Below are 57,671 nucleotides of genomic sequence, written 5' to 3'. Positions count from 1 at the left end.
AGTCACCTCTGCAGCCACATTTGGCGCTATAGCTTGACTATTCACAGTCGAAGCGCCTCTCTGCTTGAGCGCCCCGAAATCGACGAAGGCTCTTCTCGAGCGGCTCAGCGGAGCCCTAATGCGCGTATCTTATATGGCGCGCCGAAACCGCTAGACTTCAGCTTTGAAGCTGCTTTTCGGGAAACTTCGGGGCCTGACCGGGATAGCCGCCGCGAGCCGCTAGGCCGCGCGAGACGCCTTGCGCTCGAAGAACAGCGCCTGGCTGATCGTGGCCTTGACCGTATCGACCTTGTAGGGCTTGCTAATGAGAAACGCCGGCTCGGGCCGCTCGCCGGTCAGCAGGCGTTCGGGAAATGCAGTAATGAAAATTACCGGGGCGTCGAAACTTTCGAGCATTTCGTTGACGGCGTTCAGACCAGAACTGCCGTCGGCGAGCTGAATGTCCGCGAGAATTAAACCTGGCCGCTTGCGCGCGGCGAGTTCCACGGCTTCCTGATGGGTGCGGGCGACGCCAATGATGCGATGGCCCAGATCACGCGCGATGAACTCGATGTCCTGCGCAATGAGCGATTCATCCTCGATGATGAGCACGTCCGTCGCGACGCGTTCGGCGATTTCCCGTCCAGCCTCCGTTACGAGCGCGTCGACTTCTTCTTCCGTCGCGCCCAGTATTGCGGCGGCGTCAGCGACCGAAAAGCCTTCGACTGTGCGCAGCAAAAAGGCCTGTCGCGACCGCGGCGTCAGCAAGCTGATATTCCGCTGTGCCGCGGAGATCTCGTCATCGGGCGCTGCTTCGGTGTTCAGTCGGATCGACGACCACGACGTCATGAAGAGGTGGTAAAGCCCGACTTTGGGCGACATATTCGGTGGAAACGCATCCGGATCCGCCACCAGCGCCTCGAGCGTGGCGACGACGTAAGCGTCGCCGCTCTTTTGCGAGCCGCAAAGCGCCCTCGCAAAACGGCGGAGGTAAGGCAGATGCACCGCGATTTCCCTGGAGAGGTTCATGTCTTCATCCTATGGCGCCGAATGCCCAAGTCAATTCACGCGCCGGTTGATATTTCGCAATGTTCCTCGCTTGCAATTGCGGAACAATTAGTGTTCTTACGCGTTCCAACAAGGGAGGTCGTCGCTCGGCCGCCCCGGGTAGAGGCGGCCAGTCTCGGGGCGAACTCGGGGTCGAGAATGAGCCAACGCGAAAATCCTCACGACAACGATGGCCCCTCCCGCGACGCGGAACCGAACTTGAACGATAAGGCTGGAGGTCGGGAGGAGGCGGATGCTGACGGCTGCCAAGCGGACGGCGTTGCGCTAGACCCGAAGGTTCAAGCTCAGCTCGGGCGCGTATTTCGCGCCTATTGCGACGATCTGATCCACCAACCCATTCCAGACAAGTTCACTGTGCTGCTGGCCAAGCTGGAAGCCAAACAGCGCGAAAAGAAATGAGCGACGAGGCCTTCGGAGATCAGATGGTGGCGCAGATGCCCTATCTGCGCGCCTTCGCCATTTCGCTTTGCGGATCACATAGCCTCGCCGACGACCTGGTCCAGGACACTCTGGTCAAGGCCTGGTCGCACGCCGACTCCTTTCAGCCGAACACCAATCTACGCGCCTGGCTCGTGACCATTCTGCGCAATACCTATTTTTCCAGCTATCGGAAACGCTCGCGCGAAGTGCAGGACAGCGATAATCTCCTGGCCCAGCAGATCCCTGTGAAAGGCGGTCAGGAGTCGGCCCTCACGCTTACGGACGTTCAGGCGGCTCTGGATAAGCTCGCCCCCGAACACAAGGAAATTCTGTTGCTGATCGGGATCACCGAGCTTTCCTACGATGAAGCGGCAGAGATTTGCGGCGTCGCTATTGGCACGGTCAAGAGCCGGTTGAACCGCGCGCGCGCCAAGCTTGCCGAGCATCTGGGCCTGCTCACGCCAAGCGACATTGACACCGATCCCACCGTATCGGACCTCGCAGCGCGCCGACCCTCCCGCGCGCTTTGACAGGCCAAGGCTTCACATGGGATGCGCGACCGAAAATTAGCGCTATCTGACGGTTACGCCCTGCAGGGTCCGGAGGATTTGGCAGCGTAATGACGCAAGGCCGTGACGGTCATTCAGCCCGGCGCTCGCCGCCCGTGTCGGCGACCGCCAAAGCGGATGCGCTGGCGCAGGGGGTCGCCGCCCTGCGGGCTGCGCTGGCGCTCTTCCTGGCGATGACGTCTGCGGCCCGCGCCGCGGAGGGCGCGGCAAACATCGCCGAGGTCTGGCGCTTGGCCGTTAGCGCGCTCGCAGTCGCGCTGGCGACGACGCTTGCGGTGATTTTCTGGCTGGTGAGACAGCGCCGGGAGGCGCAACGGGCGCAACATGAACTCGCCGAATTGAGTCTGGCCGTAGAAGCGCGCGGCGCCTCGCATTGGAGCGACACCGGAGTTCCTGAGGTCGATGCGATCGCGCATAGCCTTCAGGACATGGACGAGCGCCTGCGCGAAAAGCGCAAGAGGGTGTCCGAGCTGAACGATTTACTGATGAAAAGCTCGACGATCGTCAGCCGCGCCGGGGCAAATCTGCAACTGCGCGCGCTGCTTGACGCCGTACCGGTCGGAATCATCATCGCCGAAGCCCCAAGCGGACGAATCGTCGAGGGCAATCACGTCATTGAAACGATTCTGCGTCGCCCTATTCGCTACTCGGAAAGCACCCAAGCCTATTCCGAATGGCACGCCATTCATCAGGACGGCCAACCGGTCGCGAATGAGCAATATCCGCTCGCGCGCGCGCTTGCTGGGGAGAACCATCCGCAGCTCGAGTGCAAGATCGAGCGCGGCGACGGCGCCTACATCTGGATTAACATCGTCGGCGCGCCGATCCGCGACGACAAGGGCTCCGTTATCGGCGCGATCGTCGCCATTACCGACATCGACGACATCAAGAACACGGAGATGCACAATCAGATGATGAATCGCGAGCTGCATCACCGGGTGAACAATTCACTGGCGATGATCCAGGGAATCGCCAATATTACGGCGCGCACGGCGCAGGACTTTTCGAGCTTTCAGCAAGGCTTTTCTCACCGCGTGCAATGTCTGAGCCGCATCTCCACTCTGCTCGTGCAGACCTCTTGGGAACGAACGCCGCTCAAAGACCTGCTCATGATCGCGCTGTCTTGTGGCAGCCACGACTACGCTGACCGCATCTCGGTGTCGGGCGAAGACGTGGAATTGCGCTCAGCGGTCGCCTCCGCCTTGGGTCTGACCATAAATGAACTGCTCGCCAACGCCGAGCAGCACGGAGCGCTGTCCGATGACGACGGCCGGATCTCGATCAGCTGGCGTATCGATCGTGAAGAAGATCGTCCGCGTCTCATCTTGAATTGGACGGAGACGGGGGGACCAAAGGTCGAAAGCCCGGAGCAAACGGGAGTCGGGCATTTCCTGATCACCAATGTGCTCGCGCGCCAGATGGGCGGCGACGTCAGGCTCTCGTATCACGCCGAAGGCCTGCAAGCCGAATTGTCCGCCGAAATTTAAAAGACATTCCTTGCTGCGTTTCGTCATACGGCTTGCTGCGGCGTCACCCGCAGGGCGGTGACGCGATTTCTGATCTTGCGCATCACCTCGAAACGGAAGCCGTGATAGGTGAACACCTGTCCGGCTTCCGGAATGGCGCCCGCCTCGTGGATCACCAGTCCCGCGATCGTTGTCGCTTCCTCATCGGGCAGATCCCACGCCATGACGCGATTGAGATCGCGCACCGGCACGGCGCCGTCGACCAGCACCGACCCGTCAGGCTGCGGACGCACGCCCTGCACCGCGAGATCATGTTCATCACGAATGTCGCCGACGATTTCCTCGAGGATATCTTCGAGCGTGACGAGTCCCATCACCTCGCCATATTCGTCGACAACCAAAGCGAAATGCGTCTTGCGCTTGAGGAAGGCTTCGAGCTGATCCTCGAGCGTCGTCGCCTCCGGCACGAACCATGGGGCGAACATCACCTCGCCGACATCGAGCTTGGAGGCGTCGCCGCCTGCGGCGTTCAGCGCCCGCAGCATGTCCTTCGAATGAAGGACGCCGACGAAATTATCCGGTCGCTCGCGCCAGAGCGGCATGCGGGTGAAGGGCGACGACAGCACCTCGCGCACGATCTGGTCTGGCGGCAGATCCGCGTCGATCGTGCGCATTTTGGTGCGGTGGATCATCACGTCCGAAACATGCAGCACCTGCAAATCGAGGACGCCGCCGAACATGTCGCGCGCGGCGCGCTCGACATTGCCCTCGTCATGCAGAATATCGACGGCGCTCTTTAGTTCGTCATAGGGCGAGCGAACCGTTCGGCCATGGCCGACCTCGACGCCCGCCAACGCGAGCACCATGCGCACGATATATTCGACGCCCGCGAGGAGCGGCCCGACGACTCGCACGAAGGGCGCGATAAACTTCGCGACGCGCAGCGACGTTTCGTCGGGATGGTTGATCGCCAGCGTTTTCGGCAGAACCTCGGCGAAGACGAGCAGCAGCACGGTCATGATGACGGTCGCATACACCGCCCCATTGTCGCCCGCGACAACGACCAGCACGCTCGTGGTGAAAGCGGAGCCGCCGATGTTGACCAGAGTGCCGCCAAGCAACAGCGCGGCGATCATGCGGTTGCGCTGGCGCAGCAGCCGATTGACGGCGGCGGCGCGCTTATCGCCCTCTTTTTCCAGCGAGTGCATCCGGGCGTGCGACGCGGCGGTGAGCGCCGTCTCCGACCCAGCAAAGACCGCGGACAGGAACACGCAGACGATGACGATGCCAACCGCAGTCCATATGTCGACCTGCGGCGCGCCGGATTCGAGCCCATGCATGGCGCTATGTCCGCTTTAGCTCGTCTTTGAGAAAGCCAAGCACCTCATTGGCGTCGACGGATTTTGCAATGAACGCCTGGCCGATGCCGCGCAAGAGAATGAACGTCAGCGCGCCGCGCTCGACCTTCTTGTCCTGATACATGGCGTCGAGAATGGCTTGGGCGTCGTCGCGCCAATCCGGAATGTCGTGGATCTTCGTCGGCAGACCGACGCCCTTCAGATGGCGTTCGACGCGCTCCGCCGCCGCCTCGGCGCACAGACCGCGGCGCACGGAGAAGCGCGCGGCGCAAGCCATGCCGATCGCAACCCCCTCGCCGTGAACCAGGCGCGCGCTGTTGTAGTCGGTGAGGCGCTCGAAGGCGTGGCCGAATGTGTGACCGAAGTTGAGCAACGCCCGTTCGCCCTGCTCCGTTTCGTCGCGCGCGACGATCGTCGCCTTGGTCTCGCAGCTCACCGCGACGGCGCAAATCTGTTCCGCCTGACTATGAAACACCGCTTCCGAGTCGGCGTCGAGCCAATCGAAGAACCGGGCGTCGCCGATCAGGCCATATTTCACGACCTCGGCGTAGCCGGCGCGAAACTCGCGCAGCGGCAATGTCCGCAGCGTGTCAACGTCGGCGAGAACCAGCGCAGGCTGGTGAAAGGCGCCGATCAGATTCTTGCCGTGACGCGAATTGATCCCGGTCTTGCCGCCAACCGAAGAATCGACTTGCGACAGCAACGTCGTCGGAATTTGCACGAAGCGCGAGCCGCGCCGCACGCTCGCGGCGACGAATCCGGCGAGGTCGCCGACGACGCCGCCGCCAAGCGCGACGATCAGATCGCGCCGTTCGATCCTCGCGGCCAGCACGTCGTCGCAGACGCGGCCATAAACCGAAAGCGATTTTGACGCCTCGCCAGGCGGAACGATGATGGTCGTCGCACGCAGGCCGGCGTCCTTCAGACTCTGCTCAACTGTCGGAAGATGCAGTCGGGCGACATTCTCGTCCGTGATGATGGCGCACGCCGCTCCGGGCGCGATCTCCGCAATATAATCGCCGGCGCGCTGCAGCAGCCCATCGCCGATGATAATATCATAGGAGCGTCCGCCCAGCGCGACCCGGACAATTTCCTGGCGGCGAGCGTCGCTTTCCGCGCGCGCGGGATACAGATGCGTCATGGCCTTGGCGAAACCTCTGCTTTGCGCCCGCTGTCGCAAGTCTTCCAACATCGGCAAGCCTGCAGCGAGAACGGCGAGCGTATCATCCACCATCGCATCCTGCGGAACTTCGCGCGACTCGACACGAAGATCGGCGAGTTCGTATAGGGGGCGTCGCGCCTCCAGTAACTGGCGCAGCGTCTCCTCCGGATCCTCCGTTTGCAGCAGGGGACGATCATTTTTGCGGCGCACGCGCTTCAGCAGGGTCTTCAGATCGGCGTCAAGCCACACCGATACGCCCCGTTCGGCGATGCGATCCCGCGTGCGAGGGTCGAGAAACGCGCCGCCGCCGGTGGCGAGCACGACCGGGCCGCCGTTCAGCAGGCGCATGATGACGCGCCTCTCGCCGTCGCGAAAATAGCGCTCGCCATATTTGGCGAAAATCTCGGGAATGGACATGCCGGCCGCCGCGGCGACGATCTCAGCGTCCGCGTCGACGAAGGGAAGGCCGAGCCGCACGGCGAGCCTCTGGCCGATGGCGCTCTTGCCGGAGCCCATCATGCCGACAAGCACGATCGCCCTGCCGTTCAGGGCGGCGCACACGGCCAAAGCACGCTCGTCATTCAGCGCTTGCGGAGCTGGAAGGACGACGCCGAAGTGTTGCGGTCGAGTCATTGGCGTAAATCTAACTCGCGCCAAGCGAAATTTCATCCACGCCGCCGAGGGCGCGCGAAAGATATGCGACCATGAAGGCGGGCAGGCGCGGGTCGGCAAGCGCCGTCAAGCTCGAAACCATATGCGCGTCCGCGAGTTCGGGCGCGCTTTCGGCCGCGATAAAGGCCCTCACCCTGGCGAGCAGGGCGTGCGACGGCGCATCGAAATCCAGCCTCTTGACGCAGGCGACATGCTGGCGATCGAATATCGCCGTCCAGCCGGCCGACGCATGCGCGTCCGAGGCGGCGAGGCCCGTCTCTTCGGCGAGCTCGCGCACGAGACTGCCGGCGAGATCGACGCGGCCGCCCGATACGACGTCGGACGGGTCGGGGGTGCCGCAGGGAAAATAGAGCTGGCCGGCGAATGAGTGGCTTGGCCCCATTTCCCCGAGGAGATAGGCGCCGTCGCGGGCGCGCGCCGCCGGCATCGAGAAGCAATTATATACGGCTTCGTCGGGCCAGCCGAATTCTCGCCAGGCAAGAAAGCTCGAGAAAGGCGTCTCGAAGAACGCCATGCGCAAGATGCGCGCGCCATCTTCGCCCTTCGTCCGCTCGACGCGACAGGCGAGCAGCACCGAGCCGTCGTAGAGCGCCGGATTGGCGCATCGACGCACCTCCCAATGGCGCTCGATGTCGGCGGCGCGCTCCTCAACGAAGCCCCAGCGATGATCGACACAGCGACACTCGAGGCGATCAATCTCCGCAATTTCGATGGTCACAGGCGGGCCGCTCCTTGGCCGCAACGGCGCGCCGAGCCGTCACATTTGTATTGGACTCGATTGCGCGCGATGAACGCCGGATGTCGATTGGACTGACTGAATCGCATCGCACACGTCACGTGCTTTGTTACGCCTGCATCTGCAAAAGCGCCGTGCTGTCGCGAAATTCGACGATCTCGACAATGCGGCCGTCCTCGAAGCGCACGAAGTCGGCAAGCTGAACTTGGCCGCAACGGCCTGTGCCGCGATGACGCCATTCGACGATCCGACGCGCAGCGGCGGCGCCGCCGTCGACGATGACCTCGGGCATGGCAAGTCCGAGTTGCTCGAACTCGACCTCGATGCTGCGCACGATGTTGATCAGCGCCTCTATGCCGCGATGTCGCCCGGCGTGCGAAACCGCCGTGCGGTCGCCAACGAATTCGCACACGACGTCAGGCGAACACAGCTCACGGAACAGGGCGATGTCGGGCGCGCACGAGAAACTGCCCATGGCGATCAACCGGCGCGCCATTTCATCGCGCGACAGTCCCGGGCTGCGGGGATTGAGAATGTCGTCGAGGCTTTGCGGCAGGAAATCGGCGCCGCGCGCGACGCAACGATGATCCCGGAACTCGTACATTTCCGAAACGAGTCCGTTCCGCCAGCGCAGAAAATGCGCCATGTCCATGCTGTGGATATGGCCGGTGGCGCGGTGGCGCCACCGGCTGATCCATCGCACCACGGTATTGTCGCCTTCGACAAGAACCGAGAGAACTTCCGCGTCGAGCGGTTCATAATCGACGTCGACGCGGCGCAAATGGGCGCGCAGCGCATCGCGCCCGCGCCATTGTCCCGGCGGAAGCACGCCAAGTCGGGAGCAGCTGTAGTTCAACTCGACGTCTTCGACGAAATGTTCGATCAATGTCGAGACGTCGTACGTCATGCGGCTCCGTACAATCTCATGTACGCGCCGACGCGTTTCGCTCTCGATAACATGACTCGACCGCCCGCCCGGCCCGTGCATTCATCCCCCGCTATGGCGATGCATTTGTCGATGCGTGATGCGTCGACTGCGCCTCGGCAACGCCCCAAACCCGAGTGCGCGCTCGCCTTTTTGGGATCATTATGCGCTAATTGCGGTCCTTGTCGACCAACTTATTCTTGCCGATCCAAGGCATCATGCCACGCAGGCGAAGGCCGACCTCTTCAATCGGATGCGCATTATTTCGCGCGCGAGTGGCCTTAAAGGAGGTCTGGCCGACTTTATTCTCGAGCATCCAGTCGCGCGTGAATTTGCCCGATTGAATATCGTCAAGCACACGCTTCATCTCGGCCTTGGTGTCCTTGGTGATGATGCGCGGACCGGTGACATATTCGCCGTACTCGGCGGTGTTCGACACCGAATAGTTCATATTGGCGATGCCGCCCTCATAGATGAGGTCGACGATCAGCTTCACTTCATGAAGACATTCAAAATACGCCATTTCCGGCGCATAGCCGGCTTCGACGAGCGTCTCGAATCCGGCGCGGATCAATTCCACGAGACCGCCGCAGAGCACGACCTGCTCGCCGAAAAGATCGGTTTCGCATTCTTCGCGAAAGGTCGTTTCGATGATGCCGGCGCGGCCGCCGCCGATCGCCGCAGCATAGGACAGCGCAATCTGCTTGGCGTTGCCGGAAGCGTCCTGATGCACCGCGATCAGGCAGGGCACGCCGCCGCCCTTGAGATATTCGCCACGCACCGTATGGCCCGGGCCTTTCGGCGCGATCATGGCGACGTCGATATCCTTGCGCGGCTCGATCAGGTTGAAATGGATGTTGAGGCCGTGGGCGAAGAGCAGCAGCGCGCCCGGCTTCAAGTTCGGCGCCATCTCATTGGCGTAGATCTCGCCCTGCAGCTCGTCGGGCGTCAACATCATGATGACGTCCGCCCATTTGGAGGCCTCGGCGACGGTCATGACCTTGAGGCCGGCGCCTTCCGCTTTGGCGGCCGAGGCGGAGCCGGGGCGCAGCGCGACCGCCACTTCCTGGACGCCGGACTCCTTGAGATTGAGCGCATGCGCGAAGCCCTGGCTGCCGTAGCCGACGATGGCGACTTTCTTGCCTTTAATCAGATTGATGTCGGCGTCCCGATCGTAATAAACGCGCATGTGCTCTGCTTCCTTGATGTGCGTGCGCTCTTGGGGGAACGGCGCGCCTCGCGCCGTCGAATTCGCTGGCGGGCTCCTTCTACGCGGGCCGCCCGGCCAGGTCAAAATTCTCGCGCCTTAGATCGGATCGGGCCCGCGCGAGATGGCGGCGACGCCCGTGCGGGAGACCTCGACGAGCCCGATCGGACGCATCAGGTCGATGAATTCATCAATCTTGTGCGGTTTGCCGGTCAATTCGAAAATGAAGCTCTCCGTGGTCGCATCGACAATGCGGGCGCGAAAGGCTTCGGCGAGCTGTAGCGCGAAGGTGCGGTGGTCGCCGCGACCTTTGACTTTGACCATGGCGAGTTCGCGTTCGAGCGAGCGCATCGACATGGTGAGGTCGGTGACCTGATGCACGGGGACGAGTCGCTCGAGCTGGTGATGGATCTGGTCGATCGTCTCCGGCGCGCCGGAGGTCAATATGGTGATGCGCGAGAGATGTTCGGCGTGGGCGACTTCGGCGACCGTGAGGCTCTCGATATTGTAGCCGCGGCCGGAAAACAGGCCGACGACGCGCGCCAATACGCCCGGCTCATTGTCGACGAGCACCGAGAGCGTATGCGACTCGACCTTGGAGTTCGTCGTCGCGGCGGCGTAGGGCGATGGCGGAGAAGCGGGAGCGTTCATCTTTTTTCCTGGGCGGTCGGCAAATCGGCGGTCGGCAGTCGATTGCAGCGCCACGACTGCCGATTGCCGAAACCCGACTGCCTAAACAAGCATCTTTCCTTTTTCGTCGATGATCGCGCCGATCTCTATCCCAGCGTCGTCGGAAAGATCGGCGAGCAGCATGTCGTTATGCGCCTTGCCGGAGGGGATCATCGGGAAGCAATTTTCGACCTTGTCGACGACGCAGTCGAAGATCACCGGCCCGTCATAATCGATCATCTCCTGGATCGCGGCGTCGAGCGACGCGGGATCAGAGCAGCGGATGCCCTTGGCGCCGAAGGCTTCAGCGAGCTTGACGAAATCGGGAAGCGCCTCGGAATAGCTATGGGAATAGCGCCCGCCATGCAGCAGCTCCTGCCACTGGCGCACCATGCCCATATATTCGTTATTGAGGATGAAGATCTTCACCGGCAGGCGATATTGGATCGCCGTCGACATTTCCTGAATGCACATCAGGATCGAGGCTTCGCCGGCGATGTCGATCACGAGTGAACCGGGGTGCGCGAGCTGCGCGCCGATCGCCGCCGGCAGGCCATAGCCCATGGTGCCGAGTCCGCCCGAGGTCATCCAGCGGTTCGGCTCTTCGAAATGATAATGCTGGGCGGCCCACATCTGATGCTGCCCGACCTCGGTGGTGACATAGACGTCGCGATCCTTGGTCAGCGCATAGAGCCGCTGCACCGCATGCTGCGGCTTGATCGCCGTTTCCGAATTGCGGAAGGCCAGCGATTTGCGCGCCCGCCACTCGTTGATCTTCGCCCACCAATCGTCGAGCGGCTGCTTGTCGGCGCTCATCGCCTCGGTGCGCCACAGGCGCACCATGGCTTCGAGCACATGGGCGCAATCGCCGACGATGGCGAGATCGACCTTGACGTTCTTGTTGATGGACGAACGATCGATGTCGATGTGGATCTTTTTCGAGCCCGGCGAAAAGGCGTCGAGACGTCCGGTGATGCGGTCGTCGAAACGCGCGCCGACCGCGATCATCAGATCGCAGTCATGCATAGCGTGATTGGCTTCCCAGGTGCCGTGCATGCCGAGCATGCCGAGCCAGTTTTCGCCCGACCCCGGATAGGCGCCGAGCCCCATCAGCGTCGAGGTGATGGGAAAGCCCGTGAGGCCGACGAGTTCGCGCAGCAGGGTCGCCGCCGCGGGTCCGGAATTGATGACGCCGCCGCCCGTGTAAAAGATCGGACGCTTCGCCGCCGCCATCATGCGCACGGCCTGCTGCATCGCCTCCATGTCGGCGTCGAGCTTGGGATGATAGGTCTTGTGCGCGGCGCTGCGCGGCGGGGCGTAGACGCCGCGCGCAAACTGCACGTCCTTGGGAATGTCGATGACCACGGGTCCGGGCCGGCCGGACGAAGCCACATAAAAGGCTTCATGCAGCACGCGCGGGAGATCGGCGATGTTCTTGACGAGATAATTGTGCTTCGTGCAGTGGCGGGTGATGCCGACCGTGTCGCATTCCTGAAAGGCGTCGGAGCCGATGAGATGCGTCGGCACCTGCCCGGTGATGCAAACGATCGGGATCGAATCCATCAGCGCGTCGGTGAGGCCCGTCACCGTATTGGTGGCGCCAGGTCCCGAGGTGACGAGCAGCACGCCGACCTTGCCCGAGGAGCGCGCATAGCCCTCCGCGGCATGGGCGGCCCCCTGCTCATGGCGCACGAGAATGTGCTGCACCTTCTCCTGCTGGAAGAGCACGTCATAGATCGGAAGGACGGCGCCGCCCGGATAGCCGAAAAGAATCTCCACGCCCTGGTCGTTCAGGGCTTCGACCACCATTTCGGCGCCGGACATTTCCTTCGACATCATCATTTTCCGTCTTGCTTCTCGCGGCGGGCGACTAGGATGTTTTTCGTCTTCGGGCAACAAAAAAGGCCCTCTTGGGGCCTTGGGTCAAGCGCCATTGGCTGGAGGCCGGGCCTAGCCCTGCTCCGTCCCCGGCGCTTCAAATACGAGAATTGCGCGCATTCCGCGTTCCGCCCTTTTTGTTCACAGCCGACGTTACGGGAGGCGCGGCGGAGAATCAAGGGCGGAGAGCGAATCTTCAGCGGGCGATCCATCCGCCGTCAATGACGAGGAGGTGGCCAACGATGAACCGCGCCTGTTCGGAGCACAGGAACAGCACGGCCTCGGTCAGCTCCTCGGCCTTGCCCATCCGCCCGATCGGAAAAAGCTTCCCCGCCTGCTCAGGGCTGATGTGCTCCTTCTCCATCCATTGATGGAAGACGTCGCCGGGGGCGTCGATGCCGCAGGCGCAAATGGCGTTGACGCTGATATTGTCCTTGGCGACCTCGAGCGCGACCGTCTTGGTCAAGCCGTCGACGCCGCCCTTGGAGGCGGCATAGGCGCCTTCCGCCGGGTTGCCGGTGAGGCTGCCGGTGATTGACGACTGGTTGACGATGGCGCCGCCGCCGTTTTGGCGCATCTGCCGGATCTCGTGCTTCATGCAGAAGAACACGCCGCGCAGATTCACATCGATGTGGAAATTGAAGCCCTCCTCCGTCTCCTCGGCGATGGGTTTGAAGCGGACGACGCCGGCGTTGTTCACCGCGCAGTCAAGGCGGCCATAGGCCTTGACCGTCGCCGCGACCATGGCTTCGACGTCCCGCTCGATCCGCATATCGGCCAGCGTGAAGAGCCCTTCGCCGCCTTCGGCGCGGATCATGTCGAGAGTCTCGCGCCCGCCGGCGTCGTCGATGTCGGCGAGCGCTACCCTCGCCCCCTCGCGGGCGAAGGCGAGCGCCGTCACCCGGCCAAGACCTCTCGCCGCGCCGGTGACGAGCGCGACTTTACCGTCAAATCGAGCCATAAGCCTCTCCCGAGCCTGAACGGAAGCTTTCACCCGCCGCCGTCGTGGTCAAGCTCGTAAGAGGCGATCATTCGAAGCGGTCACGCGCCTTCGGCGGCGAGCGCGCGCTTGACCCCTTCGTCCGCCGCCATCATATCGTGGTGTTTCTGAACATTGGGGTATTTCGACAGCCCGTCCTCCAGCAGCGACGCGCCCCAGCGCTCCATCGGAAAGATATAGGCGTCGAGATAGCTGCGCTTGTCGCCGACCAAGAAGCGGCGACCGGCAAGATGCGCTTCGACAATATCGAATTTCTTGCGCACGAGCGCCTTGGCGGCTTCGCGCACATTGTCGAACGCCTCCTTTTCCCGAGCGCGGGTATAACGATTGGGCGAGAAAAGCGGGAAAAAAGCCGGGTGGAGATCGCCGGTGATGAAGGAGGACCAGCGGTCGGCCTCGGCCTCGTCGCGCGGCGAACCGTCGGGGGCGATCCCCGCCCGCGGGAAGCGGCCGGCAAGATAGCGCAACACGGCCGCGGCCTGGGTCAGGATCCAGCCTTCGCCGGTGTCGAGCGCCGGCACTGCGCCCGCAGGATTGATCTTCAAATATTCCTTATCGCCGAACTCGACCGCCTTAGTTTCGTAAGGCTCGCCAATCCATTCGAGCGCGATATGCGGCGCAAGCGAACACGCGCCTGTATGATAGTAGAGCGTGACCATGAAGGGGCCTCCGGTTGAGAGCGTCGCTCTTAGAATAGGGCGGCGGCCCGCGGGAGCGTTGCGCCTACCCCTCGCCGCAGTCGAGAATCCAGGTCTTGTCGCAGAAGGCGACATAGAGGCGCTCCTGCCCGAGCGCCGCCCCGAGCGCGCCGGCGAGTTCGTTCAGCATCGCTTCGATCTGCGCGTCGGGAAGCCCGCCGAGATAGGCGTGCAACGCTTCGCCGGTGAAAATCGCGACCGGCTCGCGGTCCGAACCGACCGTGCCGTCGTCCCTGGGCCAGGCGTAGGTCACTTCGCCGCGGGTGAACATGCCTGAGAGCGCGGGCTGGCCCGCTTCGACGCGGCGGCGCATCCAGGCGTGCGCGCAGCGCACCGCTTCGGAAAGATCATAGACGCGGCCTTCCGCCTCCCAGCCCTCACGCAGCCCGACGGTGATGCGGAAATCCCGCCGCGGCCCGCGTGAGCCGTCAACGAGGCGATAGACGCGCTTGCTCATGAGGGGAAGGTAAGGCGCCGGGCGCCCGCGAGAAAGACTGGGAACCGAGATAGCGCCGCGCAGCCTACGGGTCTTCGAGCGCGCCCGTGGCGATGTCGAATGCGCTTTACCCCTCGTCGAGGCCGCGCGGGCGCGATGGCTTGGTCATCGCTTGCCCGTCCATGTGGAAGCGAGCTTTTGCAGAGCCTTGTCCGCTTCCTGCTCAGCCTCACGCTTGGTTGCGTAGGAATGCGGGGACCGCAGATGAATCTGTGACCCCTCGCAGACAGTCCAACGGAACCGCCCCGCGTAGAGGGGGTCAGGCTCAATTCTGGATGTAAAGAGATCTGTTTCGCGCATGGCTACACTATGCGCGCGGCCGCCGGTTTATTCCAGAGCGCTCACGAATGCGCGACGGAAGAGCTTCAGTCTCCGAGACGGCAGCTCATGAGAGCGTGTCGGCGCTCCTTGGGCCCTACTGCGCCGCCACCGGCGTGTGTCGCGTCTCGTCGCCGCGGCCGGCGAGCAGCCCTTCGATGGAGATATCCTCGTCGAGTTCGTCCCAATGCAGCCCTTTGCGGCTGATCTCGTAAGCGAGTCGCTGCGCCCGTGTCGCATGCAGAAGACGCGGGAACCAAACGAGCGGCACGCCGAGCGTGCGTCCATCCGACAGTTCGACCCACATGCTGTCGTCGTCAAAGCGCAGGGACTTAGCCGAAATGCTCATGCCAGGCCCTTTCTATGAAGGTTGCGCGATCCTGGACGATTTTCTCCAATTGGCGCAAGGTCCGCGCGTCAAAACCGTCGCTGGCGGCGAGGCTGACGGGCGAAAGCCAAAACTTCGCGTCGCCCTCGCCTTTTCGCACATGCACATGGATCGGCTCGAGCGGGCTGCCTTCGTTCGAATAGAAAAAGAACGGCATTTCGCCCGCTCCCCATTCTTGTCCGCCGCCCTTACCCCTCCAGCAGCCGCCGCGCGATCACCTGCGCCTGAATCTCCGCCGCGCCCTCGAAGATGTTGAGGATGCGGGCGTCGCAGAGCACGCGCGAGACCGGATATTCGAGCGCGAAGCCGTTGCCGCCGTGAATCTGCAGGGCGTTGTCGGCCGCCGCCCAGGCGACGCGCGCGCCGAGCAGCTTGGCCATGCCGGCCTCGAGATCGCAGCGCTTGCCCTCGTCCTTCTCGCGCGCGGCGAAATAGGTGATCTGGCGGGCGACATGGATCTCAATCGCCATGGAGACGATCTTGTTGAAGACCCGCGGGAAGGAGAACAGCGGCTTGCCGAACTGGATGCGCTCCCTGGCGTATTTCAATCCGAGGTCGAGGGCGCATTGAGCGACGCCGAGCGCGCGCGCCGCCGTCTGGATGCGCGCCGACTCGAAGGTCTCCATGAGCTGCTTGAAGCCCTTGCCCTCCTCGCCGCCGAGAAGGTTTTCGGCCGGCACTTCGAAATTGTCGAAGCCGATCTCGAACTCCTTCATGCCGCGATAGCCGAGGACTTCGATCTCGCCGCCGGTCATGCCCTTGGCAGGGAAAGGATCGCTGTCGGTGCCGCGCGGCTTTTCGGCGAGCAGCATCGAGAGGCCCTTGTAGCCCTTCTCATTCGGGTTGGTGCGCACGAGCAGCGTCATCAGATCGGCGCGCACCGGATGGGTGATCCAGGTCTTGTTGCCGAAGACCTTGTAGACGCCGCCCTCCAGCGTCGCGCGGGTGCGCAGCCCCGCGAGGTCGGAGCCGTTGTTGGGCTCGGTGAAGACAGCGGTTGGAAGGATTTCGCCAGAGGCGATCTTGGGGAGATATTTCTCCTTCTGCGCTTCCGTCCCGCCGACCAGGATCAGTTCGGCCGCAATTTCCGAACGCGTGCCGAGCGAGCCGACGCCGATATAGGCGCGCGACAATTCCTCGGAGACGACGCACATGGCGATCTTGCCCATGCCCGAGCCGCCATATTCCTCCGGAATCGTCAGGCCGAAGACGCCGAGTTCGGCGAGGCCGGAGATGACGTCGAGCGGGATGTAGTCATTTTTCGAGTGCCAGTCATGCGCATAGGGCGTGACATTGGCGGAAGCGAATTTGCGCATCTCGCTACGGATGGCCTCGAGCGTGTCGTCGAGGCCCGACGCGCCGATGGTCTCCGCCGCCGCGTGATGGTCGATGAGTTCGGCGAGGCGCGCGCGGTTCGCGGGCGTGTTGCCGGAAAGGATCAGCCGGTCGACGCAGGCGGGGCGGCGCGCGGCGATCTGCTGGCCCGTGAGCCCGAAATCGCTGAGCCGGACGATCTCGCCCTGGCTCATCGGAATGCCGCCGTAAACTTGCGCGAGGAATTCGGCGAAGCCGATCTGGTTCAAAAGCTCTTCGGTCTCGCCATAAGCGCCCTCAGCGGAGAGGCGCTCGGCGTAGTCGACGAGTTCGCGCAGCCCCTGCACATAGGTCGCGAGCCAGGCGAGCCCGTGGGCGGCGTGCTGGTCGGCCTCGATCAGTTCGCTGGAAAGCTTGCCGTCCCTGGTGACGCGGGCGCGCACGCTCGCGAGCGCATCCTTGTAAAGCGCCTCGACGGCGGCGAGCGCCTCTTTCGCGTCACTCGTCCAATCGGCGGCTTCAAGTTTCGTCGCGACGGCTGCGGTCATTCTTTACTTTCCGGAAGTCAAAGCGCGCGTAGGCGCTGGGCGAATTTGCGCCTTACATGCCGCCATTTGGCCGGAGACGCAACCGGTCTGCCCGCGCCCGCAGGGCTTCGAACTCGGGTTAATTTCAGCTCACTTTCCACCGTCATGCCCGCGCTTGTCGCGGGCATCCACGCCAGACGATCGCGAAACGCATCGCGCGGAGACGATATGTTCGTCTAATGTTCTCAGATTTGCATCGTGGCGTAGCGTGGATGGCCGCGACAAGCGCGGCCATGACGCGGTGGATGACGCGTCGTTAGCCTGGATTAGGAGCCCTACTTGCGCCCGATAGGCGCGGGCAATCAGATTTTTTCGACGATCAGCGGCAGGCCGCCTTTGGGCCGAGTCGTGAAATCGGGCGCGAGTTCGAGATGGTGGCCAGGGACTGGCGTGAAGCGAAATTCCCGAACGAGCGTCGCAAGGATCGCGATCATCTCCAGCATCGCGAACCCCATGCCGATGCAGATGCGCGGGCCGGCGCCGAACGGCATGTAAGCGCAGCGATGGCGCGCCTTGGCTTTTTCCGGCGCGAAGCGGTCGGGGTCGAAAGCGTTCGGCGCGTCCCAGAGTTTCTCGTGACGATGCAGCGCCCAGAGCGCCGCATAGACCGGTTCGTTCTTCGAGATTTTATGCGGCCCGAGCGTCATGTCTTCGCGCGGCTGTCGTCCGATCGCGGCGGCCGGCGGAAAGAGACGCATCGATTCCTGTATCACTTGCTTTGTAAATTGCAGTTTTTCGATCGTGTCGGCGCTGATGTCGGCGTCGCCGGCGATCGCGCGCGCTTCGTCGCGCAGGCGTTCCTGCGACGCCTGATCCTTGGCCAGCAGCCACAGGCTCCACCCGAGCGCGACGGCCGATGTTTCATGCCCCGCGACCAGAAAGCCGTAGAGATTGGCGATGAGTTCGGCGTCAGTCATCGACCGGCCGCTTTCGGGGAGCAGCCGATCGATAATCGCCTGCGTTTGCCCGCCCGACGCGCGCCGCGACGCCAGGAGGCGCGCGGTCTCGTCATAGAGGTAGCGCATGTCGCGATTGATTTTCGATGCCCCCGGAAACGGCAGCCATGTCGGCAGCCGAAACAGGGTGAAGATCCGCGACCAGGAGATGGCGGCGAAACTCTCTTGCAAGGCGGCGACAAACTTTCCGCGATCGAAGGCGCCGGTGACGCCCAGGACGGCGTTCTCGATGACCGCAAAAGTGACGTTCGACATGGCGTTCGTCACGTCGATTGGCGCGGCCTGAGGCGAGGCGCGCCAGGCGTCCGCCTGGGCTTTGGCGCAATCGACGAATGTCGGCGTAAGCGCCAGAAGATTTTCATGACGGAAGGCGGGCGCCAAGGCGCGCCGCTGCCATTTCCAGTCCGCGCCTTCAACAAAGAACAGCGCATCGCGGTTGATGACGGACGACAGCGCGCCGACCGTGATGAAGTCGCGCGTAAAACTGTCCGCGCGCGTGATCAGCATGTCTTCGATCAGTTCGGGATCGGCGAGATAATGCGTGCGCCCGACAAACGGCCAGACGCCCTCGAGCGTGAAATAGTGTTCGCGATAGGCGGCAGGCGGCCAGTTTTCGAGAAAATTGCGCTTGGCGGAGCGCCAAGACGGCCGCTCATTGGGCGCAAAGGGCGTGAAATCCGGATCGTGAAACATAGAGGCTCCTGACCGGGCGACAGGATTTCATCTCAACGACGAGGTCGAACCAGCGTCAACGAAATCGCCGCAGAAAAAGAACTCGGCAGCGCCGGTCAAATCCCGCAACGGCGGAAGCCGCGCCAAGCAAAAATAGCGAGAATCAGCATCGGTAGCGCGACGCCGATGAGCGGGCCGGCGAGTCCCGCCGGGGGGCGCGCCATCAGCTCTTCGTCGGCCTGCGTGAATTTCGGCATGGCCGCGTAATCCTGCGCCGTCAGCGACGCGCCCGCCCTGGCGCGGGAGAGAAAGAACTCCCGCCAGTCGACATGGAATTCGCGAACGCGGTCGAGAAAGGCGCGGTAGCGCGTTTCCCCCGAGCCGGCGATGTCGGCCATCGCCTGATAGGTCAGATAGGCGGGAGAAATGTAGCCGAGCCTCTCCGCCATGTCGCGCTGGCGCGCAAGCTGCGCGTCATGCTCGGCGACGATCGCTTCGACGCGTTGGAAGGCCGCCTCCTGCGTCGCCAGACGCCGCAGCGTCATCTCCTGCGGACCGCCGGCTGGCTTTTCCGCGTCGCCATGTTCCTGGGCGTAGCGCGCGAGCGAGGCGTCGCGGGCGCGATCGGCGTCGATCGAGGCCGCCCGCGCCGCGAGCACCATGTCGATGCGAGAGGGCGCGGGATAGGCGAAGGCGGCAAGGCTGTTGATCGCGGCGGGCAAGATCATGGTGATCGCCACCCAGGCGCCAATCAGCGTCAGCGCGTTGAAGGCCGAGCTTCGGCCCAGCCCGTCGACCGCGGCCGCCAGCGCCGCCCAGAACAGCCCATAGAGCAGAACCGCGACGGCGAGAGCGGCGAAGCCGGGCGAGGCAAGTCTCTCCCATCCCGCGAACATCCAGACGCCCGCCGCCACCGCCAGCAGCGTCACGGCGATCGGCGCGGCGACGCGCGCCGTCAGCTTTCCGGCGAGCGCGGCGCTGGGCCGGCGCGCCGAGGCCAGCGTCATCGCCAAAGTCCCCTGCTCGCGCTCGCCGGCGAGCAGATTGAAGGCCATCGCCAGAATGACGAGCGGATAGACGAAGACGACGACGAAGGCGAGATCGGTCGCGCCCGACATCAGATTGGCGGGATTGTCGATTTCGTCGGCGAAGAGGAAACTGTCTTTCGAGCCCGTCGTCACCCGGACGGCGGGCGGCAGAAGATCGCTCTGTCCGGTAGCGGCAAGCGCCAAGGGCGCCGGGGCGAGCGCGGCGACCGCCGCGGCAGGCCCGCCGCCCATGAAGGCCGCGTTGCGCGGATCTCGATAGGGCGGCGGCTCCGGCGTGGGCTTTCCCTGCGTCTCGCCCTGCTGCAATTGCGCCAGCGTCTTCTCGAGGTTCGACAGCCGCTGCGTCTCGTCGGCGCGAGCGCCCGCGATCGCCGCCTGTTGCGCCGCGACGCGCGACGCCCCCATGGCCAGCGCAAAAAGCGTCACGCCCGCCAAAGCCAGCAGCGCGAACCAGATCGCGCCGTCACGGCGCATCATGCGCGCCTCGAACCGCACGCCCGCGAGGAAAGCGGAAGACATGGGCGCGCTCATACCGGCCGCAGACGCCGCGCCGCGAAGAGCGCGAAAGCGCAAGCGAGCGCGAGCCAGGCCAATAGGCCGATCATCGGGAGGGCGCTGTAGCCCAGGGCGAAGACCGCGCCGGGCGCCTGATAGGCGAAGGAGGCGATCTTTCGCCACAGCTCCGGGCCGGCGACGTAAGCATTGTCGTGGGCGAAATGGATGAGGTTGTCGCTGACCTGATTTTGAATGTCGCGCCGATGCGCCTCGGCCGCCGTGGCGAAATCGAACTGGCTGCGGCTGTCGACGCCGGCGAAGGCCATCGAGATCGGCCGCAGCGCCAGCAGCGGAAACAAGAAACCGGGCGCGGCGCGCAGCGCGTCCTGGCGGTCGAAGGCCGACTGCAGCGCGCCGAAGTGGCGATCGAAGATCGCATAGCCGGCCTCGTCGTCCTTGCGCAGCGCCAGCCCGCGGAAGCTGACCGGCAGATCCGCGATCCGCGAGACGCCGTATTTTTTCAGCGTCTCGTCGCGGAAGGCGACGAAGGCGGGATGGCTGTCGTCGTGACCGAATGTCTTCGCCTTGTCCTGCGCGACGCCGGCCCGAAAGTCTTGCCATGTCGGCGTCGGCGCGAAGGCGCGCGCGGCGTCCGTGGCGAGGCGCGGCGCGAGAAAGGAATTGGCGAGCCAGAAGGCGAGCAGCGTGACGAGCGCGGCGCGTGAGCTTCTGGCGAGCGCCGAAACCCCGAGCGCCAGAAAGGCGAAGCCCGCGAGATAGGCCGCATAGGCGGCGCCAAGCGCGCCGAGACGAATTAATTGATCGACGAGCGACAGACGTTCGCGATCGACGAAAAGAACAAGAGCGAGCGCCGCGCCGATGAAGGCCGGCGCGAGCAGCGCGAAAATCGCGCCGATCAGCGCCATCGCCTTGCCGGCGAGAATGTCGCGCGGCCTGGCGCCGACGCTGAGCAACTGTTTCAGCGTGCCGCTTTCGCGCTCGCCCGAGAAGCTTGCGAAGCCCATCAGGATGACGATGAGCGGCGCGATCGTCTGCAGGATGAAGGCGAGCGATAGCGAGCCGAGCCGCGCGCCGACGCCGCCGTCGCGCGCCTGTTTGAACTGGGTCTCGTTCTGCTTATGCGCCTCGAGCCACACGGCCGAGCCGACATAGGCGTCGACGCCGGGATCGGCGAGCGCCAGCGGGCTCAACGGCTTGAACGCGTATTGGCCGAAATGCGCGGCGGCGTGCGGATTCTTGGCGCTCTGTCCCACCCAAAGCTCGCGATCGGCTTGCGCCGCCGCGTCGCGCTCGCGCAGAACACGGTCGTTCTCGACATAGCCAAAGGCGAGCGCGGCGAGCATCAGCGCCATAATGAAGGCGCAGAGCCAGACGAGGCGCCGGTCGCGGAAAAGCTCCAGCCATTCCTTGGCGGCGACCGCGCGCACGACGCGCCAGCGGCTCTTCGCCGGCGCAGTCGTGGCGAGCGGGGCGAGAGCGAGATCGCTCACGCCGCCGCGCTCGCGAAGAGATCGAGATAGGCGCGCTCCAGCCCCAGATGATCGACGTCGTCGGCGCCGAAGACGGAAGCGAGACGCCCCTGCGCCATGATGCCGATCTTCGTGCCGCATTGCTTGGCGAGGAAGAGGTCGTGCGTGACCATCAGCACCGCCATGCCCTCCTTGCGCAGCCGCTCGATGAGCGCGGCGAACTCATTGGCCGCGAGAGGATCAAGTCCGGAGGTCGGCTCATCAAGCACCAGCGCCTGCGCGCGCCTTGCGAGGGCGATGGCGACGCCGACCTTCTGGCGCATGCCCTTGGAATAGAAGCTCACGGGACGTTCGAAGGCGTCGCGCGGCAAGCCGGCGGCGGCGAGCAGCGAGAGCAGCGTCTCGCGCGGCGCCTCGGCCCCGGAGATTTCGGTAAAATATTGCAGATTCTCGAGACCGGTGAGCGCGCCATAGAGCATCACCTGTTCGGGGATATAGGCGAGACGCGCGCGCGCTGCGGAGGGATCAACCGCGGCGTCGATCCCGCAGACGAGCGCCTGGCCTGCGGTCGGCTGGATAAAATTCAGGAAGAGATTGACGGTTGTCGTTTTGCCGGCGCCGTTCGGGCCGAGCAGGCAAAACACCTCGCCCGCCGGCACGGTCAGATTGAGACTGTCGAGCGCCGGCGCGTCGGCACCGTCATAACGCTTGGTGAGATTACGCGCTTCGAGCATGGCCGCATCCGCCTTACGGCTCGCCGCCGGCGCGCGTGGCCCGCGCCGGCTTTGATGTTCACGCAAGACTGCCTTCTAACGCGCCGACGGTCAAGCGAACGGCGGCGCTACTTCTGCTTATAGGCGTCCGTCACATCCTCGACCGTGCGCAAGCCGGGTTTCGGCGACATCACCAGCACCGCCATATTGCCGGGCGCATGCTCGTTCTTCCACATTTTCGTGTGCGCTACCGGGATTTTCTCCCAGGCGAACACTTCCGACATGCAGGGGTCGACGCGTCGGTCCAGCACGAAGCGATTGGCGGCGGACGCCTGCTTCAGATGCGCGAAATGCGAACCCTGGATGCGCTTCTGGCGCATCCACACATAGCGGGCGTCAAAGGTGAGGTTGAAGCCGGTGGTGCCGGCGCAGAACACCACCATGCCGCCGCGCTTCACCACGAGGCAGGAGACCGGGAAGGTCGCTTCGCCGGGATGTTCGAAGACGATGTCGACGTCCTTTTTGCCGGTGATGTCCCAGATCGCCTTGCCGAAGGCGCGGGCGTTCTTGGTCCACTCGACATATTCGGGCGTGTTGACCTTCGGCAACTGCCCCCAGCACTTGAAGTCCTTGCGGTTGATGACGCCCTTGGCGCCAAGCGAGAGCACGTAGTCGCGCTTGCTCTCATCCGAGATGACGCCGATGGCGTTGGCGCCCGAGGCGGCGCAGAGCTGCACGGAGAACACGCCGAGCCCGCCGGAGGCGCCCCACACCAGCACATTGTCGCCCGGCTTCAACTGGTGCGGCGCGTGGCCAAAGAGCATGCGATAGGCGGTCGCGAGCGTTAAGGTGTAGCAAGCTGCCTCTTCCCAGGAGAGGTGCTTCGGGCGCTCCATCAGCTGGCGGTCCTGGACGCGGCAAAACTGGGCGAAGGAGCCGTCCGGCGTCTCATAGCCCCAGATGCGCTGCGAGGGCGAGAACATCGGGTCGCCGCCGTTGCACTCCTCGTCGTCCCCGTCGTCCTGATTGCAGTGGACGACCACCTCGTCGCCGACTTTCCAGCGCTTCACCTTGGAGCCGACCGCCCAGACGATGCCGGAAGCGTCGGAGCCGGCGATGTGAAAGGGATTTTTGTGCGCATCGAGCACGGAGATGGGTTCGCCCAGCGAGGCCCAGACGCCATTGTAATTGACGCCCGCCGCCATCACGAGCACCAGCACGTCGTGGCTGTCGAGCTCCCAGGTCGGCAAGACCTCGAGCTGCATGGCGGTTTCCGGCGGCCCATGCCGCTCCTTGCGGATCGCCCAGGCGTACATGTTCTTGGGAACATGCCCGAGCGGCGGAATCTCGCCCATCTCATAGAGGTCTTTCTTCTCACTCAAGGTTTCGCTCCCTCCGGCTTTGAATCTTGCGCCGATAAAGTTCCGGCGGAGCTTATAATAGGGCGACGACGCGCTTCATAGCGCGAAATTCCTATGGATCGGCAAGTGTTTCTCTATAGCTGTAGGAAGCCTTTCAGCGCCGGCGCATTATTTATCTGCGCTTGGGGGCAGAAAGAGACCCGATGGAAACCGCGCCCGAGATCGATTTCATCGACATGGAGCCGCGCCCGGAGTTGGGCGCCAAGATCGTCGCCAAGCTGGCTCAGCTGGAGAAGGTTTATGGGCGAATGACCGCCTGCCGCGTCGTCGCCAAGGGGCCGAGCGGCCATCATCGGACCGGCGGCCAGCATCATTTCACGATCTACATCGCGCTCCCCGACGGTCGGGAAGTGTCAGTAGAGCGCACGCCCGACGCCGACGAGCGCTTCATGGACGCCGAGTTCGCGCTCAACGACGCCTTCAGGCGCGCGCGGCGGCAATTACGCGATCAGTCGCGCCAGATACGCGGCAAGGTCAAGCATCACGAGACGGCGCCGACGGCCGTGGTGAAAAGCGTCTTTCGCGCCGACGGCTTCGGCTTCCTCGAAAGCGAGGACGGACGCGAGATCTATTTTCACCGCAACAGCGTGGCCGAACCCGGCTTTGACGCGCTCGAAATCGGCGAGCGGGTGGAGTTTCTGGAAGGCCAAGGCCGGGAGGGTCCGCAGGCCAGGCGCGTGCAGTCGCTGAACGAAATCGCGCCGCGCCCCGCCTCGGGATAGGTCGCGAAGTCCAAAGCCGGGTTTGTGGCCGGGGGCGGCGCAGTCAACGCCGCCACGCTGCGGCCGGGCGTCCGTCCGTCTTCCGCCTGCGCCCACCCCATGCTAAGCGCAACGGCGGAGGAGAGGCTATATGAACGACATGTCCGCCCCGCGCCGCGACAAACCCTGGATGTTTCGCACCTACGCCGGCCATTCCACCGCCAGCGAGTCCAACAAGCTTTATCGCTCCAATCTCGCCAAGGGCCAGACGGGTCTCTCCATCGCCTTCGATCTGCCGACGCAAACCGGCTACGACAGCGACCACATCCTCTCGCGCGGCGAGGTCGGCAAGGTGGGCGTGCCGGTCTCGCATCTGGGCGATATGCGCACGCTCTTCGACGGCATTCCGATCGCCGAGATGAACACGTCGATGACCATCAACGCCACCGCCGTGTGGCTGATGGCGCTCTATATCGCCGCCGCCGAGGAGCAAGGCGCGCCGCGTGGAAAACTGCAGGGCACGACGCAAAACGACATCATCAAGGAATATCTGTCGCGCGGCTCCTATGTCTTCCCGCCGACGCAGTCGCTGCGCCTCACGCAGGACCTCATTCTCTTCACCACGAAGGAATGCCCCAAGTTCAATCCGATGAACGTCTGCTCCTACCATCTGCAGGAGGCCGGCGCGACGCCGTCGCAGGAGCTCGCCTACGCGCTCGCGACCGCCGTCGCCATTCTTGACGGCGTGAAAGCCGCGGGAATGCCTGAGGAAGACTTCGCCCAGGTCGTCGGCCGCATCTCCTTCTTCGTCAACGCCGGCATGCGCTTCGTCACCGAACTGTGCAAAATGCGCGCCTTCGCGGAGCTTTGGGAGGAGATCACGCGCGAGCGCTATGGCGTGAAGGACGAGAAGCTTCGCCGCTTCCGCTACGGCGTGCAGGTCAATTCGCTGGGCCTGACCGAGCAGCAGCCGGAGAACAACGTCTATCGTATCCTGATCGAGATGCTCGCCGTGGTTCTCTCCAAGAACGCCCGCGCCCGCGCCGTGCAGCTTCCGGCCTGGAACGAGGCGCTCGGCCTGCCGCGGCCCTTCGACCAGCAATGGTCGCTGCGCATGCAGCAGATCATGGCCTATGAGACGGATCTGCTCGAATATGGCGATATTTTTGACGGCAATCCCGAGATCGCCCGCAAGGTCGCCGAACTGAAGGCCGAGGCGATGGCCGAACTCAAGAAGATTGAGGACCTCGGCGGCGCGGCCGCGGCGGTCGAGATCGGCTATATGAAGGGCAAGCTCGTCGAGGCCAACACCGCGCGTCTCGAGTCGATCGAAGCCGGCGAGCAGATCGTCGTCGGCGTCAACAAATTCACCGGCGGCGAGCCGTCGCCGCTCGCCTCGGGCGACGACCAGATCATGGTCGTGCCGGAACATGTCGAAGCCGAGCAGATTTCGCGGCTGAAGGCATGGCGCGAAGCCCGCGATCAGAAAGCCGCGCAGGCCGCGATTGAGGAACTGGCGCGCGCCGCCAAGGAAGGCCGCAACATGGTCGAACCGTCCATCGCCGCGGCGAGGGCGGGCGTCACCACCGGCGAATGGGGCAATGTCCTACGCGGCGTATTTGGGGAATACCGCGCGCCGACGGGCGTTTCTTCGACGGCGCGTCAGGTCGGCGGCGCGCTCGACGCCGTGCGCGGCGAAGTCGAACGCGTCTCGCAAAAGCTCGGCAAGCGGGCGAAGTTTTTGGTCGGCAAGCCGGGCCTCGATGGCCATTCCAACGGCGCCGAACAGATCGCGGTGCGCGCCCGCGACGCCGGCTTCGATGTGATCTACGCCGGAATTCGCTCGACGCCGGCTGAACTTGTCGAGGCGGCGAAGAAGGAAGGCGCGCATTGCATCGGCCTCTCCATTCTCTCCGGCTCGCATGTGACGCTCGCCCATGAGGTGATCAAGCTGATGAAGCAGGAGGGCGTCGATGCGCCGCTCGTCGTCGGCGGCATCATCCCGCCGGCCGACGAGAAGCTTCTGCGCGAAGCGGGCGTCGCGGCGGTCTACACGCCGAAGAACTACGACCTCAACGCCATTATGACCGACCTTGCCCACATCATCGAGAAGGCGGCGGTTTAAGGCGCCAATGGAAGGTCCCTCATCCTGAGGAGCGTGCGGAGCGCGCGTCTCGAAGGACGAGGGACCGTCTCCAGAAATCACGGCCTCCTGGCAGCGCAATCCTCGTCCTTCGAGACGCCGCCTTTGGCGGCTCCTCAGGATGAGGATTGCTTTGGGCAGCCCGGACTTGTGCCGCGCACAGCGCTTGCGCAATATCGCGCCGCAACATCGCCGCAGGAGCGTTCATGTCCGCCGCCGACGCCATCGCCCGACCCGATTTTTTCAGCCGCGAGCGAACCGTCGCATTGCCGACATTCAATCGCTGGCTCGTGCCGCCGGCGGCGCTCGCCATTCATCTGTGCATCGGCATGGCCTATGGCTTTTCCGTCTTCTGGCTGCCGCTGTCGCGGATCATTGGCGGCGCGCAGCCGAAGGAATGCGCAGAAACGCTCGGTCTTTTCGCGACGCTCGTCGCCACCGACTGCGACTGGAAGATCAGCTGGCTTGGCTGGACGTTCACGCTGTTTTTCGTCTTTCTGGGCTCCTCGGCGGCGGTCTTCGGCCATTGGCTCGAAACGGCCGGACCCCGCAAGGCCGGTCTCGCGGCGGCCTGCTGCTGGTGCGGCGGCCTGCTCATCTCGGCGCTCGGCGTCTATCTCCATCAGATCTGGATGCTCTGGATCGGCTCCGGCGTGATCGGCGGCATCGGCCTGGGGCTTGGATATATCTCGCCCGTCTCGACGCTCATCAAATGGTTTCCCGACCGGCGCGGCCTGGCGACGGGTCTCGCCATCATGGGATTTGGCGGCGGCGCCATGATCGGCGCGCCGCTCGCCGACCGGTTGATGAGCTTCTACGCCACGCCGGCTTCGCCGGGCGTCTGGCAGACCTTCGTGACGCTGGCAGCGATCTATTTCGCCTTCATGGTCGCCGGCGCGCTCAGCTACCGGGTGCCGTCCGAAGGTTGGGCGCCGGAAGGATTCACGCCGCCCGCGGCGGCCAAGAACGCCATGGTGACGCATCGTCACGTGCATCTCGACGTCGCATGGAAGACGCCGCAATTCTGGCTGCTCTGGGCCGTGCTCTGTCTCAACGTGTCGGCCGGCATCGGCGTTCTCGGCATGGCCTCGCCAATGCTGCAGGAAGTCTTCGGCGGCAGACTGATCGGCCTGGACTTGGGGTTCGATCAGCTCAATGCCGATCAGAAAAAGCAGATCGCGGCGATCGCGGCGGGCTTCACCGGCCTCTTGAGCCTGTGCAACATCGGCGGACGCATCGGCTGGGCCTCGGCGTCCGATAAGTTTGGCCGCAAGATCACTTACGCGATCTTTTTCATCGTCGGCATCGCGCTGTATTCGGCGATCCCCTTCGCCGCGAGCGGGGCGATCGTCGGCCTCTTCGTTCTGCTCTTTGCAGTCATCATCACCATGTATGGCGGCGGCTTCGCGACGATCCCCGCCTATCTCGCCGACATCTTCGGCACGCATCATGTCGGCGCCATCCACGGCCGGCTTCTGACCGCCTGGTCGACGGCGGGCGTGCTCGGGCCGGTGCTCGTCAATTACATTCGCGAATATCAGCTGAGCGTCGGCGCGCCGCGCGAGGCCGCCTATAATCAGACCATGTATGTGCTCGCAGGCCTGCTGCTCTGCGGTCTCGTCTGCAATCTGCTGGTGCGGCCCTGCGCCGAGAAATATTACATGAGCGATGAAGAGGTCGCGGCGCAAAAGCACATCACGGTCGCCGAGGTCGTCAAGGACGACGACGACGTCCACGCCGACTTCGAGGATTTTGTCGAAGAAGGGTTGGACCCCGCTGCGCCCGACGCCGATCCGCCGGCCGCCGCGCGCGCGCCGCCCGGCTCAAAGGGCGGATCGCTGCTGCTGGTTTTCGCCTGGGCCGCCGTCGGCGTCCCCCTCGCCTGGGGGGTCTGGATCACCCTGCTCAAAACCGCCACGCTGTTTCGCTGATTTTGGCGCGGAAGAGGGCCTTAAGGCGTAAGCGCCTTCAAAATCTTACCGCCACGCCGCCTGTCGCGCTAAAGATGTCCGCATTATTCGAAAACAGGCCATCGCAACGAATAAAGAGATCGGCTTGAGCCACAGGGAGGGATAGCTTGGCCCCAACTGCCGCGGCATTACGCGGCCAGCGCGCGCCCTCAACCCAAAAATTGGTACGCAGCGCGCCCTGGAAATTTTGCATGACCTTCCGGTTCACATCAGCGAAATCATGCGCCCAACCGGCTCGCCCAGAGAGAGTCAAGGGAGCGCTCCAGCCTAGCGGCAGGTCATAGGATAGCTCCGCGCCCAAAGCGCTCATTGCCGTAGCAGCCGTTCGCCCACCGACATTAAGGCTGACCGCCCCAGCTCCCTGCTCCGAAAAACGTCTCGCGAAAACCACGATGCTTTGGAATGAAGCAAAAGGCGTGGCTCTCAGCCTATCGCTCAACTGAAAATTATAGCCGACTTCCGCCGTGGAAAGCAGAGAATCGTTGTTAAAGCTCGCGGACGCCGCTCGCGCGAGCCCAGGGAAAGCAATGCTGCGGCCAACTCCTGTTTGGTTGTAGGAGTATCCCACAGCCGCGTCGATATAGACATTGCCTGAGGCATATCCCGCATAAGATCCTATGGAATAGCTATCAAGATTTCCCGAGCCGGAAACACCACTCACAGCAAATGCGCTACGTGAGTAGGCTGCGCTCAGACCAAAGAGAAGCGCCGGACTGAAAAGGTAATCCGCTCCGACCGCCGCTCCCCCGCCGGAGAAGCGCAATCCTTCAAAATCTTGGCTTCCGTAGAGCGAGGCCGCTCCTCCAAACCCGCTGATCCAGGGCCGCCAACCATTTGGTAAGCGCGGAACCGTTGGGACGCGCGCCAAATGCGTTTGATCTCGCACAACCTGAGCAAACATGCGTCCGGCCCCAATCACAACCGACGCGACGTTAGCGTAAACCTCACCGTCCAGCTGCCTCAAGGCATAACGCAAGGCGCCCGAATCGCCGTAGTTGAGGAGATCGAGCGAGTTATAAACGCCATCCATATCGGTGAACTGCGCGGGAAAAATCGCGTGGTCGAGGGCGAAGGCGACCGCCCCAGGATTGCCGCCTCCCGCACGAGGACCATAAGCCAGCGCGAAAAGTCCGATGGATTGCCGATTGACGAAAATGTCTCGGTCTAAAAACCTTGGATCGGAACCCGGCCCACATCCGCTTGGGCTTTGTCCAATTAAGTAGCCTTGAATTGCGCCGCCATTTCCCCAGAAGCCGAGTGGTTGAACTTGTTGCGAGTTCGTAATGGGACCCGCTTGCCCGAGGATCATACAAGTGTGGGCGGGCAGCAATGCGATGGTCTGCATTGTCGGAGTGGTGGGCAGAGCCAAAACGTCTTTGATTTGCTCCGCGGTCAACCCCCGCACTTGGTTGGACGGCACAACCCAGCTCCCTGCCGGACTGCTCGTAGCGTCGTAAAAGCGCACATATTGAGTTGGCGTTGAGGTCCATACCACCGCCACGGCGGCAAGCGTTGAATTGACGAAAGGCGGCGTCGTCGTCGATGGCCAAGTATAAGGCAACAGGTAAGTGTCGGCGTCGTGCCCGTTCGTAATCGACGGGTAAACCTGGCCCTGACATTTCGTCACCGTCTGACCTGGCGGGCAATCTTTGTTCCAAAGCGACTGGCCATAGGCGATCGGACCGGTAACGATTTGACCAGGGGGCAGCGTCAACGAACCCAGGCTCTGACCGTATGCCGGAGCGCTTATTGCCGCAGCGACGAGTGCGGCCGCATAAAAAATCCACCTTCCAGGAAAAAGATTTCCCATGCGGCCGCCCTGGTCCGATATTGCCGATCGGTAGGATGAATAAACATTCACATATCGCGGCTTACCGAGACTACGGCTTTTGCCAGTCGGAAGTTCTTTCGGAGCCGAGTGTGGCGCCTCAGCCACAGTCAGGGTCCGCTCTCGCACAAGGCTAAACGGACGCCGAGCCAGCCCTCGCGGATTTGGGCAGGGACGACGCGCGATGCCCGGGGGCAAACCCCCAGAGCGCTTGATGAAATGGAGAAGAGCATGGCCGGCCGAGCCGAATCCCGCGGTCCTGCGCGTCGCCTTGATCGTGGCCAGCTTGTTTGCCAGAAGTCGGAGTCGCTTGACGCCTTCGTGATTCGTCGCGGGGCCGACAAACGAGACGAGGGCCTCTATGGCGACCGCTTGCACGAATGGGCTCGACACCGGTTTTGTCGATCTCGGTTATATGAAAGTCGCCGTTCTTGGCGTGGTGCAGGGCATCACCGAGCTTCTGCCGATCTCCTCGACCGCGCATATGCGCATCGTGCCGGCGCTGCTCGGCTGGAAGGACCCTGGCTCCGCTTTCTCCGCGGCGATGCAGCTCGCGGCGCTCGCCGCCGTCGTCAGCTATTTCTGGAGCGACATCCGCGCGCTTGCCGAGGGGTCCGTGCGGGCGCTGGTGCGGCGCGATTTCAACGCCTGGACCTTTCGCTTCGTCGTCTGGATCGCGCTCGCGACCGTGCCGATCGGCATCGCCGGCCTCGCGCTGTCGCATACGCTCAACACCTGCGGCTCGCCATTGCGCACGCTGCCGGTGATCGGCATTTCCTCGATCGTGATGGCGGCGCTGCTCGCCATCGCCGAACTCTATTGCAATCATAAGCGCACGCTCGAACATGTCAGCCTGAAGGACGCGATGATCGTCGGCTTCGCGCAGGTCGGCGCGCTCATTCCGGGCGTCTCGCGCTCGGGCTCGACTCTGACGGCGGCGCTATTCCTCGACCTTAAGCGCGAGGAAGCGGCGCGCTTTTCCTTCCTGCTCGGCCTGCCGGCGATCGCCCTTGCGGGCCTCAAGGAGCTGTGGGAGCTGCATAAGGCGCAGCTCGATTTTCACGGCTGGGCGGTGCTGACGCTCGGGCTTTTCGTCGCGTCGATCTCCGCCTTTGTCGCGATCTGGGGCTTGCTGCGGATTCTCGAACGCTTCTCCGCTTGGCCCTTCGTCTTCTATCGCGCCTTCATCGGAATCGTGCTGCTTGTGGGGTTCTACGCGGGATGGCTGGCGTAAGGCCGTCATTGCGAGCGAAGCGAAGCAATCCAGAGTCGCGCCCACGGCTCTGGATTGCTTCGCTTCGCTCCGCTCCTCGCAATGACGGATATTGATTATTCCGCCGCTACTTTGAGACGTTCACGCGCCTCGGCCCGCAGATCGTCGATCGGCGCGAGTGCGCCCTTTTCTTCATAATGCCAGAAGGTCCAGCCGTTGCAGGCCGGCAGGCCCTGCGCCAGCGCCCCGGTCTTGTGGATCGAGCCGACGAAGCCGGAGAGCGACAGCGCGCCGTCGGCGCGCACCACCGCGCGATGGCGCCGCTTCGCGTCCCAGAGCGTCGCGCCGGGCGCGATGAGCCCCGCTTCGACGAGACTCGCGAAGGCGATGCGCGGCTCCGTGCGCTTAGACGGGGCCGTCGCGAGCGTTTCATGCGGCAAGGGTTCGATCGCCGCGATCCGCTCCCGCGCCGCGGCTCTGTAGTCGCCGTCGCGCTCGATGCCGAGCCAGTCGCGCCCGAGGCGCTTGGCGACGGCGCCGGTCGTTCCCGTGCCAAAGAAGGGGTCGAGCACCAGATCGCCGGGGCTCGAGGCGGCGAGAATGACGCGCGCGAGCAGCGCTTCCGGCTTTTGCGTCGGGTGGGTCTTGCGGCCGGCTCCATCCTTGAGACGCTCTGTCCCGCCGCAAATCGGCAGCAGCCAGTCGGAGCGAACCTGGCAATCCTCGTTCGCCGCCTTCAGCGCCTCGTAATTGAACGTGTAGTTTTTGGCGCTTTGGTCGCGCGCCGCCCAGATCATCGTCTCATGGGCGTTGGTGAAGCGCCGGCCACGAAAGTTCGGCATCGGATTATTTTTGCGCCAGACGATGTCATTCAGGATCCAGAAGCCCAGATCCTGCATGATCGCGCCGACGCGAAAAATATTGTGGTAGGAGCCGATCACGAAAATCGTCGCCGACGGCTTCATCACCCGGCGCGCCTGCGCGAGCCAGTCGCGCGTGAAGGCGTCATAGGCGGCGAAATTTGCGAATTTGTCCCAATCATTATCGACCGCATCGACGAGACTTTGATCCGGGCGATGCAGACGATTGGCGAGCTGCAGATTATAGGGCGGATCGGCGAAGACGAGGTCGACGCTCTCCTGCTCCAGTCGCTCCATCGATGCGACGCAGTCGCCGCAAAGGATTTCGTTGCGCGCCGTCGCGCGGAGCGGCCCTTCATTTGTGCGCCCGATACGCGTGACCTGATTTCGGGCTTTGAGGCGAGCCGCCCCGACGCGCGCGCTACGCATGAACTGAACACCATCAACGCAACCAACATGCGAGATAGTGAAGGAGGGAGGTAAAGGGGGCGTTTAGATTGGCAAAACGCCGGCGTCTCTTTTTCGAACGCAAGTCTTAAAGAAATAAAAAGGTTAGCGAATAGTTGACGAAGCCCTCACGCCTCGCGCACGGGCGCGAAGCTGACGCGGTGCGCCGGGCTCGCGCCGTGCAGCGCCAGCGCGTCAAGGTGACGCTGCACGGCGTAGCCGACATTGGTCTCAAACCCATAGTGGGGATAGTGGACGGCGAGGCGGCGCATCATGGCGTCGCGCGCGACCTTGGCGACGATCGAGGCTGCGGCGATAGACAGCGCGGTCGCGTCGCCCTTGATGATCAGCTGGCAGGGGCAGTTGACCGGCGGCCGGTCGTTGCCGTCGATGAGAAGATAGGCCGGCGTCTGGGAAAGGCCGGCGACGGCCCTCGCCATCGCCGCGAGCGTCGCCTGGCGGATATTGATGCGGTCGATTTCGGCGGGGGCGACGAAGGCGACGCTCACCGCGAGCGCGCTGGCCATGATGCGCTCAAACGCTTCTTCGCGCTGCGCCTGGTTCAGCGCCTTAGAATCATCGAGACCCCGCGGCCGTCGTTCGGGATCGAGAATCACCGCCGCCGCCGCCACCGGACCCGCAAGCGGCCCGCGTCCAACCTCGTCGACGCCGGCGATCGGCCAGACGCCTTTGCGGCGCAGCTGCGCTTCCAGCCGAAAATGGGGCCCCTTGGCCGTCACAAACGCTCCCCCGGGCGGATCGCTAAGGGTCCTGCGCGACGGTGGCGTCAGCGCAGGACCGCGCAGCGAATAAAGCGCCGAGGGTGGGCGGCTGGCAACCGGAAAGACGGCGCTTGCGGCGGCGTCCAGAGAATTCTCGGCCGCGCAGGCGCGATAAGCTTGCCGGAGACCAGCCCGAGATGGGCTCAGAAGAGGCTGAGCTGCTGCGGCGCGCGGCGCGGCGGCTCGAACAGATCCGTTCGCAATCTTGTTTTTTGCGTGAATCCTAGCCGGGCGGCGGCGAGCTCAAAACGCCGGCCGATCATCCAGGCGTAGGGCCCCTCGCCTTTCATGCGGGTTCCGAAGGACGCATCGTAAAGCTTGCCGTCTCGCGTCGAGCGCACGAGCGCGAGGGCTCTGCGGGCCCTGTCAGGAAAATGCGTCGCCAGCCATTCGGTGAAGAGATCGCGCAATTCAAGCGGCAGGCGCAGCATCACATAGCCCGCTTCCCGAGCGCCGGCGGCGTGCGCCCGCGTCAAGATTCGCTCGATCTCGTCGTCATTGATGGCGGGAATGATCGGCGCCGTCATCACCGCCGTCGGCACGCCGGCGGCGCTGAGCTTTTCGATGGTTTCGAGCCGCAGTTCCGGCGTTGCGGCGCGCGGCTCCATCAGCCGCGCGAGCTTGCGGTCGAGCGTCGTCACCGAGATCGCGACCTTCGCCAGGCCCTTGGCCGCCATTGGCGCGAGCAGATCGAGGTCGCGCAGCACCAGCGCCGACTTCGTCACGATGCCGACCGGATGATTGGCGCGCGCCAGCACTTCGAGGATCGAACGCATCACGCGATGGCTCTTCTCGGCGGGCTGATAGGGATCGGTGTTGGTGCCGATGGCGATCGTCTTGGGAACGTAGCGCGACGCCGACAATTCGCGTTCGAGAAGCTGCGCCGCGCCGTCCTTGACGAAGATCTCGGTCTCGAAATCGAGGCCGGGCGAAAAGCCCATATAGGCGTGCGTCGGCCGCGCGAAGCAATAGACGCAGCCATGCTCGCAGCCGCGATAGGGATTGATCGAGCGATCGAAGGAAATGTCCGGCGAATCATTCCTGGTGATGATCGTGCGCGGCTTCTCGACGTGAAAATTGGTCTTGAGCGCCGCAAGGCTCTCCAGCGAGCCCCAACCGTCGTCGGCTTCCTCGCGAGTCTCCTTTTCGAAGCGGCCGCTGCGCTTCGACAACGCGCCGCGTCCGCGCCGGCGATCGGCCTCAACGAGGGCCGCGGCGTCGATCCGCGGCGCGCCCTTTATCTCTGCCGATGCCTGAGCCGCACCCATGTTCGCAACCTCTACCCAGCGTCGCCCCGAGCATCGCCTGGCGACCGCTCAGAACTGACGCTAGACAGAACATATAGAGAACATTCTCGGCGCGCAAGGGCGAGCACATAAAAGCAGGCTGTCAGTTTGAATCAGGCCGATCGAGGCATTGAGCGGCCTCGGGGCGGGTGACCCGAGACTGAGTCTCGCTATTTCTATGCCCAAGAACAGGTCATCGACCAGAGAGCATCGCAGCGCGCGCGGCGATCAACCTCGCGAAAAGCCTTAGGGGAAATCCTCGATAGCTGGGGGCGTCGCTCGGCAATTCGGTCTCGGACCTTCGATGTTGTGTTTTGGTCCTCATCTCGATGGGCGTCAGATCGCCCTGATATCGGGATCGATAGGTGGAAACCCAAAACCCTGGATCGAACTTCAAAAACATACCTGAGTTACAGCAGGACGCGACGACCCTTCGCGTTCGGGATCGAGGTCTGAGCCTGTAACCACCAAGAGGTTCTCGCCCGACAAGACCTGGAATCGGTCGTCGCGATAGGTGAGATATGGCGTGCCGCCATCTGGGTCGCGGACGCGTGCGGCGTTCGGTAGAGCTTCGATCCGCCGGCCGCCGTCCTGACAATCGCGACAATAGCAAACGCCGCTCAAGATCGGCTCGCCAACCGCCTCACATTGAACACGCCCGCAAACGCATGACAATCTTCTTACGGTGAAGGACATTTGTAAGTCCAATTCGTCGTAAACCAGATGGGTAGCGCAGTAGCGGAATCATAGCCGGACAATCAAACTGAGACACTCCAAAAAAGCGCCGCTCTTGCGAGCGGCGGCCTTTGATGGAGCGGCTTTCACTTTTGGCGGCGGCGCGCGACGCTTCAACGCACGAGAATATTCCTGAACTGCCACGGATCGCTTTCGTCGATATCTTCCGGGAACAGCCCGGGACGCCCCTCGAGCGGCGTCCAATCCGTGTAATAGCCCTTCACCGGGCCAAGATACGGCAGCTGCACTTCGAGGCAGCGCTTGTAGTCGACCTCGTCGGCCTCGACGATTCCGGCCTGCGGATTCTCCAGCGCCCAGACCATGCCGGCGAGCGCCGCCGAACTCACCTGCAGTCCGGTGGCGTTCTGATAGGGCGCAAGATCGCGGGTCTCCTCGATCGAGAGTTGCGAACCATACCAATAGGCGTTCTTGGCGTGGCCATAGAGCAGCACGCCAAGTTCGTCGATTCCGTCGACGATCTCGTGTTCGTCGAGGATCGTCCAGCTCTCCTGCATCTTGCCGGCGGCGCCGAACATCTCGTGCAGGGAAAGCACGGCGTCGTCGGCGGGATGATAGGCGTAATGACAGGTCGGACGATAGATCGCCTGACCCTTATCGTCGCGCAGGGTGAGATAGTCCGCGATCGAGATCGACTCATTGTGAGTGACGAGGAAGCCATATTGCGGCCCCGGCGTCGGGCACCATGAGCGCACGCGCGTATTGGCGCCGGGCGACAGCAGATAGATCGCCGCGCCGCAGCCGGAGGGATGCGTGCAGCCGATGTCGGGCAAGGATTTTTCATGCGTGCCCCAGCCGAGTTCGGCGGGCTGCAGGCCCTCGGAGACAAAGCCTTCGACCGACCAGGTGTTGACGAAGACGTCGCGCGGCTTCGGATTGCGCGCGCGCTGGGTGTCGCGTTCGGCGATGTGAACGCCCTTGACCCCGAGCCTTTGGGCAAGCTCGCCCCATTCGGCGCGCGTCGCCGGCTCCTTGTCGAGCGCGCCCGTGTCGCGCGCGATATCGACGAGCGCCTGCTTCACGAACCATGAGACCATGCCGGGATTGGCGCCGACGCAGGAGACGGCCGTCGATCCGCCGGGATTTTTGCGGCGCTCCTCGAGCACCGTCTCGCGCAGCGCGTAATTGGTGCGCGCTTCATTGGACATCGTCTTGTCGAAGTAGAAGCCCGGCCATGGCTCCACCACCGTGTCGACGCACAGCGCGTTCAATTCGCGCGCGAGCTTGATGATCGCGAGCGAGGAAACGTCGACCGAGAGATTGACGATAAAGCCCTGGCCTTCGCCCTTCGTCAGCAGCGGGGTCAAGATCTCGCGGTAGTTCTCCGGCGTCAGCTTGGTTTTGAGAAACGCGATGCCGCGCTCGTCGAGCAGACGGCGATGCGTATCGACCGGGTCGATGACGGTGAAGCGCGATTTGTCGAAATCGAAATGGCGCTCGATCAGCGGCAAAATGCCTCGGCCGATGGAGCCGAAGCCGATCAGCACGATCGGACCGGTGATTTTGCCGTAGTTTGGCCAAGTCGACATGAGGCGCAGCTCCCGAGAAAGTTATTGCGCCGCGATAAAGCAAGCGCGGACGTATTAATCAAGAGCTTGAGCAGACGCGGGCGGCAGGGGCATGGCGCGGCGCTGCGCGCGCGCTTTTCGCCCGCGCTCGGCGAGGCGCAGGCCAATTGGGCGTCTTCGACGACATGGGGGTCGTGGCTCACCGAGTGATGAAGACGCGCAAGGGCCCCTTCTCCTTCGAGACGCCCTCTTCGAGGGCTCCTCAGGATGAGGGGCCTTTGGTTTCGCAAAACTGCGGTATTATGGCGCAAACGCCACAAGGCCTCTAGGCGATCATTTTTCGCCGCAGTGCTTGGGCCGCTATGTGCGGTACTCATGCTGGCTTCGGCGACACACGCCTTGGGCGAGTCAGCGCATTTTAGTTACCGCGACAATGTGATTAACGGATTCAATCCTGTATGGATGCGTTCCTACATCAAACCCGCCGTTTGTATTTGTGATCCAAGCTATTTTAAAGGAAAAAGCTTCGAAATTTGGAATAACCGTCCTGTATACGACACCAATAATAACTTTAAAGTTGAGCCTTTCAGCACCATCAAGCATGGTGGGAACTTGGCTGCTCGGCTGTATGACGCGATCTTCAATGAGATGGCGTCTTTCTCCTGGTCCGAGAGCCCCCCCATTTATGTCCCCACCACCGTTTCGCGTCTTGATTGTTTCAATAATGAAATTGGGGCCGATATTTGTGTTATTGTCAAACATGTTCAGCACGTTGGCATTAAAACACAAATCTGTTGCCGGAGTTTTTCCAGTATTTTCAAGGGTTGCGTTTATTTTAATACATGTGATGCCGTCGTCGCGTCTATAAACAGGGCCAATGCGATTGATTGTGACGATTACCCAAGCACGCAGATCGGCACGGCCGTTCATTTCAGCAATTTCATTCGACCTAGCTGCTTCAGCAGCAGCAGCAGCGGACGCCCTGGCAGCCTTGCCAGCTTCAATAGCTGCCCATCCAGTGAAGAATGCCGCAGCAACTCCGGCCAATACGCCGAAGACGGCGACCCACCATTGATCTTCAGAGGCTTGTGCCGAACGTCTCTGTTGGCACGCATCAGCATCTTCTCTAGTTGGTGGATCATAGCACTTATACTGATAAACGCTGGCTTTGGGCGTATCGTCGCTGGTAACGACTGTGGGCCTTGGGGATTGCCAGGTTATGGGCCCAGACCGAGATTGTTCGGCTTCTGGCTCTCGATATTCGGTTTTTTCTTGGCTATTGCTGGGTTGTTCCTCACCCGGGTTTTGAGCCACTGCACTTGAGTAGACAGCGATGCAGAGAAAGACGATCAATCCGCATCTAAATGCAGCGTTTTGCATCCTACCGCCTCTAAACATTGAATCAGAAACGCGGCGGTAAACCCGCCGCGGCTGATTTTATTGTTTAGATTCCGGTCTGTCTCCAGCAGCAGCGCGACTTAAATTTAAATTCTTGGAGTTTCACGCAGACGCAGCGGCGCTTCCGTCGATGCGTCCCTGCAGACCGTTGGGCAGGCGCGGATTGGGCAGAATATAGCGCCCGCGCTCGCGCACCATTTTTGTCACCGCCGCGAAATCGAGCTTGCCGGAACCAAGAAGCGGCACACTCTCGACGATCATGATCTCCGCCGGAATCATCAGGTCGGACGCGCCCTTCGATTTCGCATAGGCCTGGAAATCGGCGCGCGTCGCGTCCTTCCGCTGCGTGACGAGAATGATTCTCTCGCCCTTGCGCGGATCGATCTCGGTCGCCGCTGCCGACAGCGCGTCGGGCCAAAGTTCCGCGGCCAGCTGTTCGATCGCCGCGAGCGACACCATCTCGCCGCCGACCTTGGCGAAGCGCTTGGCGCGCCCCTTGATCGTCACATAGCCTTGCGCGTCGATCGTGACGATATCGCCCGTATCATGCCAGCCGTTCTCCGGCGGCTGCACCACGCCGGGCTTGTCGATCTTGAGATAGCCCATCATCACATTGGGACCGCGCACCAAGAGCCTTCCGCCGTCCTCCACGCCCGGAACCGGCTCGAGCCGATGTTCGACGCCCGGCATCAAACGTCCGACCGCGCCGAATTTGTTGAACGTCGGCGTGTTGAGCGCGAGTACCGGCGACGCTTCCGTCACGCCATAGCCTTCAAGGATGCGGACGCCGAACTTCTCCATCCATAGATCGCGCGTCGATTGCTTCACCGGCTCGGCGCCGGCGACGACATAACGGATCGATCGGAAGTCATAAGCGTGCGCCGGGCGCGCGTAACCGGCGAGAAAAGTGTCTGTCCCGAAAAGAATCGTGGCGTTTGAGCCGTAAACGAGCTCCGGCACGATGCGATAGTGCAAGGGCGAGGGATAAAGATAGATCGGAACGCCGGAGGAGAGCGGCAGCGTGAAACCGACCGTCAGACCGAAGGAATGGAACATCGGCAGCACGTTGAACACCTTGTCCGTGCGTCCGAAGTCGATGCGCGCCGCCGCTTGGGCGGCATTGGCGAGCATGTTTCGATGCGACAAGGCGACGCCCTTTGGCGCGCCTTCCGAACCCGAGGTGAAAAGGATCGCCGCCATCTCCTCGGCCTTGCGCGGGGCGACGGGTTTACGGAAGCGCCGAAAGGCGTCGAGCCTGTCGGCGAAGGAAATGCGCGTCCGCATGTCTTCGAGATAGACGAGCGAAACTTTCTCTTCGAGCGCAGCTGCAAGCTTTTCGAGCTTGGCTTTCTCGATGAAGCCGCGCGACGTCAAAATTGTCCTCGCCTGCGCCGCCTCGCAACCCGCCAGAATATTGGCGGCGCCGGCGGTGAAGTTGATCATCGCCGGCGTGCGGCCGGCCGAAATGACCGCGAGGAACGCTATTCCTGCGCCATTGGCGTTCGGCAGCATCAGTCCGATCGCGTCGCCCGGCCTCCCAATGCCCGCAATCTTGCCGGCGAGCGCGCGCGTCCCGATCAGCAGCCTGCGATAGCTGAGCTTGCCGGCGATCGGATCTTCGAGAGCGACGCGCGACAGCCCGTGCGTGCGGGCGGCTTCAACGACGGCGTCGAACAAAGTGCGATCGACGTTTGAGGCGCGAAAGACGAGATCCGACATGATCTGATACAGCGCCGCGCCGGCCGCCATCCGCCGCGCCTTGCCTTTCAGCGCGTCATCGACCGTCAGGCGGATAGGTTCGAGCACGGTGAGCGTGAATTTCGGAAACCAGCGCCGGCGCGCCTGTTCGCGCGTCAGCCGCGAGAACATCGTCGCCTCGGCGCCGTCGATGTGCACCGGGACAACCATCGCGCCCGACTTCTCTGCGATCAGCCCCGCGCCGTCATAGACCTTCATCAGACTGCCGGTGACCGTAAGCCGGCCTTCCGGGAAGATGACAAGCGGATTCCCGTCCTTGACCGCATTGATGAGCGCGCGCGCGCCAAGCGGATTGGCTGGATCAAGCGGGATCACGCGCATGAGTTTCAAAAACGGCTTCGCCCACCATGTCTTCGAGATCGCGCGGTCAACGGCGAAGACCGGCTGCTTTGGCATGACGGCGAAAATCGCCGCGGCGTCGAGAAAGCTCACATGGTTGAGCGCGACGATCGGATTGGGTCCCGCCTTCTCGAAATTCTCGTATCCCTTAACCTCGAGACGGTAGAAGGCGCGAAAATAGATCGAGAGCAGATCCTGCAAAGGCGACGCGACGACCGCGTTGACGATCCAGATCGAAGCGACGAATGCAACGACGGCCAAGCCAATCAGCAGCGCCGCGAAAGAGACGCCCAAGCTCTGCAATCCCGCAACCCCGACGCCGCCGAGCGCCATGAACGCGGCGTTCTGCACATTCACGGCGGCGATGGTGCGGGCGCGCTGCTGAGGTGCGCTCTGCGCCTGAATGGCGGCGAAGGACGGAACGATCATCAGTCCGCCCGCGAGCGCGAGCAGTGAAAGATCGATCGCGGCGCGCCAGGCGAGCGGCTGAGCGAAATAGGCTTGCGGCGACAGCGCCGTCGCTGCGGCTGGCGCGGCCGAAAGGAGCAGAGCGAGGCCGAGGTCCGCGGACGCAAAAGCGACGAGCGCCGCGCCGACCGCACACGGCAGCAGCACGATCTTGCCCTTGAGCAGAAAGGCGGCGAGCCCCGATCCGATGGCGATGCCGACGGCGAACAGCGCCAGATGAATGCTGACGAGGATCTCCGCGCCATGCAGCGTCTGGGTGATGAGCGAGGGAGTGAGCGACATCGCGATGGAGCCGAACAGCCAGAAGAGGCTCGTCACCACGGCAAGCCGCCGTAGCGCTATTTGACCACGCAGATGCCGCAGCAATTTGAAGGTTGAGCGGAAGACGTTGGCGTCGATCGCAAGATCGGGATCGGCGCGACCCGTCGGGGGAATGAGCCATGCCGCGCCAAGAGCCAGCGCCGCGACGCCCATGACTCCCGCGGCGAGGATCACCCCGTCGCCGACATGCAACGCCATGCCGCCGGCGACCGTGCCGCTGAGAATTGCGAAAAAGGTCGCGCTCTCGACGAGCGCATTGCCCGCCGGAAGTTCCTCGCGCGTCAGATGGTCGGGCAAGATGCCGTATTTGACAGGGCCGAACAGCGCGCCGGTGACGCCGAAGAGGATGAGCGCGCCAAAGAGCGTGGGGATATTGGCGAACAGAAAGCCGGTCGCGGACAATGCCGCGACGGCGATCTCCGCGACGCTGAGCCAGCGCACGACCCGCGCCTTGTCATATTTGTCGGCGAATTCGCCGCCGATCGCCGACAAAAGAAAGAAAGGCGCGATGAAGGCCGCGCCGGCGAGCGTAACAAGCGACGCGCCGCCTTCGGCCGCGTGCGCCAAGATCAGCAGCACCAGAGCGTTCTTCAGGAAATTGTCGTTGAACGCCGCGAAGAACTGACGCCAAAACAATGGCGCGAAACGCCGCGAAGCGAGAAGCGAATGCGTCATGTCGAAGCTTCCGGGAGGTGCGTCGTGACTTTCGCCGATGAGCCTTAAGGATCGGTCAAGTCGGGCGCGTTGCAATGGGCGTTGCGATCGGTTGAAGGTCAGCCTTTAGCCATGAACTATGTTCAATATGGAGACTGCAGCGCTTTTGCTCTGCCGTCAACAGAAAAATGAACGACGTTCATACCGAATTGGGAGACGTTCCTTGAACGAGAAGAACGCCGACGCGGGAGCCGACCGCCGGACGCACCTGCGTGACCGGCTTATCGACATCGGGCAGGAGACGGTGGCGGCGCAGGGTCTCGCCGGACTTAAGGCGCGCGATCTCGCCGCCGCGGCGGGTTGCGCGCTCGGCGCGATCTATACCGCTTTTCACGACCTCGACGAGCTGATCCTGCGGGTCAACGCGCGCACCCTGGCGCGCCTGGAGGCCGCGCTCGACGCGGCGTTCGTGGACGCAGAGGCGGAGCAGGCGCTGGAAGCCATGGCGCGGGCCTATCTGAGCTTCGCAAGGAAAGACGAGCTGAGCTGGCGCGCGCTGTTCGAGCACCGATTGCCCCCTGGCGCGCCCGTGCCGGCCTGGTATGCGGACGCGCGCAACCGCCTGTTCGGTCGGTTGGACGCGCCGCTTGCGCAACTGCTGCCGGGCAGGGACGCGATGGCGCGCGCCGCGCTGGCGCGCACGCTGTTTTCGGCCGTGCACGGAGTCGTGGCGCTGGGGCTCGAGGAGAAGATCGCTGAGACCCCGCCAAAATTGCTGGATGAGCAGCTCGGCGTGCTGATCCGGCTTCTTGCGGCCGGACTGATGATGGAGTCGGCCCGCTTGCTTTGAGCCGCGCGAGCTGACATAGGCGCGCATGACTTTCATTCTGCTGTTTGCCGTAGCGACCTGGGCGGGCGCGCAGAATGCGCTTGCCGGCGGCGGCTCCTTCCTCACGCTTCCCACCCTGATGTTTACGGGCATGGACGCGCTGGCCGCCAATATCACGTCATGCGCGGCGCTGTTTCCGGCGCAGGTCGCGACCGGCTGGACCGGCCGCAAGCTTGCGAAGGGCGCCAATGGGCTTTCTCTCCGCACGCTGTTCGTGATCAGCATCGTCGGCGGCGCCGTCGGCGCGGCGGTGTTGCTTGGCACGCCGCGGGGGCTCTTCGCGCGTCTTGTGCCTTGGCTCGTGCTGTTTGCGACCGTGGTCTTCGCCTGGGGCAGTTTCTTTCGCAAATCAGGCGACACGCATAGGCATCTCAGCGCGCCGGGAGCGGCGCTGACGCAATTTCTGATTTCGGTTTACGGCGGCTATTTCGGCGGCGGCATCGGCTTTCTCATGGTCGCCGCGCTGACCATGGCCGGACAAGGCGTGCGCGTCGCCAGCGCCACCAAGAACGTATTGGCCGGCGTCATGAACGCCTCCGCCGTCGCGATCTTCCTGTTCTCGCCGGATCTGCACTGGCCGCAGGCGCTGGTGACGAGCGCGGGCGCGACGATCGGCGGCGTCGCCGGCGCCCGCCTGATCCATCACATCGACGAAAAAATCCTGCGCATCTTCATCATCGTGGTCGGCGCGGCGCTGACCGTCGGCCTCTTCCTCAGAGCGCCGTAATCCGGGCGCCCGACGCGTTCAGCGCGTCGTGGCCGCCCCGCCCGCCATCGCCTTTTCGATCTCGGGAATGAGCGTCGTCGCAATGGCGGAAGGCGTCAGCGGCCCCACGAATTTATAGGCGATCGTACCGTCGCCCTTGATCACGAACGTCTCCGGCACGCCATAGACGCCGAAGTCGATCGCCGTGCGGCCGGCAGGATCGACGCCGATGCGCGCGAAAGGATTGCCGCCCTCCTCAAGGAAACCTAAGGCCTTTGTCGTCTCATCCTTGTAGGAAAGCCCGTAGAGCTCGACGCCTTTGGCCTTGAGCGCTTGATCGCCGGCGATCGCCATGAGCGCCGAATGCTCCTGTCGGCAGGGTCCGCACCAGCTGGCGAAGACATTGACCAGGCTCACGTGACCCTTGCGCAAATCTTGCGTCGAGAGACCGGGAACGCCGGCCAGTCCTTCAAGCGCCGGCAGATCGAAAGCCGGCGCCGGCCTGCCGATCAGCGCCGAGGGGATGCGCGAAGCGTCGCCGGAGAAGAGCCGCACAAGGAAGACAAGCGCCAGCAGCGCGAAGAGCGCCAGCGGCAGAAAGCGCAGCGCCGAGCGCGGCGCGACGGCGTCGCTCACGCGCCCTCTCCTTCATCGCGCGCGCCAGCGGCGCCAAAGCGCGCCAGCGCCGAGCGCAGTCGGCGATAGTCGAGGACGATGCGCAAGGTCACGACGCCGAGCGTCGCGGCCGTCACGCCATAAGCGGCGGCGATGTAGAATCCGTGGCCGCTCATTCCGCCGCCTCCATGCTCTCATTGCCGGCGATTTCGCCGGCGCGGACGGCCTGCATCGACAAACGCGCGAGGCGCCGGCGCAGGATTTCGTTGCGGATCGCCATGATATGCAGCGTCGAAAACAGCAGCGTCGCGGCGAGCGCCATGACGATGAGCGGCCACAGCATCGATCCGGAGATCGCCGGTCCGTCAATGCGAAACACCGAGGCCGGTTGGTGCAAGGTGTTCCACCAATCGACCGAATATTTGATGATCGGGATGTCGATGGCGCCGACGAGCGTCATGATCGCCGCGATGCGCGCGCCGCGCGGCGTGTCGTCCATCGTCTGCCTTACGGCGATGAGACCGAGATAGAGAAGAAAAAGAACCAGCATCGAGGTGAGGCGCGCGTCCCACACCCAGAACGTCCCCCACATCGGCTTGCCCCAAAGCGAGCCCGTGACGAGGCAGATGAAGGTGAAGGCGGCGCCGAGGCTGGCGGCGGTTTTCTGCGCGGCGTCGGCGAGGGGATGACGCCACACCAGAACGCCGAGCGACGCCGAGGTCATCACGACATAGGCGAAGATGGCGAGCCAGGCGGACGGAACATGGATGTACATGATCCGGACGGTTTCGCCCTGCTGATAATCGGGCGGCGCCGTGAAGGCGCCGTAGAGCCCGATCACGAGCAGAAGCGCCGTGGCGCTTGAGAGCCACGGCAACGCGCGTTCTGCGAAACGCAGAAAGCGCGTTGGATTAGCGTAAGTGGACAGAAAGCTCATCGACCGCCGGAAACTCCCGCCGACCGTCTAAGCCCCACGGCCATCACCGTCAATTGGCGGCCTTGGACGGCGGCTTGGTCGTGTCCTTGGCGACCTCCTTGGTCTGTTCGGCGAGGATTTGCGCCCTCGGCTTGCCGTGCAGAAGTTCGACCGCCGCGTTGAGCTGCTTGTCCTTCGCCTCATCCGGCGGGACATAGGCCTGCGAGCCGGTCTTTTCCTCGTCGCCAGTCTTGAGATGGCCCTTCAGCGACGCTTCGCCCTTGGTGTCGTCCTTGCCTTTGAGCTCGTCCGGCACGTCCTGCAGGATGATCATGTCGGGATCAATGCCCTTGGCCTGGATCGTGCGGCCGGACGGCGTGTAATAGCGCGCCGTCGTCAGCCGCAGCGCGCCGCTGGAGCCGCCGAGCGGGATAATCGTCTGCACACTGCCCTTGCCGAAGGAGCGCGTTCCGATCAGCGTCGCGCGCTTGTGATCCTGCAAGGCGCCGGCGACGATTTCGGACGCCGAGGCCGAACCGCCGTTGATCAGCACGACGACGGGTTTGCCCTTCGACAGATCGCCGGAACCGCGGGCGTTGTAACGCTGGGTTTCATCGGCGTTGCGGCCGCGCGTCGACACGATCTCGCCCTTATCGATGAAGGAGTTGACGACCTGGATGGACTGGTCCAGCAAGCCGCCCGGATTGTTGCGCAGATCGAGGATGTAGCCTTTGAACTTGTCAGCGGGGATGTCCTGCTGCGCCTTGGCCATAGCGGTGCGCAAGCCTTCCGCGGTCTCTTCATTGAACTGCGAAATGCGGACATAGGCGATGTCGTCGCCCTGTTTACGCGAGCGGACGGATTTGATGTGGATCTCGGCGCGGACGAGCTTGACCTCGACCTTATCCTTGTTCTTGCCGCGGAACAGCGTCAGCTTGACAGGGGTGTTGATCGCGCCGCGCATTTTGTCGACGGCCTGATTGAGAGTCATGCCCTGCACGGTCTCGTCGTCGATGGCGCCGATGAGATCGCCGGACATGATCCCGGCGCGCGACGCCGGCGTGTCGTCGATCGGCGTGACGACCTTCACGAGTCCGTCTTCCTGCGTGACCTCGATGCCGAGGCCCCCGAACTTGCCCTCGGTCTGCGTCCGCATGTCCTTGAAGGCCTTGGCGTCAAGGTAGCTCGAATGCGGATCGAGCGAGGTCAGCATGCCATTGATGGCGTTTTCGACGAGCTTCTGCTCATCGGGCTTCTCGACATAGTCGGCGCGCACCTTGTCGAACACGTCGCCAAACAGGCTGAGATTCTTATAGGTGTCGGCGGAAGCGGCTTGAGCCGGAGCGCCGATGACGGCGCGCGCCTGCTGGCCAAGCGTGGCGCATCCCGCTCCAATTGCAATTCCTGTGGCGATAAGGGCTGTTTTGCGAATCATCCGCCGACCTTCCGACTGTCTGACTTTGCCCACCATGGGCCCGAGTCGATTGACGCTCCGTCCTTGCGGAACTCAACATAAAGAATGGGTTGTTTCGCGCCGATTGCGATGGTCGCCGCGGTTTGCGCGGCTCCGTCTCCCATGCTGGCAACCGGCTCACCTGCGAGAACGAACTGTCCCACGTTCACATTGGTGCGACTCATGCCGGCCAGGACCACATAATAACCGCCGCCGGCATTAATGATCAAGAGTTGTCCATAACTTCGGTAAGGCGCTGAAAAAGCGATCCATCCGTCGCAGGGGGCGATAACGACGCCGTTTTCGCGCGCCGCGATCGACAGGCCCTTCTCCTTGCCCCCAGAACCGTCGGGCGCGCCGAAACGCCGCACGACCGGTCCCGCGGCCGGCGCCGGCAGACGGCCTTTGAGATCGACGAAGGCGACGGCGGGCGCAAGCCGCGCCGGATCCTTGAACGGCGCAGACATTGCTTTGAGCCGCTCTCGCTCGGAAAGCCTTGCTTGAGCTTTGGCGCGCTCCTCGTCGGCCTTGCGCGCCGCCTCCGCCGCGCCCCGCGCCGCCGCGCTGTCCGCCTCCATGCGCGCGATCAGATCCTTGAGGCTTGTGGCGCGCTGCGCCAGCGCGCGCGCGCGCTCCGTCTCCGCCTGCAAGGCGCTCTGCGCGGTGGAAAGCGCGTCCTGACGTTCGGCGATCATCGGGGCGAGCCTTTCGCGCTGAGCGCTGAGGCTCGCTTGCTGCTCGGCGAGGCGTTCATGTTCACGCCGAACGCCATCGCGCACCTGCTCCAGTTCCGAGAGATCGCGCTGCAGCTGGCGCGCTTCGGCGCGCATTTGCGGCAGCAGGGCGCCGAGCGCGAGCGACGCCCGGACGGCCTCGAGAATCTCGTTCGGGCGCGCGATCAGCGCCGGCGGCGGCTTCCGGCCCATCCGCTGCAGGACGGTAAGAATCTCCATGATCAATCCGCGGCGGCTCTCGAGCGAATAGACGATCTTGCGCTCATTCTCGGTGAGCGCCGAAAGCCGCTCTTCGATCTCGGCCGCGCGCCCTTCCGTCTCCTGCAGCCGCAGCGTCGATTCGATGAGCGCGCCATTCAGTCGTTCGCGCGCGGCGGCGTGATCGACAAGCTGCTCTTCAAGTCGACGCGCGCGCTCCTGGGCGGCGCCCATCGTGTCCTCGACGCCGCGCAATTCTTGTTGCTTTGACGAGATGTCCTTTGCATCCGGACCTTGTTGTTCGGCATGCGCGGAAAATGCGAAAGAAATCGCAAAGAGCGCCGCAGAGATGAGCCCGCGCTCGGTGGCTTCGTTACCCGCCATGCTCGAAACGCTCATGTCCGTCCGCGGCATCAATTTCGCCCGGAGGCCGATATGCGCCGGGAATCGCGTCCACATTGCGGCAAAGCCCGGCGAGGATCGCGCGGGCGCGGCGCGAATCAACGAGCGCGTTGACCGATTCTGGCAGTCTGCGTCGCCAGTTCAAGCGTTCGCGATCGGTGCCGGGCAAATTGATCGCAAGCCTTTCCCCTGCAAGGTCATCGAGTTGCGCCATGGCGAGCAATGACGGCGTGCGCGCGATGAACGCATGAAGCGCCAGCGCCAATGCGTCGTCGAAGGCGCCGGATGAGCGGCGCCCATCGTCGATCAGTCCCTGCGCGCGAAGCGCGTCGAGAAGCGCGTCCTTTTCCGCGCAGCGCGCGGCGCGAGCAGTTTCGGCCGTGTCGGGCGCGATCAGCCCCAAGGCTTCCTTCTCGGCGATGTCCGCCGCCGCCCACCAGCCTTCGACCGTCGGTAAGTCATGCGTTGAAACGCAGGCCATGACTTTCTTCGGATAGAGCGTCGGCGGCGCGAAGTCCTCTCCCGAACGTTCAAACCATAGAACCCGGTAGCTCAGCACGTCGGCATGGGCGATGCGCTCGCGGAAGCCCCACGGCGCCGTGCCGAGATCTTCACCGACGACCACGCATTGCGCGCGTCGGCTTTCGAGCGCCAGTTGCCCCAGCAAGGTCTCGAACGGATAGCTGAGATAGGCGCCCACGCCAGGCTTTTCGCCGTCCGGAATGACGAAAAGCCGCGCCAGTCCCATGACGTGATCAATGCGCAGCGCGCCCGCATGGCGCATATTCGCGCGCAGCAGCTCCGCGAAATCGGCGCCGCCGCTTTTCTCCATGTCGATCGGATTTGGCGGCGGCAGTCCCCAATTCTGGCCCTCCCGACTGAAGGCGTCGGGCGGCGCGCCGATCGAGAAGCCGTCCACGAAACCGCCCGCGCGGCTCCAGCTCTCGGCGCCGTCGGGCGCTGCGCCGATGGCAAGGTCGCGGCAGAAGCCGAGCGACAGACCGGCTGCGCGCGCATCCTGCGCCGCATGTGCGAATTGCGCATCGGCGAGCCATTGCAGAAATTGGTGAAATTGGACGCGCGTCGCATATTCGCTCGCGAAGGCGGTCAACGCCGAATCGCGCGCATCGCGCAGCTCTTGCGGCCACATCCGCCAGCTTTGGCCGTTGCGCGCCTCGCTGACCGCCTCGAAGACGCAGAAACGCGCGAGCGCCGTCCCGTTTTCGGCGACGAAGCGCTGCAACGATGCGGCGGGCGCGGAGTCAGGCTGGCGGCGCAAGAGATCAAGGAAGACTGCGAAGGCGCGTTCGAGCGCCGCCATCTTCAGCGCATGAACCCCGGGATAGTCGACATCCGCGGCGGCGCTGAGAGCCGCCGCGGTCTTCTCGTCGAAATCAATCGGCGCGCCGAGCATGCGCCCCAGCTCAGCCACATCGATATAGAGCGGATCGAGGAAACGCCGGTCAGACGGATAATACGGACTGACGCGCGCGCGATCATGCGCAAACAAGGCGTGCAGCGGATTGATCGCGATGAGCGCCGCGCCCGCCTTGGCGCCGGCGCGCGCGAGTTCGCCAAGAGTCGAGAAGTCGCCGATCCCCTGATCGCCCTCGCGACGTATGGAATAGAGCTGCGCGGAGAGGCCGAATTCGCGGCACGCGTCGTGAGGCAGATAGCAGCCCGGCGGCGCGACGGTGAGCGCACAGCCTTCGCCATTGTCTAGCGAAAGATCATGACGACCGGCGGGAAGCGGGGGAAGACGCGCCTCGACGCCGTCGCAGCGCCGGCCATCCAATCCGCGCCATGTGACCGGCGCGGCGTTCTCCGCGCGAAGGGCGATACGGGAACAGCTTCCGTCTTCCCGCGTGACGACAATCCAGCTCGGCGTGCGTCCGTCGCGCGCGGCGAGCCGAAGCGTGAAGGACTTGCCTTCCTGCGCCGACAGACTCGTTGGCGGCACGCGTCTGTCGCGGAAATCCGAAAGCCGCGCGAGACTCTCGCGGGCGTCATTGAGCGTGCTGGCCGGAAAGCCCAATTGCGCCAGTAGCGCGCAAACCGTCTCGCGCGGGACGTCGTGCAGCGCGCCTTCGACGTCGCGCCATTGTCTTTCGACGCCTGCCGCCTCGGCGAGACGCGACAACATTTCCTGCGAAGCAGGCGCAATAGACCGGCGCGATGCGCGCCTTTCCTCGACGAGAAGCGCGACAGATCGCGGCGTCACGCGGAGGCTTCCTTGGACGTCTTCGTCCGCGCCGTCCTTCGCCGAATTAAACGCCAATGTCCAACCGTGATTGTCGCGAGCGGGGGGCGGGCGCACGATGATCTCGTCGGCGCCGCGATGCAGAATCACGAGAACGCGATCGTCTTCGGCATAAAGCGCGACGACAAGCGTTTGCGCCTCGCCGTCGCGCCAGTCCTCTTCACGCAGCGTCGCGCCGTCGGGACGCAGCCATTCGACATCGGGGATGAGCGAAGCGTCACGCGGCGCGCCGTCGAGAAAACGGTCTTCGCGCAATGCGCGATGGCGCTTGCGCAGCGCGATGAGCTTCGCCGTCGTGTCGATCATTACTTCGTCGGCGCGCGCCCAATCAATCCAGGAAAGCGCGTTGTCCTGCGCATAGGCGTTATTATTGCCGGACTGCGTCTTGCCCAGCTCCGAACCCATGGCGAACATCGGCGTTCCGCGAGAGAAAAGCAGCGTGGCGAGCAGATTGCGCGCATCTCGCGCGCGCGCCGCATGGATCGCGGCGTCTTCGCTCGCGCCTTCAACGCCATTGTTCCAGGAAAGATTATGGTCTGCGCCGTCGCGGTTCTCTTCGCCATTCGCTTCATTGTGCTTATGCGCGTAGGAAACGAGATCGCGCAAAGTGAAGCCGTCATGCGCCGTAATGAAATTGACGCTGCGTGACGGGCGCCTGCGCGCGAACAGGTCCTGCGAGCCGGCGAATCGCGTCGCGAGTTCGGCGACGCCGCAGGAGTCGCCGCGCCAGAAGCGTCGCGCGCCATCGCGATAGCGATCGTTCCATTCGGCGCAAGGCTCGGGAAAGTCTCCGAGACGATAGCCGCCCGGGCCCATATCCCAGGGTTCGGCGATGAGCTTTAAGTCCCGCAGCAAGGGGTCTTGCAGGATCGCGGTAAGCAATGGCGCGTCGCGATCAAACCCCAAGGGGCGACGCGCGAGCGTCGTCGCCAAATCAAAGCGAAAGCCGTCGACGCCGCCATAGAGCGCCCAGGCGCGCAGCGCATCCATGATGAGCCGCACGACAGGGGCGCGCCCGCAATCGAGAACATTGCCGCAGGCCGAGTCATTCACGTAACGCGCGCGGTCGTCGGAGAGTCGATAGTAGCTGGCGTTATCCAATCCTCGAAACGAGACTGTCGGACCGAATTCGTCGCCTTCGCCGGTATGGTTGAACACGACGTCGAGAATGACTTCGAGCCCGGAAGCGTGGAGCCTGTCGACAGCTTCCCGCACTTCGCGCCAACCGCCCGGCGCGAGTCGCGGGTCGGGCGCCATCATGGCGATGGGATTGTAGCCCCAGTAATTGGAAAGCCCGAGCGGCGGCAGGTGACGCTCCTCGATCCACGCCGCGCAAGGCAAAAGCTCCAGCGTCGTGACGCCGAGCCGCGTCAGATGTGCGACCGCAGCGTCATGCGCGAGACCGGCGAAGGTGCCGCGCAGATGTTGCGGAATGTCAGGATGCGTCGCGGTGAAGCCTTTGACGTGAAGCTCATAGATGACCGTATCGCGCCAGCGATGCTTTGGCCGCAGCGACTCCGCAGGGACTGGCTTCGTGACAATTGCTTTCGGCACATGCTGGGCGCTGTCGACGTGCGCCGTCTCGCCATAAGCGAATAGCGAAGGATGCAGCGTGAAGGCGCGATCGAACGCCAGCGCATAAGGATCGACGAGCAGTTTCGCCGACTTGAAGCGATGGCCGGCGTCTGGCGCGTCGGGTCCGTAAGCCCGAAAGCCATAGCGCTGGCCTTCTTTGAGGCCCTCGACATAGCCATGAAAAACGTCCCCGCTGCGCGCGGGCAATTTTATGCGGGCGAGCTCTTCGTCGGCGTCATCGAAGAGACAAAGCTCGATCGCCTCGGCGTGAGCGGAAAACACCGCGACATTCGCGCCGCTCGCGTCCAGCGTGACGCCAAGCGGCTCTGGAGTTCCGTCGGCGAGGCCACTCATGCCAACCGACCCTCTTCAAGTCCGTCATGCCCGCGCTTGTCGCGGGCATCCACGCGATCCGATCGGGCGAAATCATTCGAGGCGTTTCGCAGACTTGCGTCATTGCGCCGGATGACGGCGTGGATGGCCGGCACAAGGCCGGCCATGACGGGGAATTTGTGGGGCGTCACCCAGCTCTCGCGGCGACCGCGTCCTCAAAGAGCTTCGCGTAACGTCGCGCCGGATTGCGCCAGGAGACGTCCGTTCTCATGCCATTGACCTGAATCTTGCGCCACGTCTCCGCGTCGCCGAACAGCCGCTCGGCTTCGCGGAGCGTGAGGGCGAGCGCCTCGGCGGTCGTCGGCGAAAATTGCAGGCCGGTCGCGACGTCGGCCTGCAGCGCCATCTCATTGGCGTCGACGATCGTATCTTTCAGCCCGCCGACGCGCGAGACGATCGGCACGGCGCCGTAGCGTAGCGCATAGAGCTGCGTCAGTCCGCATGGCTCGAAGCGCGACGGCACGAGGAAGGCGTCGGCGCCCGCCTGGATCATATGCGCAAGCTCTTCGCTATAGCCGATATGAACGCCCACACGGCCCGGATGCGCCGCTTCGGCGGCCGCAAATCCCTCTTCAAGCGTCTTATCTCCAGCGCCGAGCAACGCAAGTTGCGCGCGCCCGCGCAGGAGCTGCGGCAAGACATCAAGCAGCAGGTCGAGACCTTTCTGCCAGGAGAGCCGGCTAACGACGCCGACAAGAAACGCGTCGGGGTCGACGCGCAGTCGCAGACGTTTCTGCAAAGCCGCCTTGTTCCTGGCGCGCGACGGCAGGCTCCAATGATCATAGCGCGTTCCGACATGCGCGTCGGTCGCGGGATCCCACGTCTCTTCATCGACGCCGTTCAATATGCCGCTCACGCGATCCGCGCGTGCGCGCAACAGGCCCTCGAGGCCCATGCCGAATTCCGGCGTCTCGATCTCGCGCGCATAGCTTGGCGACACCGTGGTGATGCGGTCCGCGAGCTGCAGGCCGGCCTTCAAGAAACCGATCGCGCCGTAATATTCGACGCCGTCGATATCGAACGCGTGCGGCGGCAGTCGCAAAGGCTGCAGCAGTTCTTTGGGAAATTGCCCCTGGAAGGCGATGTTGTGGATGCTGACGATCGTCGCCGGGCGCGGCCTGTCCGCATAATGCATATAGGCCGGCGCGAGCGCCGCCTGCCAGTCATGCGCGTGCACAACGTCGGGCGCAAATCCATCAAGCGCGCCGAGCCCGATCTGCGCGCCGGCCCAGGCGAGCGCCGCAAAGCGGAAGGCGTTGTCGGGATAATCGGCGCCATCCGGTCCTGTATAGAGTCCGCCTTCGCGCGCATAAAGATGTGGCGCGATGAGCGTATAGATCGCGAGTCCGTTATGGCGCGCCGCGTGAATCCAGGCCGGGCCGCCGAAGAGATCATCGAACTCAAGAACCGTTTCGCCCGCGCCCAGCGTGGCGATCACGTCGGGATACCCCGGAATGAGCGTGCGCAGCTCGATGTTTTCGGCGGCGAGCGCATGCGGCAGCGCGCCGACGACATCGGCGAGTCCGCCGGTCTTGACCAAAGGCGCCATTTCCGAAGCGATGGCCAGCGCGCGCAGCGAACTCATGCGCCGAGCCTGTCGATCATCGGCTGCGTGATGAGACAGATCCCGCCCTCGGTACGGCGGAAACGCGCGGCGTCGAACTCCGGGTCCTCCCCGACGATAAGGCCCTGCGGGATCTGCACGCCGCGGTCAACGACGACATTGGTGAGTCGCGCCGAGCGGCCGACATCGACATAAGGCAGGACGACGGCGTTCTCGACGGTCGCGTAGGAATTCACGCGCACGCCGGTAAAGAGCAGCGTTCGGCGCAGCGTCGAACCGGAAACGATGCAGCCGCCGGAGACGAGCGAGGACAGCGCCTGCCCGCGCCGTCCGACCTGATCATGCACGAATTTCGCCGGGGGCGTGATTTCGGCGTGTGTCCAGATCGGCCAATTGCGATCATAAAGATCAAGCTGCGGCGTGAAGTCAGTGAGATCGATATTGGCCGCCCAATAGGCGTCGACCGTGCCGACGTCGCGCCAATAGGCGTTGGGCTCGCTCGCCGCGCGCACGCAGGAGCGCTCGAAATGATGCGCGACCGCCCTGCCGTGCGAGACGATGTAGGGGATCACATCCTTGCCGAAGTCATGCGTCGAGAGCGTCTCAGCGGCGTCGCGGCGCAATTGCTCGTAGAGAAACTTCGCCTCGAAAACATAGATGCCCATGCTGACGAGCGCGCGGTCGGGATGTCCCGGCATCGGAGGCGGATCGCGCGGCTTTTCGATGAAGGAGATGATGCGGTCGCTGTCGTCGACATGCATGACGCCGAAACCGGACGCCTCGGCGCGCGGAACTTCAAGACAGCCGATCGTCACATCGGCGCCGGAATCCACATGCTGCTGCAGCATGGGCTCGTAATCCATCTTGTAGACGTGATCGCCCGCGAGCAGCACGATATATTTGGGATCATAGCTCTCGACGATGTCGAGGTTCTGATAGACGGCGTCCGCCGTGCCGAGATACCAATGGTCTTCCGAGACGCGCTGGCTTGCAGGCAGAATGTCGAAGCTCTCGTTACGCTCGGTGCGAAAGAAGCTCCAGCCGCGCTGCAAATGGCGGATGAGGCTGTGCGCCTTATATTGGGTCGCGACGCAAATGCGTCTGATGCCGGAGTTGAGCGCATTGGAGAGCGCGAAGTCGATGATGCGCGACTTGCCGCCGAAATAAACCGCGGGCTTAGCGCGCCTGTCGGTCAATTCCATCAGCCGCGCGCCGCGGCCGCCGGCGAGCACATAGGCCATGGCGTGGCGCGCCAGGGGCGGATTTTCAAAGGCGGACATCGCCAGTTCCCATCAGATCGATGACGCGGTGATCGCGCGAATGGGGCGCCTTCGCCCTCATGCTGAGGAGCCTGCGCAGCAGGCGTCTCGAAGCGCGAGGGCGAAGCTTGTCGCTCCTAAGGATTTCCTCGTCCTTCGAGACGGCCCTTTCGGGCCTCCTCAGGATGAGGAAATCTTTGCCCCTATCTTTTGAAGCGGACATCTTCATCGCCCTGCTCGATTCGATCTTCATTCTAATTCATCGCTTTCGAATGCGAAGAAGAGAGTCGAAAGCGGTGGCAGAAGAATATCGGCGCTCGCGGGAAAATCGCGGAACGCTTCGGCGCGCGCTTCGATGGCGCCGAGATTGCCCAGTCCCGAGCCGCCATAGACCGCAGCGTCGGAATTGACGAGTTCACGCCAGCGTCCCGCGCGCGGCAAGCCGAGCCGATAGGCGCTGCGCGTCACCGGCGTGAAATTCGTTACGACGACGATCGCGCGGGAACGATCCGCGCCAAAACGCGCGAAGGCGAATACCGAGCTCTCCGCGTCATCCGCGACGATCCACTGAAAGCCTTCGGCCTCGCAGTCGCGCGCATAGAGCGCTTCGTGATCGCGATAGATGCGGTTGAGGTCGCGAATGAACGCCTGAAGTCCCCGATGCGGGGGAAAATCGAGCAGGCGCCAGTCGAGGCTGCTCGCGAAATTCCACTCGCCCGTCTGACCAAACTCCTGGCCCATGAACAGGAGCTTCTTGCCCGGATGGCCCCACATGAATCCGTAATAGGCGCGGGCGGTCGCGAAGCGGCGCCATTCGTCGCCGGGAATCTTGCCGACGATCGCGCCCTTGCCGTGCACGACCTCGTCGTGGGAGATCGGCAGCACGAAATTCTCGGTGAAGGCGTAGAGCAGACCGAAGGTCAGCTCGTTATGACGCCATTTGCGATGGACGGGGTCGGATGAGAGATAGCGCAACGTATCGTTCATCCACCCCATGTTCCATTTGAAGCCGAAGCCGAGTCCGCCTGCATATGTCGGCCGCGTCACGCCGGACCAGGCGGTGGATTCCTCGGCGATGGTCACGACGCCGGGATAAAGCGCGTAGACGCGTTCATTGAACCTTTGAAGAAAGGCGACGGCGTCGCGATTGTCGTTGGAGCCGTCGGGATTGGGCGACCATTCGCCCGGCTTTCGCGAGTAGTCGAGATAGAGCATGGAGGCGACGGCGTCGACGCGCAGCCCGTCGATGTGGAAGCGATCGAGCCAATAGAGCGCGCTGGCGATGAGAAAATTCGCCACCTCGCGGCGCCCATAATCATAGATCGCGGTGTTCCAGTCGGGATGAAAACCGCGCTTGGGATCAGAATGCTCATAGAGCGGCCCGCCGTCGAATTGCGCGAGGCCATGTTCATCGGTCGGAAAATGCGCCGGAACCCAGTCGAGAATGACGCTGAGGCCCGCCTGATGCGCGCGGTCGATGAAGCGGCGAAAGCCATATGAGTCGCCGTGCCGCCGCGTCGGCGCGAAGAGCCCGATCGGCTGATAGCCCCAGGAGGCGTCGAGCGGATGCTCGTTGATCGGCATCAGCTCGATATGGGTGAAGCCGAGATCGGCGACATAGGGCACGAGCTGTTCGGCGAGTTCGTCATAAGTCAGAAAGCGCCCATCCTCGCCGCGCCGCCACGACGGCAGATGCACTTCATAGACCGACATGGGCGAACGTCGCGGGTCAACTTCAGCGCGCGCGCGCATGTGAATCTCGTCGCCCCAGTGATAGGGCGCGTTCGAGGCGACGACGGACGCCGTCGAGGGGCGCAGCTCCGCCTCGAAGCCGAGCGGGTCGGCTTTGAGCGGCAAGAGCTCGCCATGCCGCCCGATGATTTCATATTTGTAATTCGCGCCCGCCCCAACGCCGGGAACGAAGATCTCCCAGACGCCGCTGTCGATCCGCTTGCGCATCTGCGCGCGTCGCCCATCCCATTGGTTGAAGTCGCCGACGACGGAGACGCGTCTGGCGTTCGGCGCCCAGACGGCGAAATGCGTTCCTTCGACGCTCTCATGCGTCAGCACATGCGCGCCGAGCTTGTCATAGAGCTTCTGATGCGCGCCTTCGACGAGCAGATGATCGTCTGTGGGACCGAGCACCGGGGACAAGGCGTAAGGGTCGGCGAATTCCCATCGCGCCGCGTCGTTCGAGGCGCGCAGGCGATACGGCGCGCGCGCCTTCAGCGGCGTCACCCCTTCGAAGAAGCCATCGGCGTGAACGCGACCCAGCGGCGCGATCCTGGCGCCGTCGGGCGCAATCGCCTCCACGCTCGTCGCGCCTGGAACGAACGCGCGGATCACGTAGCCTGCGGGCGTTTCATGCAGGCCGAGCACGGCGAACGGGTCGCCATGACGCGCGCCGAGGATGGCGTCGATGTCGTCTGCGGAAGCGCGCCAGTCGGCATTTGTCATTTTGTTCATTCAAGCGAGCCCCCCTTCTCCCGCTTGCGGGAGAAGGTGTCATGCGAAGCATGACGGATGAGGGAAATTGCAAGCGCCCTCACCCGACCCGGCTTCGCCGGGCCAC

General features: G+C 63.6%; 46 protein-coding genes (1 of these 46 cut by a window edge). 9 read left to right on the top strand and 37 right to left on the bottom strand.

Annotation, left to right across the window (positions count from 1 at the left end; translation table 11 throughout):
* A protein-coding gene (locus tag IYW40_RS15050) for an ABC transporter ATP-binding protein/permease (RefSeq protein WP_196401141.1) crosses the window boundary here: on the bottom strand, positions 1–6 show its 5' end (the start). It extends 1,776 nt beyond the left edge of the window; only the first 6 of its 1,782 coding nucleotides appear in the window; it begins with the start codon at positions 4–6; its stop codon lies beyond the left edge, outside the window.
* Between the two features lie 213 nt (positions 7–219).
* Positions 220–1,008 carry a response regulator gene (locus tag IYW40_RS15045; protein ID WP_196401140.1) on the bottom strand — a complete coding sequence of 263 codons (789 nt, stop codon included), beginning with the start codon at positions 1,006–1,008 and terminating at the stop codon, positions 220–222.
* A gap of 177 nt (positions 1,009–1,185) precedes the next feature.
* On the opposite strand from IYW40_RS15045, the gene IYW40_RS15040 reads away from it, so the two are divergent.
* The 3 genes from IYW40_RS15040 to IYW40_RS15030 all read left to right on the top strand — a co-directional run bounded on the left by IYW40_RS15040 (position 1,186) and on the right by IYW40_RS15030 (position 3,523).
* The gene (locus tag IYW40_RS15040; protein ID WP_196401139.1) at positions 1,186–1,446 is read left to right on the top strand and encodes a NepR family anti-sigma factor; all 261 of its coding nucleotides are present in this window, start codon (positions 1,186–1,188) and stop codon (positions 1,444–1,446) included.
* Positions 1,443–1,997, top strand: a complete 555-nt coding sequence (locus IYW40_RS15035; RefSeq protein WP_196401138.1) for a sigma-70 family RNA polymerase sigma factor — start codon at positions 1,443–1,445, stop codon at positions 1,995–1,997. The genes IYW40_RS15040 and IYW40_RS15035 overlap by 4 nt, the downstream gene beginning before the upstream one ends.
* A gap of 89 nt (positions 1,998–2,086) precedes the next feature.
* Positions 2,087–3,523, top strand: a complete 1,437-nt coding sequence (locus IYW40_RS15030; protein WP_196401137.1) for an HWE histidine kinase domain-containing protein — start codon at positions 2,087–2,089, stop codon at positions 3,521–3,523.
* Between the two features lie 23 nt (positions 3,524–3,546).
* Here IYW40_RS15030 and IYW40_RS15025 read toward each other — a convergent pair whose 3' ends face one another.
* The 18 genes from IYW40_RS15025 to ccrA form a co-directional block, all read right to left on the bottom strand.
* Positions 3,547–4,842 carry an HlyC/CorC family transporter gene (locus IYW40_RS15025; protein ID WP_196401136.1) on the bottom strand — a complete coding sequence of 432 codons (1,296 nt, stop codon included), beginning with the start codon at positions 4,840–4,842 and terminating at the stop codon, positions 3,547–3,549.
* A 4-nt stretch (positions 4,843–4,846) separates the two neighbouring features.
* Positions 4,847–6,655, bottom strand: coding sequence for a 3-dehydroquinate synthase (aroB, locus tag IYW40_RS15020; protein ID WP_196401135.1), 1,809 nt, complete (start codon positions 6,653–6,655; stop codon positions 4,847–4,849).
* Positions 6,656–6,665: 10 nt separating this feature from the next.
* Positions 6,666–7,412: an NUDIX hydrolase gene (locus IYW40_RS15015; protein WP_196401134.1), complete on the bottom strand. Its 747-nt coding sequence runs from the start codon at positions 7,410–7,412 to the stop codon at positions 6,666–6,668.
* Positions 7,413–7,539: 127 nt separating this feature from the next.
* Positions 7,540–8,337, bottom strand: a complete 798-nt coding sequence (locus IYW40_RS15010) for a nuclear transport factor 2 family protein (RefSeq protein ID WP_196401133.1) — start codon at positions 8,335–8,337, stop codon at positions 7,540–7,542.
* Between the two features lie 187 nt (positions 8,338–8,524).
* Positions 8,525–9,544, bottom strand: a complete 1,020-nt coding sequence (ilvC, locus tag IYW40_RS15005; RefSeq protein ID WP_196401132.1) for a ketol-acid reductoisomerase — start codon at positions 9,542–9,544, stop codon at positions 8,525–8,527.
* A 117-nt stretch (positions 9,545–9,661) separates the two neighbouring features.
* A complete protein-coding gene (gene ilvN / locus IYW40_RS15000; RefSeq protein WP_123174283.1) occupies positions 9,662–10,213 on the bottom strand; it encodes an acetolactate synthase small subunit in 552 nt (183 codons plus the stop codon).
* A gap of 81 nt (positions 10,214–10,294) precedes the next feature.
* Complete coding sequence (locus IYW40_RS14995; protein ID WP_196401416.1) at positions 10,295–12,067, bottom strand: acetolactate synthase 3 large subunit; 1,773 nt, start codon at positions 12,065–12,067, stop codon at positions 10,295–10,297.
* A gap of 238 nt (positions 12,068–12,305) precedes the next feature.
* Complete coding sequence (locus tag IYW40_RS14990) at positions 12,306–13,070, bottom strand: SDR family oxidoreductase (protein WP_196401131.1); 765 nt, start codon at positions 13,068–13,070, stop codon at positions 12,306–12,308.
* A gap of 80 nt (positions 13,071–13,150) precedes the next feature.
* On the bottom strand, positions 13,151–13,768 hold the full coding sequence (locus IYW40_RS14985; protein ID WP_196401130.1) for a glutathione binding-like protein: 618 nt from the start codon (positions 13,766–13,768) through the stop codon (positions 13,151–13,153).
* 64 nt (positions 13,769–13,832) lie between these two features.
* A complete protein-coding gene (locus IYW40_RS14980; protein ID WP_196401129.1) occupies positions 13,833–14,264 on the bottom strand; it encodes a hypothetical protein in 432 nt (143 codons plus the stop codon).
* 454 nt (positions 14,265–14,718) lie between these two features.
* Complete coding sequence (locus IYW40_RS14975) at positions 14,719–14,970, bottom strand: DUF2442 domain-containing protein (RefSeq protein WP_109024415.1); 252 nt, start codon at positions 14,968–14,970, stop codon at positions 14,719–14,721.
* Positions 14,954–15,166: a DUF4160 domain-containing protein gene (locus tag IYW40_RS14970; RefSeq protein ID WP_196401128.1), complete on the bottom strand. Its 213-nt coding sequence runs from the start codon at positions 15,164–15,166 to the stop codon at positions 14,954–14,956. Before IYW40_RS14970 ends, IYW40_RS14975 begins: the two co-directional genes overlap by 17 nt.
* Before the next feature lie 31 nt (positions 15,167–15,197).
* Positions 15,198–16,871, bottom strand: coding sequence for an acyl-CoA dehydrogenase family protein (locus tag IYW40_RS14965; RefSeq protein ID WP_196401127.1), 1,674 nt, complete (start codon positions 16,869–16,871; stop codon positions 15,198–15,200).
* Between the two features lie 341 nt (positions 16,872–17,212).
* The gene (locus tag IYW40_RS14960) at positions 17,213–18,559 is read right to left on the bottom strand and encodes a cytochrome P450 (RefSeq protein WP_196401126.1); all 1,347 of its coding nucleotides are present in this window, start codon (positions 18,557–18,559) and stop codon (positions 17,213–17,215) included.
* Positions 18,560–18,654: 95 nt separating this feature from the next.
* Complete coding sequence (locus IYW40_RS14955; RefSeq protein WP_246720829.1) at positions 18,655–20,106, bottom strand: DUF3526 domain-containing protein; 1,452 nt, start codon at positions 20,104–20,106, stop codon at positions 18,655–18,657.
* Between the two features lie 8 nt (positions 20,107–20,114).
* A complete protein-coding gene (locus IYW40_RS14950; protein ID WP_196401124.1) occupies positions 20,115–21,593 on the bottom strand; it encodes a DUF3526 domain-containing protein in 1,479 nt (492 codons plus the stop codon).
* Positions 21,590–22,306: an ATP-binding cassette domain-containing protein gene (locus IYW40_RS14945; RefSeq protein ID WP_196401123.1), complete on the bottom strand. Its 717-nt coding sequence runs from the start codon at positions 22,304–22,306 to the stop codon at positions 21,590–21,592. Before IYW40_RS14945 ends, IYW40_RS14950 begins: the two co-directional genes overlap by 4 nt.
* 107 nt (positions 22,307–22,413) lie before the next feature.
* Positions 22,414–23,667: a crotonyl-CoA carboxylase/reductase gene (gene ccrA / locus IYW40_RS14940; RefSeq protein WP_196401122.1), complete on the bottom strand. Its 1,254-nt coding sequence runs from the start codon at positions 23,665–23,667 to the stop codon at positions 22,414–22,416.
* 182 nt (positions 23,668–23,849) lie between these two features.
* Here ccrA and IYW40_RS22290 point away from each other — a divergent pair, with 182 nt between their 5' ends.
* From IYW40_RS22290 to IYW40_RS14925, 3 genes are all read left to right on the top strand, one after another.
* A complete protein-coding gene (locus tag IYW40_RS22290; RefSeq protein ID WP_196401121.1) occupies positions 23,850–24,428 on the top strand; it encodes an HPF/RaiA family ribosome-associated protein in 579 nt (192 codons plus the stop codon).
* A 130-nt stretch (positions 24,429–24,558) separates the two neighbouring features.
* Positions 24,559–26,532: a protein meaA gene (locus tag IYW40_RS14930; RefSeq protein WP_196401120.1), complete on the top strand. Its 1,974-nt coding sequence runs from the start codon at positions 24,559–24,561 to the stop codon at positions 26,530–26,532.
* A 224-nt stretch (positions 26,533–26,756) separates the two neighbouring features.
* Positions 26,757–28,481: an OFA family MFS transporter gene (locus tag IYW40_RS14925; RefSeq protein WP_196401119.1), complete on the top strand. Its 1,725-nt coding sequence runs from the start codon at positions 26,757–26,759 to the stop codon at positions 28,479–28,481.
* Between the two features lie 37 nt (positions 28,482–28,518).
* On the opposite strand, the gene IYW40_RS14920 is transcribed toward IYW40_RS14925, so the two are convergent.
* On the bottom strand, positions 28,519–30,330 hold the full coding sequence (locus IYW40_RS14920; protein WP_196401118.1) for an autotransporter outer membrane beta-barrel domain-containing protein: 1,812 nt from the start codon (positions 30,328–30,330) through the stop codon (positions 28,519–28,521).
* 379 nt (positions 30,331–30,709) lie between these two features.
* On the opposite strand from IYW40_RS14920, the gene uppP reads away from it, so the two are divergent.
* Positions 30,710–31,582 carry an undecaprenyl-diphosphatase UppP gene (gene uppP / locus IYW40_RS14915; protein WP_196401117.1) on the top strand — a complete coding sequence of 291 codons (873 nt, stop codon included), beginning with the start codon at positions 30,710–30,712 and terminating at the stop codon, positions 31,580–31,582.
* A gap of 95 nt (positions 31,583–31,677) precedes the next feature.
* On the opposite strand, the gene IYW40_RS14910 is transcribed toward uppP, so the two are convergent.
* The 7 genes from IYW40_RS14910 to IYW40_RS14885 form a co-directional block, all read right to left on the bottom strand.
* Positions 31,678–32,850, bottom strand: a complete 1,173-nt coding sequence (locus IYW40_RS14910; protein WP_281432885.1) for a site-specific DNA-methyltransferase — start codon at positions 32,848–32,850, stop codon at positions 31,678–31,680.
* Between the two features lie 146 nt (positions 32,851–32,996).
* A complete protein-coding gene (locus IYW40_RS14905; RefSeq protein WP_196401414.1) occupies positions 32,997–33,737 on the bottom strand; it encodes a ribonuclease HII in 741 nt (246 codons plus the stop codon).
* 56 nt (positions 33,738–33,793) lie between these two features.
* A complete protein-coding gene (locus tag IYW40_RS14900; RefSeq protein ID WP_196401116.1) occupies positions 33,794–34,918 on the bottom strand; it encodes a PA0069 family radical SAM protein in 1,125 nt (374 codons plus the stop codon).
* An 866-nt stretch (positions 34,919–35,784) separates the two neighbouring features.
* A complete protein-coding gene (locus IYW40_RS14895; RefSeq protein ID WP_196401115.1) occupies positions 35,785–37,218 on the bottom strand; it encodes a homospermidine synthase in 1,434 nt (477 codons plus the stop codon).
* Positions 37,219–37,605: 387 nt separating this feature from the next.
* A complete protein-coding gene (locus IYW40_RS14890; RefSeq protein ID WP_196401114.1) occupies positions 37,606–38,577 on the bottom strand; it encodes a hypothetical protein in 972 nt (323 codons plus the stop codon).
* Positions 38,547–38,633: a DUF6471 domain-containing protein gene (locus IYW40_RS21910; protein ID WP_348644297.1), complete on the bottom strand. Its 87-nt coding sequence runs from the start codon at positions 38,631–38,633 to the stop codon at positions 38,547–38,549. Before IYW40_RS21910 ends, IYW40_RS14890 begins: the two co-directional genes overlap by 31 nt.
* Positions 38,634–38,697: 64 nt before the next feature.
* Positions 38,698–42,156, bottom strand: a complete 3,459-nt coding sequence (locus IYW40_RS14885) for an acyl-[ACP]--phospholipid O-acyltransferase (RefSeq protein WP_196401113.1) — start codon at positions 42,154–42,156, stop codon at positions 38,698–38,700.
* Positions 42,157–42,358: 202 nt separating this feature from the next.
* On the opposite strand from IYW40_RS14885, the gene IYW40_RS14880 reads away from it, so the two are divergent.
* A complete protein-coding gene (locus tag IYW40_RS14880) occupies positions 42,359–42,985 on the top strand; it encodes a TetR-like C-terminal domain-containing protein (RefSeq protein WP_196401112.1) in 627 nt (208 codons plus the stop codon).
* Positions 42,986–43,010: 25 nt separating this feature from the next.
* Positions 43,011–43,751, top strand: a complete 741-nt coding sequence (locus IYW40_RS14875) for a sulfite exporter TauE/SafE family protein (RefSeq protein ID WP_196401111.1) — start codon at positions 43,011–43,013, stop codon at positions 43,749–43,751.
* A gap of 18 nt (positions 43,752–43,769) precedes the next feature.
* On the opposite strand, the gene IYW40_RS14870 is transcribed toward IYW40_RS14875, so the two are convergent.
* The 9 genes from IYW40_RS14870 to glgB all read right to left on the bottom strand — a co-directional run bounded on the left by IYW40_RS14870 (position 43,770) and on the right by glgB (position 57,556).
* Positions 43,770–44,366 carry a DsbE family thiol:disulfide interchange protein gene (locus IYW40_RS14870; RefSeq protein ID WP_196401110.1) on the bottom strand — a complete coding sequence of 199 codons (597 nt, stop codon included), beginning with the start codon at positions 44,364–44,366 and terminating at the stop codon, positions 43,770–43,772.
* Entirely contained in the window at positions 44,363–44,521 is a 159-nt protein-coding gene (ccmD, locus tag IYW40_RS14865; RefSeq protein ID WP_196401109.1) for a heme exporter protein CcmD, read from the bottom strand. Before ccmD ends, IYW40_RS14870 begins: the two co-directional genes overlap by 4 nt.
* Positions 44,518–45,282 (bottom strand): heme ABC transporter permease, encoded by a 765-nt coding sequence (locus IYW40_RS14860; RefSeq protein WP_196401108.1) that lies wholly within the window; start codon positions 45,280–45,282, stop codon positions 44,518–44,520. Before IYW40_RS14860 ends, ccmD begins: the two co-directional genes overlap by 4 nt.
* Positions 45,283–45,331: 49 nt before the next feature.
* Positions 45,332–46,696, bottom strand: a complete 1,365-nt coding sequence (locus IYW40_RS14855) for a S41 family peptidase (protein ID WP_196401107.1) — start codon at positions 46,694–46,696, stop codon at positions 45,332–45,334.
* Complete coding sequence (locus IYW40_RS14850; protein ID WP_246720828.1) at positions 46,693–48,045, bottom strand: peptidoglycan DD-metalloendopeptidase family protein; 1,353 nt, start codon at positions 48,043–48,045, stop codon at positions 46,693–46,695. Before IYW40_RS14850 ends, IYW40_RS14855 begins: the two co-directional genes overlap by 4 nt.
* Positions 48,020–52,237, bottom strand: a complete 4,218-nt coding sequence (gene glgX, locus IYW40_RS14845) for a glycogen debranching protein GlgX (protein ID WP_196401105.1) — start codon at positions 52,235–52,237, stop codon at positions 48,020–48,022. The genes IYW40_RS14850 and glgX overlap by 26 nt, the downstream gene beginning before the upstream one ends.
* A gap of 166 nt (positions 52,238–52,403) precedes the next feature.
* Positions 52,404–53,861, bottom strand: a complete 1,458-nt coding sequence (gene glgA / locus IYW40_RS14840; RefSeq protein WP_196401104.1) for a glycogen synthase GlgA — start codon at positions 53,859–53,861, stop codon at positions 52,404–52,406.
* On the bottom strand, positions 53,858–55,120 hold the full coding sequence (gene glgC, locus IYW40_RS14835) for a glucose-1-phosphate adenylyltransferase (RefSeq protein WP_196401103.1): 1,263 nt from the start codon (positions 55,118–55,120) through the stop codon (positions 53,858–53,860). The genes glgA and glgC overlap by 4 nt, the downstream gene beginning before the upstream one ends.
* 228 nt (positions 55,121–55,348) lie before the next feature.
* A complete protein-coding gene (glgB, locus tag IYW40_RS14830) occupies positions 55,349–57,556 on the bottom strand; it encodes a 1,4-alpha-glucan branching protein GlgB (RefSeq protein WP_196401413.1) in 2,208 nt (735 codons plus the stop codon).
* Between the last annotated feature and the right edge of the window lie 115 nt (positions 57,557–57,671).

The sequence above is a fragment of the Methylocystis sp. H4A genome (genome assembly GCF_015709545.1).
GTDB lineage: Bacteria > Pseudomonadota > Alphaproteobacteria > Rhizobiales > Beijerinckiaceae > Methylocystis > Methylocystis silviterrae.
Note: the sequence above shows the minus strand (reverse complement) of the source record. Positions and strands in the feature narration are given on the sequence as shown.

Coding starts and splice junctions, on each gene's coding strand:
- IYW40_RS14885 (WP_196401113.1), bottom strand. CDS start 42,156: ATGACGCATTCGCTTCTCGCTTCGCGGCGTTTCGCGCCATTGTTTTGG.
- IYW40_RS14990 (WP_196401131.1), bottom strand. CDS start 13,070: ATGGCTCGATTTGACGGTAAAGTCGCGCTCGTCACCGGCGCGGCGAGA.
- IYW40_RS14960 (WP_196401126.1), bottom strand. CDS start 18,559: ATGTTTCACGATCCGGATTTCACGCCCTTTGCGCCCAATGAGCGGCCG.
- glgC (WP_196401103.1), bottom strand. CDS start 55,120: ATGTCCGCCTTTGAAAATCCGCCCCTGGCGCGCCACGCCATGGCCTAT.
- IYW40_RS14925 (WP_196401119.1), top strand. CDS start 26,757: ATGTCCGCCGCCGACGCCATCGCCCGACCCGATTTTTTCAGCCGCGAG.
- IYW40_RS14975 (WP_109024415.1), bottom strand. CDS start 14,970: ATGAGCATTTCGGCTAAGTCCCTGCGCTTTGACGACGACAGCATGTGG.
- ccmD (WP_196401109.1), bottom strand. CDS start 44,521: ATGAGCGGCCACGGATTCTACATCGCCGCCGCTTATGGCGTGACGGCC.
- IYW40_RS14970 (WP_196401128.1), bottom strand. CDS start 15,166: ATGCCGTTCTTTTTCTATTCGAACGAAGGCAGCCCGCTCGAGCCGATC.
- uppP (WP_196401117.1), top strand. CDS start 30,710: ATGGCGACCGCTTGCACGAATGGGCTCGACACCGGTTTTGTCGATCTC.
- IYW40_RS14895 (WP_196401115.1), bottom strand. CDS start 37,218: ATGTCGACTTGGCCAAACTACGGCAAAATCACCGGTCCGATCGTGCTG.
- glgX (WP_196401105.1), bottom strand. CDS start 52,237: ATGAGTGGCCTCGCCGACGGAACTCCAGAGCCGCTTGGCGTCACGCTG.
- IYW40_RS14860 (WP_196401108.1), bottom strand. CDS start 45,282: ATGAGCTTTCTGTCCACTTACGCTAATCCAACGCGCTTTCTGCGTTTC.
- aroB (WP_196401135.1), bottom strand. CDS start 6,655: ATGACTCGACCGCAACACTTCGGCGTCGTCCTTCCAGCTCCGCAAGCG.
- IYW40_RS15030 (WP_196401137.1), top strand. CDS start 2,087: ATGACGCAAGGCCGTGACGGTCATTCAGCCCGGCGCTCGCCGCCCGTG.
- IYW40_RS15045 (WP_196401140.1), bottom strand. CDS start 1,008: ATGAACCTCTCCAGGGAAATCGCGGTGCATCTGCCTTACCTCCGCCGT.
- IYW40_RS14980 (WP_196401129.1), bottom strand. CDS start 14,264: ATGAGCAAGCGCGTCTATCGCCTCGTTGACGGCTCACGCGGGCCGCGG.
- IYW40_RS22290 (WP_196401121.1), top strand. CDS start 23,850: ATGGAAACCGCGCCCGAGATCGATTTCATCGACATGGAGCCGCGCCCG.
- IYW40_RS14945 (WP_196401123.1), bottom strand. CDS start 22,306: ATGCTCGAAGCGCGTAATCTCACCAAGCGTTATGACGGTGCCGACGCG.
- IYW40_RS14875 (WP_196401111.1), top strand. CDS start 43,011: ATGACTTTCATTCTGCTGTTTGCCGTAGCGACCTGGGCGGGCGCGCAG.
- glgB (WP_196401413.1), bottom strand. CDS start 57,556: ATGACAAATGCCGACTGGCGCGCTTCCGCAGACGACATCGACGCCATC.
- glgA (WP_196401104.1), bottom strand. CDS start 53,861: ATGAGTTCGCTGCGCGCGCTGGCCATCGCTTCGGAAATGGCGCCTTTG.
- IYW40_RS14985 (WP_196401130.1), bottom strand. CDS start 13,768: ATGGTCACGCTCTACTATCATACAGGCGCGTGTTCGCTTGCGCCGCAT.
- IYW40_RS14955 (WP_246720829.1), bottom strand. CDS start 20,106: ATGTCTTCCGCTTTCCTCGCGGGCGTGCGGTTCGAGGCGCGCATGATG.
- ilvN (WP_123174283.1), bottom strand. CDS start 10,213: ATGAACGCTCCCGCTTCTCCGCCATCGCCCTACGCCGCCGCGACGACG.
- IYW40_RS15040 (WP_196401139.1), top strand. CDS start 1,186: ATGAGCCAACGCGAAAATCCTCACGACAACGATGGCCCCTCCCGCGAC.
- IYW40_RS14900 (WP_196401116.1), bottom strand. CDS start 34,918: ATGGGTGCGGCTCAGGCATCGGCAGAGATAAAGGGCGCGCCGCGGATC.
- IYW40_RS14965 (WP_196401127.1), bottom strand. CDS start 16,871: ATGACCGCAGCCGTCGCGACGAAACTTGAAGCCGCCGATTGGACGAGT.
- IYW40_RS14930 (WP_196401120.1), top strand. CDS start 24,559: ATGAACGACATGTCCGCCCCGCGCCGCGACAAACCCTGGATGTTTCGC.
- IYW40_RS15010 (WP_196401133.1), bottom strand. CDS start 8,337: ATGACGTACGACGTCTCGACATTGATCGAACATTTCGTCGAAGACGTC.
- IYW40_RS14850 (WP_246720828.1), bottom strand. CDS start 48,045: ATGAGCGTTTCGAGCATGGCGGGTAACGAAGCCACCGAGCGCGGGCTC.
- IYW40_RS14995 (WP_196401416.1), bottom strand. CDS start 12,067: ATGTCGAAGGAAATGTCCGGCGCCGAAATGGTGGTCGAAGCCCTGAAC.
- IYW40_RS14920 (WP_196401118.1), bottom strand. CDS start 30,330: ATGGGAAATCTTTTTCCTGGAAGGTGGATTTTTTATGCGGCCGCACTC.
- IYW40_RS14890 (WP_196401114.1), bottom strand. CDS start 38,577: ATGCAAAACGCTGCATTTAGATGCGGATTGATCGTCTTTCTCTGCATC.
- IYW40_RS14855 (WP_196401107.1), bottom strand. CDS start 46,696: ATGATTCGCAAAACAGCCCTTATCGCCACAGGAATTGCAATTGGAGCG.
- IYW40_RS14910 (WP_281432885.1), bottom strand. CDS start 32,850: ATGCGTAGCGCGCGCGTCGGGGCGGCTCGCCTCAAAGCCCGAAATCAG.
- IYW40_RS15035 (WP_196401138.1), top strand. CDS start 1,443: ATGAGCGACGAGGCCTTCGGAGATCAGATGGTGGCGCAGATGCCCTAT.
- IYW40_RS15025 (WP_196401136.1), bottom strand. CDS start 4,842: ATGCATGGGCTCGAATCCGGCGCGCCGCAGGTCGACATATGGACTGCG.
- ilvC (WP_196401132.1), bottom strand. CDS start 9,544: ATGCGCGTTTATTACGATCGGGACGCCGACATCAATCTGATTAAAGGC.